This is a genomic window from Microbacterium sp. (assembly GCF_026393345.1).
GTDB lineage: Bacteria > Actinomycetota > Actinomycetes > Actinomycetales > Microbacteriaceae > Microbacterium.
The window spans coordinates 1-42,207 of the sequence record NZ_JAPLAI010000048.1 but is presented as its reverse complement, the minus strand read 5'-3'; the positions used below and the strand labels follow the sequence as shown (position 1 = coordinate 42,207).

Sequence of the window (42,207 nt, the reverse complement as noted above, 5' to 3'; positions counted from 1 at the left end):
GCTGCTGGACAAGAGCAGCCGGATCGCGGGGGGCACTGAGCCCACCGATGAGCAACTCGACGCCGCGGTCGCAAGGGTCGCCGCCGAGGCCACCCCGGCCCCGTCGGCCGAGCCCGCCGCGGCCGAGGACGACGGTGGCATGCTGTCCGGAGCCATCGTCGCGGTGATCGTGGTGATCGTGCTGCTCGTCGCCGCGGCCGTCGTCACGATCGTCATCATCACCAGGAACAACCGGAAGAACCGTCCGAGGAGTCTGCAATGAGCGAATGGGAAGATCGCCTCCGGAAGCTCGCCGAGGGCAAGCCATGGGACCTGCCGCATGTCGAGCAGACCAAGGCCTCGCTGGAACAGCTTCAGACCATCCTGAAGAAGGTCGCGTCCGACACGGGTCTGACCGGCTCGACGGGCATGGAGGCCAGCCTCACGCTGGACGAGGCCCGGGCCCAGACCCAGATCCTCATCGACTACCTCGCCGAAGACCTGCCGCAGGCCATCGAAGAGGCCAACGAGATCCAGGCCTCCGCCCAGACCGAGCTCGCGAATCTCGGCGCCGGGTCGCTCAGCTCGGAGCAGACAGCCCTGATCCGCGGTGCGGAGGCCGGCGCGACCGTGGTCGTCGGTCCGGTCGCGGTCGTCGTGGGCGAGGGAGCCATCGCCGCCGCCAACGCGTTCTTCGGCAACAAGCGCGAAGAGGAGGCCAAAGCCGCCGTCAACGTCGTGGCAACGAAGCTCAACAGCGCACGCATGAACATCCCGATGGCCCCGTCCGGCACCTACTTCGATGCGCCCGAGGGCGACCCGGGACCCGCCGGCGAGACCCCGGACGTCCCCGGGGGCAGCACGCCGACCGCCCCGGGAGGCGGCTCGCCGCAGGGCCCCGGCGGCAGCGGCTCTTCCGGGCAGGGTCTGGTCGGGTACGCCATCATCGACGAGAGCGGATACCTGATCGACAACGGGGAGCCCACGGACATCCACATCCCGCGGGATCCCGGCAGTCCGCCCCTCATCATCCCCACCCCCGACGGGCCGATCACCGGGACGGGCACCTACCCGGGCGGGAGCACGGGCGGAGGGCTGCTCGGCGGCGGTTCGGGCGGCGGTGTCGGCAGCGGCCTCATGGCAGGTGCCGGCGGCGCGGCGGCGCTCGGCGGTCTGAGCCGGCTCTCCGGCGCGGGTGCGGCGACGTTGGCGAAGCTCGCCGGGCTCGGCGGAGCGGGCGGCATCGGCGGAGCAGGTGGCATCGGCGGCGTCCGTGGCGCCGCAGGCGGCCTCGGCGCCGACGCCGGCCGGACGGGCGGCCTCCTCGGCAGCCGCGGCGGGGCCGGTGCGGCCGCCGGCGCGGCGGAGGGTGCCGCGGGTCGCGGCGCGACCGGGATGGCCGGAGGCGGCGCGGGCGGCGCCGGCGGCCAGGGCGCAGGGCGCGGTGGCAAGCAGCGCGGCCGCGGCCTCGGCGGACCGATTGCTCCCCGCCTGGAAGACGACGAAGAGTTCGGTCCGCTGTCGGAGAACGCCGGCGCCGGCGGACGCGAGTAACGCGGCCATGAGGATCGAGGAGATGCGATGAGCGACAAGATCTCAGCCACCGAAGGAGCCCTGCTCCGCGGTGCCGAGGCGGTGTCCGGCGCCCACGCGGACGTCACCGACAGCACGCGGCGGGTGACCGACGAGCTCGACGAGCTGCAGTCCCTGTGGTCCGGCGAGGCGGCGAAGGCGTACACGGAGATGATGACCACGTGGACGACCGGCGCGGCGCGGATCAACCAGACGCTGATCCGCCTGGAGGAGGCGTTGCGTGCCACGCACAACGACCAGGTGACGCTCGAAACCGAGCACCAGCAGACCATCAGCGGTCTCGGCGCGATCATGGGAGGCGAGTGACCATGGCTGACCTGAAGGTGTCCCCGGAGGGACTGAGCGCCGCCGCCGCCGCGCTGAAGCAGGAGAGCGCACGGATCGAAGCCGTGCTCGCGGGACTCGAGCAGGAGGCCAACCGGCTGCGCGGTAACTGGGACGGCGCGGCACGCGTCGCCTACGACCTCGCCCAGCGGGAGTGGTCGACGACGTTCGCCCACATGAAGAGCGTGCTGGCGAGCATCGCCGAGGCCACGCAGCAGATCGGGGAGAACTACGTCGAGGCCGACAAGCGGTCTGCCAAGCTCTTCCGGCGGTGACCCGGCTCGCGGTTACGCTGAGCCGAGCACAGCAGCGACGTCGCAGCATCCGACTGCGACGTCGTCGAATCACGTCGGGGGGATGCTGAGGTCATGGGGACGGTCACAGAGCGACGTCGGGTGGCGATCGTCGATGGTGCGACGCGCCACGACCTGAGCCTGCCCTTCGACGTGACGCTCACGGACGCCCTGACCAGCATCGGCATCCGCCCGCACGTGGGGCGCGAAGTGCTCGTGGAACCCGATGGGCGGGAAGTCAGCACCCTGATGCGGGCCGAGGATCTCGAAGACGGTGCGGTTCTCGCGTTCGTCGACCTGACCCCCGGTCCCCCGCGCCGTCGCGGCGGCCTCCGAGGACGCGCGGACCGGTCGGATGCGGCTGCCGCCTGGTGGACGGTACTCGCCGTCGCGGCACTGCTCGCCGGGGTCTCCCTGCTCGCCCCCGAGGTTCTCCCACCCGTCGCGCACACCTGGCTCGCCGTCATCGCCGCCGTCGGATCGCTGGCGGCCGGGCTGCAGTACGTCCTGCGCGCGAGCGCCGATCGCTCCGGCGCGACGCCGACGCTCGTCGCCCTCCTCGCCCTGGCGTTCGCCGCCGGCGCCACCGCCGTGCCCGCTCTGCCCGCCGCGGCCGATGTGCTCGGCGTGTTCGCGGGCCTGCTCACCGCCGCCGTGATCGCCGGAGTCCTCGGGCTGATCGCGCGCCCCGCCGGGCTGCACGCCGCCCTCACCGCGTCCACCACGCTCCTCCTCGTCCTTGCGGGGGTGTGGGGACTCACCCTGCTGCTGGGACTCCCTGCCGCCTCGGCGGCCGCCGTCACGGTCGGCCTCACCCCGGTCGCGCTCCGCGCCCTGCTGTCGACGCTGATGGAGGTACCGCCGGGGTTGTTCATCGACTACGCCCGGTACCAGTCCACGCGATGGAGCGTCCGTCAGCAGCTCCCCGCCGAGGTGCACGGGATCGGCGCCGCAGACGCGCGCCGGCTCGTCGCCCGATCGACCGGACGACTCGTCGCCGGCACCGTCGTGCTGTGCGTCGCCACCGCCCTCAGCATCCCGGCCGCCCTCCCGGGTCTCGACGGTTCGGATCCGCTGGTGCTGGCGGGCCGCATCGCCCTCGTGATCACCACGGTGCTCGCCCTCCTGCTCGGCGCCCGCCGCTTCTCCACGCCGCTGCTGCGGTGGCTGCCGCGGAGCACGGCCGCCGTCATCCTGCTCGTCGTCGCGTTCGCCGCGGTGCGGGTCGGCGACGCCGGGGGCCTCACCCTCGCGGCCGGCGTGTGCCTCGTGGCGGGCGCTGCCGTCGCGTTCGCGGTGGTGCCCGCCGGGCGCGGTGCACGATCGCTGTTCTGGTCGCGGCTCGGCGACGCGTTCGAATGGATCGCGATCGCCTTGTCCCTGCCGGCGGCCCTGCTGGCCGCGGATGCCGTCGACGTGCTCCGTGGAATGATGGCCGCATGACCCTGCCGCCGCAGTTCACCGGGGAACCGGCGCGCACCGGAACCCGCCTCGCCGCGTTCAGCATCGACGCGGCGATCGTTCTCGTCGTCGCCGTCGTCACCGCGCTCCTGACCGGCTCACCGGCGTTCGGGATGCTGCTGGCGGGCGAGGCCGTGCTCGCCCTGTGGATCCTGCAGTCCCGCGCCGGGGTCAGCCCCGGCAAGGCCCTGCTGCGTCTGCGGGTCAGCCGGATCGACGCGCCCTTCTCCCCCGGCGCCGGTCGCTCGTTCGTGCGCGGCTCGCTCGTCGCGATCGGCGGTCTCGTCTTCGCCGCCGGCGCCTGGGTCGTCGAGGCATCCGGCGCCTGGGACCGTTCCGGCGCCCGTCGCTCGTGGGCGGACCGCGCCGCGCAGACCGTCGTCGTCGCCGCCCCCGCCCGGCCGTCCGCGCGTGAACGTGCCGGCGGCCCCGGCCCCGGCCCGGCCCGGCTCGCCGTTCCCGAACCCACGGTGGTCGCTCGACCCTGGACCCCCGCCGCCGTCGCCTCGACCGGCAGCCGCGGTCCGGTCGCGCCGCGCGGCGCCGCCCGCATCCACGAACCCCTGGCGCCGCCCGCACCCCCGGCACCGCCCGCCGCCCCGGTGTGGGGCGCGCAGCAGCCGGCACCCGAGACCACGGATGCGGCATCCGCCCCGGTTCCCGACGACGCCACCGGTGCGCTGCTGCTCATCTTCGACACCGGCCAGCGGGAGCATCTGAGCCTTCGCCATGCGGCGGTGCTCGGTCGCAATCCCGCCCCGGTCGAGGACACCGACGTCCTCATCGGGGTCGAGGACCCCGATGCGAGCGTCTCCAAGGACCACCTGCGCGTGGAGTACGACCGCGGCGGCCTGTGGGTCACCGACCTCGGCTCCACGAACGGCACCGAGCTCGTCGACGACGACGGCTCGACCCGGGCGGTCGAGCCCGGCCGTCGCACCGGGGTCGACGACGATGTGCGGGTCCGCATCGGGAATCGGACGTTCACCGTGAGCCGGCTGATGGGAGCGACGTCGTGAGCAAGGGACCCCGTCTGGCCCCACCCACCGTGCCGAGCGGCCGCATCGTCGTGCAGGCGCCGCCGGAGCTGGTGCCGAGCGAAGGCGGCAGCAGCCTGCTGACATCGTTGCTGCCGATGCTCGGCAGCGTCGGCGCCATCGTCATGGTGACGATCTCAAACGCCGGCCCCACCGGGTTCATCACGGGCGGCATGTTCCTGCTCTCCTCCCTCGGCTTCGTGGCCGTCAACGGGTGGCGGCAGCGCTCCCAGCGCACCGCCCAGGTGCTCGGCAACCGCCGCGAGTACCTCGCGTACCTGGCGGAGCTGCGGGACACCGTCCGCACCGCCGCGAAGAAGCAACGGCGCTATGGCGCCTGGGTCACCCCCGCACCCGCCGCGCTGCCGTTCATCGCGGAGGAGCGCACCCGCGTGTGGGAGCGACAGCCGGGCGACGAGAACTTCCTCCTCACCCGCATCGGCACCTCCGACCAGCCGTTGTGCGTCACTCTGGAGGCCCCCGAGCTGCCGCCGCTCGCGCAGCTCGACCCGGTCGCCGCCTCCGCCGCGCACCGCTTCATGCTCACGCACGAGACGCAGCCCGATCTGCCGCTGGGGGTGCGTCTCACCGACCACGCCAAGATCGAGATCGTCGGCCCCGATGAAGAGGCGGTGCGCTCGCTCGCCCGCTCCATGATCGCCAGCGTCACGACCCTGCAGGACCCCGAGGACGTCGTGGTCGCGGTGCTCGCGGGTGCCGCGCAGCAGCCCGCCTGGGACTGGGTGAAGTGGCTGCCGCACGCCATGTCCGCCCGCGGCGAAGATCGTCTCGGCCCCGCCCGCATGATCGCATCCTCCCTCGACGACCTCGAGGACCTGCTGCCGGCAGGGCTTCGGGAACGTCCCCGCTTCGGCCGCGGCGGCGGGGTCACCCCGCACGTGCTGCTCGTCGTCGACGGCGTGCGGCTGCCGATCGGCGACCCGGTCGTCGGTGGCGACGGGATGCTGGGCGTCACCGTGCTGGAACTTCCCACCCGCTGGGCGGAGCTGGAGAACCCGGACGTGCTGCGCATCGCCCTGCCTGCGGCAGAAGCGACCGACCGTCGTGCGGAACTCATCGACCTCGCCAGCGGCTCGACCCCGTTCACCGCAGATGCCGCATCCGTCGCCGAGGTGGAGGCGACCGCCCGACGGCTCATGCCGCTGTACTCGAGCCCCACCGCGCTGGCCGAGACTTCGGGCGCGCAGCAGGGACAGCGAGAGCTCGTGGAGCTCCTCGGTCTACCGGACGTGCGCGAGATCGACTTCGACCGGGCCTGGGCCAGCCGCCTGGAGCGGGACCGGCTGCGGGTGCCGATCGGTCAGGACACAGACGGTTTCCCTCTCGTGCTCGACCTCAAGGAATCCGCCCAGCAGGGCATGGGCCCGCACGGCGTGATGATCGGCGCCACCGGCTCCGGCAAGTCCGAGGTGCTGCGCACCCTGGTGCTGGCGCTCGCGCTGACCCACTCGCCCGAGCAGCTGAACTTCGTCCTCGTCGACTTCAAGGGTGGGGCGACCTTCGCCGGGATGGCCGGGATGCCGCACGTTTCGGCGATCATCACGAACCTCGGCAGTGAGCTCGCGCTCGTCGACCGGTTCCAGGACGCCCTGCAGGGCGAGGTGGTGCGGCGGCAGGAGCTGCTGCGCGCGGCCGGCAACTTCTCCAACGTGCTGGACTACGAGAAGGCGCGGCGCGGCGGACGCACCGACCTCGAACCGCTCCCGGCCCTCCTCATCGTGGCGGACGAGTTCTCCGAGCTGCTCGCGGCCAAGCCCGAGTTCGTGGAGAGCTTCATCAACATCGGCCGCGTCGGCCGATCGCTCCAGGTGCATCTGCTGCTGGCGTCGCAGCGGCTGGAGGAGGGCAAGCTCCGCGGCCTCGACACCCATCTCTCGTACCGGATCGGCCTGCGCACGTTCTCGGCGGCCGAGTCGCGCACCATCATCGGCACACCGGACGCCTACACGCTGCCACAGGAACCAGGTGTCGGCTTCCTCAAGGCGGACACCGAGAACCTGACCCAGTTCAAGGCCGCGTACGTCTCCGGTCCGCCGAAGACCACCATGCGCCGCGGTCCGGCACACGCCGGGGCAGATGTCGACACCTCCGCCAGCATCGAGCTCTTCACCGCCGCCGCGCAGCCCCTGGAGGTCGTGGAGGAGACGTCCGCCCCGGTCGCCCCGGAGCGGGCGGCGCCGGTCGAGGAACGGTCCACGTTCCAGATCGCGGTGGAGCGGATGGCCGGCCGGGGACCCGCCGCCCATCAGGTGTGGCTGCCGCCGCTGTCCGACCCCGCATCCCTCGACGAACTCATGCCCGACCTCACCGCCGACCCGCAGCTGGGCCTGGTGTCGCCGACGTGGCGTGCCGCCGGCGCCCTCACCGTGCCGCTCGGGATCGTCGACGTGCCGCTCGAGCAGCGCCGCGAGCAGCTCGTGGTGTCGCTCGGCGGCGCGGCGGGACACGTGGCGATCGTCGGCAGCCCGCTCAGCGGCAAGTCGACCCTCGCGCGCACCCTCGTCTCCGCACTGGCGCTGACGACCACGCCGCTGGAAGCGCAGTTCTACGTGCTCGACTTCGGCGGCGGCAGCTTCACCGGCATGCAGCGGCACCCGCACGTCGCGGGCGTCGCGACGCGCACCGAGGCCGAGGCGGTGCGCCGCACGGTGGCCGAGGTGGAGTCGATCATCGACGCGCGCGAGCAGTACTTCCGCGCCAACGGGGTGGACTCGATCGACACCTACCGTCAGCGGCGTGCCCGCGGGCTCGTCGACGACGGCTACGGCGACGTGTTCCTTGTCGTGGACGGCTGGGCGACGCTCCGCAGCGACTACGAGGCCCTCGAGACCCGGGTGCAGACGATCGCTGCGCGGGGTCTCAGCTTCGGCATCCACGTCGTCGTCACCGCCAACCGGTGGCTGGAGATCCGGGCGAGCCTGAAGGACCTCATCCAGACCCGGCTGGAGCTGCGACTGGGCGATCCGTCCGACTCCGAGATCGACCGCAAGCAGGCGGCGAACGTCCCGACCGGTCAGCCCGGTCGCGGCCTCAGCCCGGCGAAGCTGCAGATGCTCTCCGCGCTGCCGCGGATCGACGGCGACAGCAGCCCGTCGAGCCTGGTGGACGGGGTCGACGCCATGATCGCGCGCATCGCAGAGGCGTGGCAGGGCCCCGCGGGGCCGAAGCTGCGACTGCTGCCGGAGCACCTCACGCTCGCCGAGCTGCGCGAGCAAGCGGGTCCGGAGGACCGGCGGATGCTGCTGGGCGTCGACGAGGCGCAGCTCGCCCCGTTCGGCATCGATGTGCGCACCGAGTCGCACCTCTACCTCTACGGCGACGCCGGGATGGGGAAGTCCTCGTTCCTGCGTGGTGTCGCGCACGAGATCACCCGCCTGTACGGTCCGACCGAGGCGAAAATCTTCGTCGTCGACTACCGTCGTGCGCTGCTGGGCGAGATCCCGCAGGAGTATCTCGGCGCGTACCTGACGTCCCACGACATGGCGGCGAGCGGCATGGCGGAGCTCGCGGCGTTCTTCTCCGGCCGCATCCCGGGCCCGGACATCACGCCGGAGCAGCTGCGGGAGCGCAGCTGGTGGAAGGGCGCGGAGGGGTTCATCCTCATCGACGACTACGACCTCGTCGCCACCAGCCAGGGCAACCCGATCGCGGTGCTGCAGCCGCTCCTCGCACAGGCGACGGATCTCGGCCTGCACGTCATCCTCACCCGTCGCACCGGCGGCGCGAGCCGCGCGGCGTACGACCCGATCATCCAGCGGTTCACCGACCTCGGCGCGACCGGCATCCTGCTCGGTGGCAACCCCGAAGAGGGTGCGCTGATCGGCCGGGTGAAGCCGGTGCCCTCGGTGCCGGGTCGCGCGCAGATCGTGAGCCGCGACAGGGGCCTCGTCGCCGCGCAGCTGGCGCTGCCGCCCGCCGTGCACTGACCGCCGTGCATCGACCGCCGCTCATCGAGACTCGCGGTCAGGGACGCTAGCGGGGCGCGCGTGACAGCGCGGTGACAGCGGGACGGATGCGGTGACAGCGGCGTGACGGTGGTCGCGGCGCAGAGTGGGATCAGCCAACAGAAAGGCCCCCACCATGACCTCCTCCACCCCTCCCGCGGTGCTCGCCGAAGGGCTCGTGAAGACGTTCGGCGCGAACCGCGCCGTGGACGGCGTCGACCTGCGCGTCGCCACCGGCACCGTCTACGGCGTGCTCGGACCCAACGGCGCCGGCAAGACCACCACGATCTCCATGCTCGCCACGCTCCTGCGCCCGGACGGCGGCCGCGCAGAGATCTTCGGCCACGACGTGGTCCGCTCCCCGCAGATCGTGCGGCAGCTGATCGGCGTCACCGGCCAGTACGCCTCCGTCGACGAGTCCCTCTCCGCAACCGAGAACCTCATCATCTTCGCGCGCCTGCTCGGCCTGTCGCGCACCGACGCCCGCCTCCGCGCGACCGACCTGCTCGACCGGTTCGGACTCACCGAAGCCGCCCGCCGCCCGCTGAAGCACTTCTCCGGAGGGATGCGGCGGCGCCTCGACCTCGCCGCATCCCTCATCGCGCAGCCGCCCCTGCTCTTCCTCGACGAGCCGACCACGGGCCTGGATCCGCGCACGCGCGGTCAGATGTGGGACACCATCCGCGAGCTCGTCGCAACCGGCTCCACGGTCCTCCTGACCACCCAGTACCTCGACGAAGCCGACCAGCTCGCCGACCGCATCGCCGTCATCGACCACGGCACCGTCGTTGCCGAGGGCACCGGCGACGAGCTCAAGGCCTCGGTCGGCACCGCGAGCCTCCAGCTCCGGCTCGCTGACCCCGCCGACACCACGGACGCCCTCCGTGCGATCGAGCGGGTGCTCGGGGTGCAGGCCACGGTGTCGCCCGAGGCCGCCCGGCTCACTGCACCGATGTCCGACGCCGACCGGGTCGCTGAACTCCTCATCACCCTGCGCGAAGCCGGCATCCACCTGACCGAGATGAGCGTGCAAAAGCCCACCCTCGACGAGGTCTTCCTCACCCTCACCGGTCATACCGCGACCGACGACACCACGCCCTCCGGGCCCGACGAGAAAGAGACGGTGTCCGCATGAGCACCCTCGCCCCCACCGCCGGTCGCATCGTCCCCGCGACCGACCGCACGCTCCACAACCACACCAGCGTGTCCCAGACGCTGCAGAACACTTTCACCATGGCCTACCGGGGCCTGGTGAAGATCCGGCGCACCCCGGAGCAGTTGCTCGACGTCACCCTGCAGCCGATCATCTTCACGCTCATGTTCGCGTACATCTTCGGCGGCGCGATCGCCGGGGACGTACAGAACTACCTGCCGCAGCTGATCCCCGGCATCCTGGTGCAGACCGTGATCACGACCTCCGTCGTCACCGGCACCCAACTGCGCGAGGACATGGACAAGGGGGTGTTCGACCGGTTCCGTTCGCTCCCGATCGCCCGCATCGCCCCGCTGTCGGGGGCACTGCTCGCCGACACCCTGCGGTACGCCATCGCGACCACGCTGACCTTCGTCATGGGGTTCATCATGGGATACCGCCCGGCGGGCGGGCTGCTCGCCGTCATCGGCGCCGCCCTGCTCGTGATCGTCTGCTCCTGGGCGGTGAGCTGGATCTTCGCGTTCCTCGGGGTGATGGCGCGCACCGCGTCCAGCGTCCAGGGCATCTCGATGCTCGTCCTGTTCCCGCTGACGTTCCTCTCGAACGCCTACGTGCCGGTGGACACGTTGCCCAGCTGGCTGGGCTGGTTCGCGAACATCAACCCGGTCTCGCACCTTGTGACCGCGGTCCGCGAGCTCGCGAACAACGGTGCGATCGGCGGTGACCTGTGGGCGTCGCTCCTCGGCGCCGCGGTCATCGTCGCCGTGTTCGCCCCGCTCACGGTGCGGGCGTACATGCGCAAGGCCTGAGTCAGATCCGCGCGACCAGCGCGGTGAGATCCACGGGGTCGGATGCTGCCGCATCCGGCCCCGCTGCCTCGATCCGGGCGCGCACCGCGACGATCACCGGGTCGGTGAGGTCGGGGCGACCGCGCAGCCGGTCCGCCTCGGCGAGCGCCCGCCGCGCATCGGGCAGGCGGTCGGCGGCCGCGAACCAGGCGGCGACCGCCACCGCGACCTCCGACATGATGGGAAAGTCGCCGGTCTGCACCGCGATGGGGGCGGCGCGGCGCAGACTCTCGGCGGCCGCATCGAGATCGCCCACCAGAACGAGGGCCTCGGCCCGCTTGCCCTCCCGCCAGGCGAGGATCTGCCGCGGGAAGCCGCTGCCGTCACGCTCCTCGGCCTCGTCGAGTCGCGCGAGTGCGCGGAGCGCGGCAGCGCCGTCGCCGACGGCGACATCGATGGTCGCCGCCGTCGTCACCGCCTGCCCCACCACGCGGTCCGACCCGTCGGCGAGCGCCGCCGTCATCATCGTCGCGACGCGCCGGCGGGCCTCGTCGATCCGGCCGAGACGGATGAGCAGCGAGACTCCGAGGCTCCGCTGCTGCAGCAGGTCAGACAGCGACGTGAGCCCCTCGAGTCCTTCGGTAGACGCATCGGCGACCTGCAGCGCCTCCTCGAGCCGTCCGTCGAGCAGGAGCCACTCCGACCGCATCTGGCTGGCCAGGGCGATCCCCCACACGTCTCCGACCCGGCGGAACATCTCCAGCGCGCGACCACTGCACTCACCCAGGGGCTCGATGTCGCCGTTGTTCTGGGCGACGGCGGCGCGCATGACGGCGACGAACGCCCGGCTCCACTCGGGAGCGTCCGCGACGTCGGCCTCGTCGAGCTCGATCCGGGCGGACCACGATTCCTCGGCCGCCCGTTTCTCGAGCAGCCGGACCGCGGCGGGAAGGACCGCCGGCAGGACCGCGGTCAGCTCGGACGGATGCTGGACGGCGGCCTCCGCCACCGTTCGCGCGCGCTCGTCGATGGCCGCGATGTCGTCGTCACCGGTCAAGACGCGCAGCAGCAACGCGGTACCGGCCACCAGCACGGCGGGCTCGGAGTCGAGCGCGGGCGGCGAGAACCGCTGCAGCGCCTCGGTCAGCAGGTCGCCGCGTTCGCGCATGAGCCACACCCAGAACTGCGCCCGGACGAGCAGGACCGCGGTGTCGAGGTGATCGTCGTGGGTGTCGCACCACCGCAGCGCCGACGAGAGGTTCTCGTCGTTCGCGTCGTACCAGGCCACGCCTTCCCGGACGCGGCTGGTGCGCAACAGCGCGTCCCGCGACAGGGCGAGCCGGGCGATGACGTCGGCCTGCCGTCCGCGGAACTCCGCCAGCCGGCCGCTCCGGGTCACCCGGTCGACGCTGCACCAGGGACCGGTCGACGAGATCGTCGACGGTCGCCGCGCGCCGGCCGAACGCCGTGGCGACCTCGTCGAGATCCGCGACCCCGACGCCGTCCGGGAACACCGCGAGCACGAGCAGGGTGTCCCGCTCGTCGGGAGTGAGCAGGTCCCAGCTCCAGTCGATGACGGCGCGGAGGGTCTGATGCCGCGGTGCGGCGGTGCGGGGGCCGCGGTCGAGCAGCGCGAACCGGTCGGTGAGTCCCGTCTCGATCTCGGCCGCGGTGAGCACCCGCGCCTTCGCCCCCGCCAATTCCAGGGCGAGCGGGAGGCCGTCCAGCCGTCGGGCGATGCGGGCGACGGCATCCGTCTCGGTCGGCTCGACGGCACGCCCGCGGGCGGCGCGGATGCGGCGGGCGAGCAGATCGACGGCATCCTGGTCGGCGAGCGCGCCGACCTCGACGAACGCCTCGCCAGCGACGCCCAGCGGTTCGCGGCTGGTGACGAGCAGGCGGGTGGTCGGCGCTGCCTGCAGCAACGCGGCCGCCACCGCCGCGGTCTCCGCCGCGACGTGCTCCGCGTTGTCCAGCACGAGCAGCAGCGTGCGGCCGGCCACCGCCTCGAGCACCCGCTCCCGGGTGGAGGTGCGTGCCGCGGCGGAGTCAGGAAGACGGATGCTGCGCCCGAGCGCCGTCGCCACCGCATCCCACACCTCCCCGGGCGCTGCGGGCGCGAGCTCGACGAACACCGCCGCCGGAGCGCGGCGGGCGGCCTCGAGCGCGAGGGTGGTCTTCCCGGCCCCGCCCGGGCCGAGCAGGGTGACGAGGCGTTCGTCGGCGAGCTGCGCGTCGATGAGCGCGAGTTCGGCGGTCCGGCCGATGAGCGCGGTCACGGCGGCGGGAACAGCCGGGTGAGGATCCGCCTCGACGGGTGCCGCGGCGGGAATGTCCGAGGGCGCCGCCGCGGCGAGCCGTTCGGCGTGCGCGCGGTCCTCGAGCAAGTCCCGCACCACCCAGTCGAACCCGTCCGGCGTCCACGGGTCGCCGCGCCACAGCGCCAGCGCGGCACGGGCCTCCCCTGGCGCGTGGTCCTCCCGCGCCCGGGCCACCCGATCGGCGAACGCGACGATGTCGACGTCGCTCCGCGCGACGGCCAGCCGGTAGCCGCCCGGCACGGCCTGCAGCACGCCGGCGGGCAGCACCCGGCGGAGGCGCGAGACGAGCGACTGCAACGCCGCTCGCGGGTCCACCGGCGGATCGGACGGCCAGACGTCCTCGGCGAGTGCGCGGTAGCCGGCGCGAGCCGGAACAGCAGCGCCTGCTGGCCGCGTCCGCGCACGTCGCGCAGCGCGCCGTCGGCGTCGTCGACGGCGAACCCGCCGAAGAAGCGCAGCCGCACCGTCTCACTGTAGGACGGGCCGCGGCCCCACGCGGGTCGCGACGCCCTGCCCCTGACGCCGAGATGGGTTCTGCGCCCCGAGACCCGGGGGAAACCCCACGGTTTCGGGGCCCAGAACCCATCCCGCGGTCAAGGGCCACGGTCAGGGCCGCGGTCCGCCGGCGGTCGGGAGCGGCGTCAGCGAGCGTCGAGCAGCTCGCGGAGGGCGCGGATGGCGGGGGCTTCGGTCATCGTCGCGCGCCACACCAGCGTGACCGGACGGGTGGGCACCGGATCGTGCACCGGCACCGCGACGACGCCGTCGGGCAGCCGCCCCCGGCCGAGGCGGGGGACGAGCGCCACCGCGACGCCGGCGGCCACGAGCTCGCCCTGCGAGGCGAACTCCAGGCACCAGTAGTCGATCCGCGGCGGCGACGGCTCACCACGGAACATGTGGCAGAACCACTCGTAACAGATGGTGCCGTCGGGGGTGGAGGCCCATGTGCGGTCCCGGATGTCGGCGGGGGTGACGGCGGTGGCTCCGGCGAGCGGATCGTCCGCGGGCAACAGCACGTCGGCAACGTCGCGGAAGAGTTCTTCGCTGCGCAGGCTCGGCGGCAGCGCGAGCCCGACCCCCTCCCAGTGGTGCACGATCGCGACGTCCAGGGTCCCCGCGGCGACCGCATCCACCGCGTTCCACGGGTCGAGCTCCTGCACCGTGACCCGGAGGTCCGGATGCTGATCCCGCACCCGCAGGACGAGGCCGGGGACGATGCCGCGGACCGCCGTGGCGAACGCACCGAGCCGGATCGTTCCGGTCGGCCGGGCCTGTGCGTCGTGCAGCCGGGAACGCAGCGACTCGACCTGCTCCCGCAGCAGCGCACCCTCGTCGACGACCCGTCGGCCCGCGGCGGTCAGCACGACACCGCGACCGGCACGGTCGAGCAGGCGCGCGCCCAGATCCCGCTCCAGGCGCTTGATCTGCTGCGACACGGCGGACGGCGTGAATCCCAGTTCGGCGGAGGCGGCGTGAACCGTTCCGGTGCGGGCGATCGCGAGGAGCGCGTCGACGGCGAAGAGGTCGATCATGGCGACAGTCTGCACCCTCCGTCCAGTTAGCGCAGCTACCGGATGGTGTGAAGAATCGTTCGCTGGTGCTGCACGATCCCTCGGGTCATGCTGGACCCGTGCCCCTTCGTTCCGCGCTTGCCGCCGTCCTCGTCGCCCTCATCTGGGGCGTGAACTTCGTCGCGATCGATCTCGGCCTCGACGGGATGCCGCCGACGCTGTTCGTGGCCCTCCGCTTCACCGCGGTCATCCTGCCGGCGATCTTCTTCGTCCCGCGCCCGGCGGCCCGGATGCGGGACGTGCTCCTCGTGGGGCTGTTCATGAGCCTCGGCCAGTTCGGCCTGCTCTACACCGCCCTCGCCCTCGGGATGCCCGCGGGGCTCGCCTCGCTCGTGTTGCAGGCGCAGGTGGTGTTCACCGTCCTGCTCGCGGCGCTCGCCCTCCGCGAGGTCCCCACCCGCTGGCAGGTCGCGGGCGTCGCCGTGGGCTTCGGCGGGCTGATCGTCGTCGGCAGCGGCAGCGCGGCGCATGTCCCGGCGCTCGCGTTCCTCCTCTCGCTCGCCGCCGCCGCGTCATGGGCGACCGGCAACGTCATCGCCCGCCGGGCGGGCGGCGGAGGGGGAGGCCGCTCCGCATCCGGGCCCGGTTCCGGATTGTCGATGACGGTGTGGTCGGCGCTCGTCGTGCCGATCCCCATGCTGGGGCTGTCCCTGCTCGTCGACGGACCGGATGCGGTCGGCTTCGCCCTCACGCACCTCACCGCGGCGCAGTTGCTGTCGACGGCGTACACGGCGTGGCTTGCGAGCCTCGTGGGCTACGGCATCTGGAACACCCTGCTCGCCCGCCACCCGGCATCCGCCGTGGTGCCGTTCACCATGCTCGTGCCGCCGGTCGGGATCGCCGCGGCGTGGCTGGTGCTGGGTGAGACGCCGACCCTCACGGAAGGGATCGGCGGCGTCGTCCTGCTCCTGGGCGTGGCCGTCACCACCGGTCTCTTCCGCCGTCGCCGGGCGACGCCGCCCCCGGTCTCACCCGCACCGCCCGCGCCCCCGGCATCGCTCATGCCCCCGGCATCGCCGCTCGACGCGGAACCCGCCCCGCCGCGACGCTAGGCCGCGGAGCTCAGTCGACCAGCGTCAGGGTCGCGTACTCGCTCGTGCCGCCGTCGAGGATCCGGCGGTAGGAGTCGACGAGGATCGTCCGCAGCAGGTCGAGGTCGACCCCGGCGAGATCCGGGAAGTACAGGCATCCCACCCCGGTGCGATGCGGACCGAGGTCGGCGAGCGCGGCGGCATGGGTCGAGACGCCGTCCAGCAGGTACACCGTGAGGGCAGCCTTCCGGGGGGCGAAGCCGATGATCGGCGAGTGCCCCTGCGTGCCGGTGGGGTACCGGTAGTGGCAGGCGCCGTAGCCGATGATGCCCCCAGCCCACATCTCGGGCTCTCGGCCGGTGACCTCGGCCATCAGCGCGTGCATCGTCTCCGCGTCCCGACGGCGGGCGGCGGGCGTGGTCTTCGCGATCGCCGTCCCGACGTCCGCCCCAGTGCGTTCCATGGCCTCAGTGTGGCACGCCTGTCACGGCTCGATGAGCAGGTAGCCACCGCGGGCCGCGTCGAAACCCCCGATCGCACGGCCTGCGGCGAGGTGCCCGGTGAGCTCCTGCCGCACGCGCCGGCGCCAGTGGGCCGCCTCGGCGGGTGACGCGAGGCGCAGCGCCTCGATATCGGGCGGAGCCTCGACGGTCGCCACCACCCGCTCGGATGCGGGGACGGATGCGGGCGAGGTGGTGAGGTCCCAGTCGACGAGGATGCGGTCGGTCTCATCCCCGCGGTTGACGCCGTCGTCCATCGGGCCGTAGTGGTCGATGAGGTATTCGACGGCTCTCGCGCCGAGCACGGCGAGGTTCAGATGCGCGTTCCGGGCGACGAGCGGATCGAACGTCCAGGTGATGTGCTCGACGCCCCGCGCGAGCGCCCACTCGCGCTGGTGCTGCTTCAGCATCCGCCCGAGCCCGCCGCCACGGTGGGAGGGGAGGATGCCGGTGATGTGGGAGTGCATCGAGCGCGCGGCGGGCGCGGCGAAGAAGGCGACCGAGGCGCCGACCATCGTGTCGCCGTCGTAGAGGCCCGCGGCGTAGTTGCCGGCGTGGGTGAGCGCGCGCAGCAGATTCGCGGGCATCCCGGTGCGGTCGCCGCCCCACACCTCGCTCAGCACGGCGGATGCGGCGAACACCTCGTCGACATCGTCGATCAGGTGGATCCGGACGGATGCGGGCACCCCACTCATCGCCCCAGTCTGGCACCGTCGATCACCCCGCCGTCCGGCGCCCCGACGCTACCCTGAGCGCATGAGCACGCACACCGGGGACGGCACCGCGGCCGCATCCTCGACTTCGGACACCCGCTTCTTCGGCCAGCCGTGGGCGCTCGCCCACATCTTCGGCGTGGAGATGTGGGAGCGGTTCAGCTTCTACGGCATGCAGGGCATCCTGCTCATCTACCTGTACTACACGGCGAGCGAGGGCGGACTCGGCATCGACAAGGCCGTGGCGACCGGCATCGTCGGCGCCTACGGCGGTGCGGTGTACCTGTCCACGATCCTCGGGGCGTGGATCGCGGACCGGCTGTTGGGTGCGGAACGGGTGCTGTTCTTCAGCGCGATCGTCATCATGATGGGGCACATCGCCCTCGCCCTGCTGCCGGGCATTGCGGGCGTCACGGTCGGGCTCATCCTGGTCGCGGTCGGTTCGGGCGGCCTCAAGGCCAACGCCACCTCCGTGGTCGGCTCGCTGTACGCCGAGGACGACCCGCGCCGCGACGGCGGATTCTCGCTGTTCTACCTCGGCATCAACCTGGGCGCGCTGGTCGGTCCGCTGCTGACCGGTCTGCTGCAGCAGACTTGGGGTTTCCACTTCGGGTTCGGTCTCGCCGCGGTCGGCATGGCGTTCGGCCTCATCCAGTACTCGATCGGGCGACGCGGGCTACCGGCCGTCGCCCGCACCGTGCCGAACCCGCTGCCCCGCACCGCGTACGCACGGTGGATCGCCATCGGCGCCGGAGGCCTCGTGGTCATCGTGGCGCTGGTGCTGCTCGGCGTGATCCGCGCCGACACCCTCGCCCCGGTCGTCATCCTCGTCACGATCGGCGCGACGATCGCGTACTACGCCGTGATCCTGTCGTCGAAGCGGCTGGATCCGGTCGAGCGCTCCCGGGTGTTCGGGTTCATCCCGCTGTGGATCGTCAGCGTCGGGTTCTGGTCGCTGTACCAGCAGCAGTTCACCGTGCTGACGATCTACTCCGACGAGCGACTCAACCGCGACCTGTTCGGCTGGGAGATGCCGGTGTCGTGGGTGCAGTCGATCAACCCGGTGTTCATCATCCTGCTCTCCGGGGTGTTCGCCGCGCTCTGGACGAAGCTCGGCCGCAGGCAGCCGTCGACGCCGGTGAAGTTCGCCCTGGCCGCCATCATCATGGGGGCGGCGTTCCTGCTGTTCCTGCCGTGGGCGAACGGAGGGGCGAACACCACGCCGCTGCTCGGCATCATCGGCATCCTCTTCGTGTTCACGGTGGCGGAACTCCTTCTCTCCCCCATCGGACTGTCGGTATCGACCAAGCTCGCCCCGCGCGTGTTCCACACTCAGATGGTCGCGCTGTTCTTCCTGTCGGTGGCGCTCGGCACCGCGATCGCCGGATGGCTCGGCCAGTACTACGACCCGAGCAACGAGGTGCCGTACTTCACGATCCTCGCGCTCATTGCCGTGGCACTCGGCATCGCACTGCTGCTGTGCGTGAAGCCCGTGCTCGCGCTGATGCGCGGGGTGCGCTGAGAACCCCGGCGCGGGCGGTCGAAACGACGCCGAAACGCGCGTAGGCCAGCATGAGCGGATGCCGGAGAAACAGCTCGTCCTCGCCGCGTACGAGGAGTTCACCCCCAACTTCGTGAACCACACGTGGCACCTGCCGCGCAGTATCTCCCACCGCTACAGCGAGCTGGGCTTCTGGCAGGAGTACGTACGGGAGCTGGATGCGGCGGGCTTCGACTTCCTGTTCCTCGCCGAGGCGCTCGGCTACCCGATGACGGACGACGGCGCGGTGCCGGATGCCGTCATCCGCGAGGCGGTGCAGATGCCGGTGCTCGACCCGGTGGCCCTCATCAGCGCCCTCGCGGCGACCGTGGACCGGCTCGGCTTCGTGGTCACTGCATCCACCACCTCGCAGGTGCCGTACCTGCACGCCCGCACCTTCACGACGCTCGACCACATCACTGCCGGCCGGATCGGCTGGAACATCGTCACCACGGACCAGCAGAACGCGCTCACGCGCCTTCTCGGCATGGACGCCGTCGTCCCGCATGGCGAGCGCTACGACCGGGCGACCGAGTTCGTCGAGCTCGTGCTGCAGCTGTGGGAAGGCGCCTGGGAGGACGATGCCGTCGTCGCCGACAAGGCCGCGCGGGTGTACGCGGATCCGGCGAAGGTGCACCGCATCCGGCACGACGGCCGCTACTTCTCGCTCGACGGATACTTCCCTGCCACGCCGTCGCCGCAGCGGACGCCCACGCTGTTCCAGGCGGGCACCTCCGACCGGGGCAAGGAGTTCGCCGCCGCCTACGCGGAATGCATCTTCACGTCGTACCGCGACACCGCCTCGGCGGCCGCGCACATCGGCGACCTGCGCGCTCGCGCCCGCACCGACGGCCGGGAGCTCGTCGTGCTCAACGGGGTGTCGGTCGTGGTCGGCGACACGACGGCGGAGGCGGAGGCGGAGCGGGCGGACCTGGATGCGGCGCCCTCACGGGATGCGGCGGCGGCGCTGTTCCTCGGCTGGACCGGCGTCGACCTCTCCGCGCTCGGCCACGACACCCTGCTCGCCGACCTCGACCCGCAGGGCAGCAAGACGACGTTCGCGCTCTGGGGCGACAACCCGGCGACCCCGACGGTCGGCGCCCTGCTCGACCAGATCACCTCGGAGTCCGGCGGATTCAAGGCCACCGGGACGGCACTCGAGGTGGCCGACCAGCTCGAAGCGATCGCGCGCGACGGCGACATCGACGGATTCCTGATGGAATGCACCTACGGCGGGATCGAGAGCCACCGCCGGTTCATCGCCGAGGTCATGCCGATCCTCCGCGAGCGGGGGCTCCTGCCGGCGGAGCCGCGCGGCGGGAGCCTCCGGGAGCGGCTCACCGCCTCCGCGACGCCGCGCCTCGCCGCGCCGCATCCGGCCGTGAAGTACCGCCACTGACGCCCACCTTTCCCCGACCCGCTCAGACACAACGGCGGAGATCGTGATCCGGTGACGCTGCGCAACCGGTTGCAGTGACCGTCGCGGCCATGATCTCCGCCGTTGTGCACGGGTGTGACGGATGCGGAGCCGCCGAAGCGGACGCAAACCCTGCAGCGGGGCGCGGGCGCGCTCAGCGGGTGAGGATGAGGGCGTCGCCCTGCCCGCCGCCGCCGCAGAGAGCGACCGCAGCGGTGCCGGAACCACGACGGACCAGCTCGTGCACGGCGTGCACGACGAGCCGGTTGCCGGAGGCGCCGACCGGGTGCCCGATGGCGATGCCGCCACCGTGCGGGTTGACGACGTCGTCGCTGATGCCGAGCTCGCGCTGCGACCGGGCGACCACCGCACCGAACGCCTCGTTGATCTCGACGAGGTCGAGGTCCGCCGGCGTGATGCCCTGCTTCTCGCAGGCCTGCGCGATGGCGTGGGCGGGCTGCGCGTGCAGCGAGTTGTCGGGGCCGGCGACCTGACCTGCGGCACCGATCGCCACGAGGACCGGCCAGCCCACCGCATCCGCGTGGGCACGGGTGGTGAGGACGACCGCCGAGGCGCCGTCGGAGATCTGCGAGGAGTTGCCGGCCGTGATCGACCCGCCCTGCGCGAACGCGGGGCGCAGACCCGCGAGGGTCTCCACCGTGGTGTCCGGGCGGATGCCCTCGTCACGCGTCACCCGGATCGGATCGCCCTTCCGCTGCGGCACCTCGACGGGAACGAGCTCGGCGTCGAAGACCCCGGCGTCGTACGCTGCGGCGGCGCGCTGATGCGAACGCGCGGCGACCGCATCCTGCTCCGCGCGCGTGATCTCGTACCGTTCGTTGTGCCGCTCGGTCGAGGCGCCCATGCTCTCGTGGTCGAAGGCGTCGGTCAGGGCGTCGTAGGCCATGTGGTCGAGCACCTCGACGGTGCCGTAGGACCAGCCCTCCCGCGAGCCCATGAGCAGGTGCGGCGCCCGGGTCATCGACTCCATTCCGGCGGCGACGACGACAGTGGCATCCCCCGAGCGGATCATGCGTGCGGCGTCGATCACCGCGGTGAGGCCGGACAGGCACACCTTGTTGACGGATGCGGCGTGCACATCCCAGCCGAGGCCCGCGCCGATCGCGGCCTGCCGGGCGGGGTGCTGACCGTTCCGCATCCGCGGGGATCGAGCCCTGCTCGAGCGCGCCGCGGATCGCGAACGCACCCAGCTGCGGGGCGGTGAAAGCGGACAGCTGACCCTTGAGGCGCCCCTGCGGGGTGCGGGCCGCGGCCACGATGACGACGTCGTCGGTGTTCATGCCTCCACCTTAGATTCGATGCGAACGAGAAGATCCGGCTCGGTCGCGGCGCGCACCTCGTCGACGCTCACGCCCGGTGCCACCTCGACGAGCACGAGCCCGTCGGGGGTCACGTCGATGACGGCGAGGTCGGTGATGATGCGGTCGACGACCCCGCGCCCGGTGAGCGGCAGCGAGCAGTCGTTGACGATCTTCGGCGAGCCGTCGCGGGCGGTGTGCTCCATCAGCACGATGACCCGCCCGGCGCCGTGCACGAGGTCCATGGCGCCGCCCGGGCCCTTGACCATCTTTCCCGGGATCATCCAGTTGGCGAGATCCCCGGTCGCCGACACCTGCATGGCGCCGAGGATGGCGGCATCGATCTTGCCGGCCCGGATCATGCCGAAGCTCGTCGCGGAGTCGAAGATCGACGCGCCCGGGAGCACCGTCACGGTCTCCTTGCCGGCGTTGATGAGTTCGGGGTCGACCGCGTCGTCAGTCGGATACGGCCCGACCCCGAGGATGCCGTTCTCGGACTGGAGTACGACGGTGACGCCCGCCGGCACGTGGTTCGGCACGAGTGTCGGCAGTCCGATCCCGAGGTTCACGTAGGCGCCGTCGCGGAGCTCCTGCGCGGCACGGGCGGCCATCTGTTCGCGGGTGAGTCCCATGGTCACTCCCCTCCTTCGGTGCGGACGGTGCGCTTCTCGATGCGCTTCTCGATGTCGGGACCGACCTCCACGACGCGGTGGACGAAGACGCCGGGCAGGTGCACCGCATCGGGGTCGATCTCCCCCGGCTCCACCAGGCGCTCGACCTGGGCGATGCACACGCGCCCGGCCATCGCGGCGAGCGGGTTGAAGTTGCGGGCGGCCTTGTGGAAGACGAGGTTGCCGTGCCGGTCGCCGACGGCGGCGTGCACGAGCGCGAAGTCGGTGACGATCGCCTCCTCGAGCACGTAGTCGCGTGCGGTGCCGTCGACGTCGAAGGCGCGGACGTCCTTCACCGGGGAGGCGACCGCGACCGAGCCGTCGGAGGCGTAGCGGCGGGGCAGCCCGCCCTCGGCGACCTGGGTGCCGACACCGGTCTGCGTGAAGAACGCGGCGATGCCCGATCCGCCGGCGCGGAGCTTCTCGGCGAGCGTGCCCTGCGGGGTGAGTTCGAGCTCCAGCTCGCCGGTGAGGAACTGCCGCTCGAACTCTTTGTTCTCACCGACGTACGACGAGGTCATCTTGCGGATGCGGTGGGCGTTCAGGAGCACGCCGAGCCCCCAGTCGTCGACGCCGCAGTTGTTGGAGACCACGCTGAGGTCGGTCGCACCCAGCGCGAGCAGTGCCTCGATGAGGATCATCGGGTTGCCGGAGAGCCCGAACCCGCCGACCGCGATGCTCGCCCCGTCGGGGATGTCGGCCACGGCCGCCGCGGCGGTGGACACCTGCTTGTCGATCACGCGGACTCCTTCGTGCCGGGTCGAGCCGGATGGCTCCGCTCCAGCCTGCGCGCACACGATGCCGCGCGCACAGCACACGCTTGCCATGTGGAACCCTCGCCGCGTAGCGTCCATATCGTGGACACACACGGGCAGGTGGCGGGCGCGCAGGCGGTCGGGCGCGCGGCACGGCTGCTGCGGCTGGTCACCGGTGGCGGGACCGGGGGCGCGGCGACCGGCGAGCTGGCGTCGGCCGCGGGGCTGTCGCGACCGACGACGCACCGCATCCTCAGCGCGCTGCGACAGGAGGGCCTCGTCGACCAGGACGACGCGACAGGGCACTGGGTCGTCGGCCCCGAGCTGTATCTCATGGGCACTGTCGCCGCCGCGCGGTACGACGTCACCGCGACCGCCCGCGACATCGTGCGCTCGCTTGCGGTGCGTACCGAGGAGAGCGCGTTCCTGTCGGTGCGCCGCGGGGACGAGACGGTGTGCCTGCTGCGCGAGGAGGGGAGCTTCCCGATCCGCTCCTTCGTCCTGTCCGAGGGGGTGCGCTTTCCGCTGGGCGTCGCCTCGGCCGGTCTCGCGATCCTCGCCTTCCTGCCGCCCCACGATGTGGACGCGTATTTCGATCGGCATCCGGAGCTGCCCGACAAATGGGGCGCCGCTCACGGCGAGGCGCGGCTCCGGGCGCGGCTGGCGGAGACCGCCGCCCGCGGGTTCGCGGTGAACCCCGGGCTCATCGTCGAGGGCAGCTATGGGCTGGGTGCCGCGGTCTTCACCCGTGAGGGCGACCCGCAGTGGGCGCTGAGCCTGACCGGGGTGCAGTTCCGGTACACCCCGGAGCGGATCGCCGAGCTCGGCCGCATCCTGCTCGCGCACGCGCACCAGCTCTCCACGCGCATCGCCGCCTCGCGCTGACCGTCAGCCGCTCGGGCGCGCCGCGACACGCACGCTCAGGTGGCAGCAACGGCGGAACCAGCATCCGCGACCCCGCCCGGGCTGCCACCCGAGGTGCGGTCAGCTGCCGGTGCGGCGGCGGCGGCCCAGGTACGTGGAGAGGCCGACGGCGGCGAGCAGCGCGACGCCATTGAACACGTTCGACGCCCAGCCGCTCGCGCCCGACAGCGCCAGGCCGCTGACCGACACCGATACGAAGATGGCGCCGACGATTGTGCCGATCACGTTGAAGAAGCCGGGACGGATGGCGGTCGCACCCAGGAACACCGCAGCCAGGGCGGGGAACAGGAGGGTGCCCCCGTCGGATGCGGTCGCGCTGCCCACCCGAGCGAGCTGAAGGACACCGGCAAGACCGGAGATGAAGCCGGCGATGATGAAGCTCCACCACACGTTCTTGTTCACCGGCAGGCCGACGAGCTTCGCGGCGGTCGCGTTCGACCCGATCGCGTACAGCGACCGCCCGTACGGGGTGTGGGTGAAGAAGTACCACGCGATCGCCGCGACGATCAGGGTGATGAAGAAGGCCACCGGGATGCCGGCGAGGCGGGTGGAACCGAACTTGATCAGCGCCGGGTCGATCCCGCTGACGAAGGTCTGACCGCCGGTGAACCAGCTCATGAGACCCGCCAGCAGCATGGACATACCGAGGGTCGTCACGAACGGGCTCATGTGGAGCCGGGTCACGAAGAAGCCGTTCACCACGCCGACGAGGGTGCCGAGGACCAGGGCGATGAGGATCGACAGCCACAGCGGCAGGCCGAACACCGACATCAGGCCGGCGGTCATGACCTGCGCCATGACGGCGGTGGCCCCCAGCGAGAAGTCGAAGTACCCGCAGATCAGCGGGAACAGCGCGGCGATCGCGATGAGGGCGACCACGGCCTGACTGCCCAGGATGACGTTCAGGTTGTTCATGGTCGGGAACGAGGTGGACGACAGCGGGAAGAAGGAGAAGAACGCGTAGACGACCACCGCGAGCAGCGGCAGCGCGAAGTTCTCCAGCAGCCGCACCGGGGCCGGGGTGCGCTTCACCGGGATGGAGACGGTCGCCGTCGAGGGCGGAGTGCTCGTCTGGGTCATGGCTGTGCCTCCGTGGGGGCGTCGGTGACGGATTTCTCGCGCAGCACGAGGCTGGTCAGCCCGTCCACGTCGAGAGTGCCGGCGGCGACCTCGTCGGAGATCTTGCCGCGGCTGAGGATGAGAGTGCGATCGCACAGGGCGTGGATTTCGCCCAGGTCGCTGGAGGCGACGATGACCGCGCAGCCTTCCGCCGCCGCACGGCGGATGATGGCGTAGATGTCGGCGCGGCTCATGACGTCCACGCCCTGCGTGGGTTCGTCGAGCAGTAGGAGCTTCGGATGCCGCTGCATCCATCGCGCGAGGACGACCTTCTGCTGGTTGCCGCCGGACATGGACGAGAACAGCGCGTCCGGACCGGCGACCTTCACCCCGAAGTCGGCGATGAGGGTCTGCGCGGCGCTGCGTTCGCGACCGCGCGGCATGACGCCCGCCGTCCAGTTCTCGGAGAGGGTCGCCAGTGCCAGGTTCTCGGTGACGGACTGGTCGGGGAAGGCGGCCTCCCCGGCTCGGTCCTCCGGGACGAGCGCGACGCCGGCGCGCATGGCGTCGCCGATCGCGGCGGGAGCGTAGGGCGCCCCCTCCAGGGTCATGGTGCCCTGGTCGGGCGCGTGCTCGCCGAAGATCATCTTCAGCACGCTGGACCGCCCCGAGCCGACCAGGCCCGCGAGTCCGAGAATCTCGCCGGTGTGCACGGTGAGGTCGATGCCGCGCACCGGTCCGCCGCGCAGCCCGGCGACGCTCAGCACGGGCGTCCGGTCGGCGTGCTCGGCCTCGCCGGTCGGACGCAGCGCCCGCACCGAACGGCCGGCCATGATCTCGATGAGCTCGTCCTCGGTGGGGGTGGTGGCGACCAGTTCGCCCGCCACACGGCCGTCGCGGTAGATCGTGAAGTCGTCGCAGACCGCGAGGACCTCGCGCAACCGGTGGCTAACGATGACCACCGTCTGACCGAGCTCGGCCCGTCGGCGCACGCGCTCGAGGAGCAGCTCGGACTCCTGCGCCGCGAGCCGCGCGGTGGGCTCGTCGAGGACGAGCAGCAGCTCCTGCGCCGAATCCTGGTCCTGCAGTGCCCGCGCGATCGCGACCATCGTCTGGTCGGACGGGCGGAGCTTGCGCACCGGCGTGCGCGGGTCGATGTCGAGTTCGTACTCGGCGAGCAGGCGCGACACGTGCGCGCGCAGGCTCTTCCAGTCGATCCCGGGGCCGCGGCGCGGATACCCGTTGTCGAGGGCGAAGTTCTCCTCGATCGACAGGTCGTCGAACAGTCCCAGGTCCTGGTGCACGAAGCGCAGGCCCGAGCTCTGGGCGGTCGCGGGGGTGTAGCCGTGCAGATCGATCGGTCGCCCGAAGATCTCAAGCTCACCCGCATCCGCGGTGTAGACGCCGGCGAGGATTTTGATCGTGGTCGATTTGCCCGACCCGTTGCCGCCGAGGAGGGCGTGCACGGTGCCGCGGCGGACGGCCAGGGACACGTCGTTGAGCGCACGGGTCCCGCTGAAGTTCTTGTCGAGGTGACGGATCTGCAGCGCCAGACCCCCGCGGTCCGGCGCGCCGGGAGCGGCAGGGGTTACCCCTGCCGCTCCCGGGTTCGCCAGGGCGTCGGTCACTTGCCCCACGCCGCGAGGAACTTGGACTTCCAGTCGATGCTGCCGTCGTACGGGCCGGAGTCCGGCAGGTTGTGGTCCTTGTCGACCACCTGCACCGACTGCCCGATGAAGGCGACGTCCTCACCGGCACGCGCGCGGATGGCGGTGTCGATGGAACCCCACGACTCCCAGATCTGCGCCTGGCCGACGGTGGCGGTGATGCCGGGCTGGCCGTTGCGGATCATGTCGAGCGCACCCTCGGATCCGAACCCGCCCACGACCGTGAGCTTGTCCGCGAGACCGGCCTGGTCGATGGCGGCGGCGAGGCCGTTGACGAGGTAACCGTCGGTCGGCATGACCAGCGAGTTCGCGTCGGGGTTGGCCAGCAGCACGCTGACGATCTTCTGGTTCATGGAACCGTCGGCGCTCTCGACGTCGGAGACGTCGACAACCTCGACGACCTCACCCGAACCGAGGGCGGTGATCTCGTCCTCGAAGGCGGTGGTCACCAGGCCACCCCACGGGTTGCTGGTCATGTTCACGACGACGGTCTTCGGGTCGCCGTCGGTCTTGCCGAACACGTAGTCGGCCTGCAGCTTGCCGATCGCCATGAAGGGGCTGGGCACGGGCGCGTCCTCGAGCCAGAGACGCTCGGCGTCCCACAGCTTCGGGTCGCAGTCGTCCACGCCACCCCCGCCGACGATGGTGACGCCGGCGTCGTGGGCTTCCTGGAAGGCGGCCTGCGCCGCGCTGCAGCTGATGCCGACTGGGACGAGCACGTCCGCGCCGCCGGCGACGGCCTGGCGGATCGCGGTCGCGAAGCCCTCGGGGCTCAGCTTGCCGTCGACGATCGTGGCGTTCCAGCCGGCCGTCTCGGCGGCCTCGGCCATGGCGGCGGCCGGCGCGGAGCAGGTCGGGTTCGACTCGCCGCACGACATGACGTAGAAGTTGAGGCCCGCCTCGGGCGTTACGGGGGTCAGGTCGGCGAGGTCGGAGCCGATGCCCTCGTACGCGGTGTCCAGCGCGGTCTGAGCCTCGGCGCTGAGCTCCGTGGTGTCGCCGCTGGCGGCGGGGTCCGTGGTGTCACCGGTGGTACAACCGGCGAGGGCGACGGCGACGGCGACGACTGCTGTCGCGATCGCGAACTTCTTCTGTGATCTCACGAGACACTCCTGCTGTGTCAGGAGGCGAGTGCCGAGGTGCCGGCGCCTTCGCCTCGTTCGGGTACTGGCGTCCATGCCAGCGCTTCATCACACCAGCCCGCCGCGGGTTCGGGAACGCGGGGGCTGCGATGGGTGGCATCGCCCAGTTCGATGAGCGTATCGCTTCGGCCGCTCAGATCCTGCCCTCACCTCCGTCGACGAGGAGGGTCTGACCGGTGATGAAAGCCGCATCCGGTGAGGCGAGGAACGCGACGGCCGCGGCGATGTCGTCCGGTTCCCCCGATCTCGGCACCGCCTGCCGGCTGCGCACCAGCGCGAAGTGCGCGTCGGGGATGTCGTGGACGGCGTGCTCGGTGCGAGTGAGACCCGGAGCCACCGCGTTCACGGTGATCCCGTCGGGTCCGAGCTCGGTCGCGAGGCCCCGGACGAGGCCGGTCAGCGCGCCCTTGCTGGCGATGTAGTGGCTCATCGCTGCGGGCGGGGTGACGTAGCTGGAGGAGGTGATGACGACGATGCGCCCGTCGCCCGCAGCGCGGAGCCCAGGAAGCGCCGCGCGGATGAGATGGAACGCGCCGTCCACGTTGACGCGGAAGGTGCGCTGCCAGTCGGCCGCGCTGAGCTCGTCGAACGGCACGGCCTTCTGGAAGGCGGCGCAGTGCACCACGACGGCCGGCGGCGCGGACTCCCGCCCGACCCGCTCGATCGCCGAGGCGACCGCATCCGGGTCGGAGATGTCGGCGTGCACGTCGATCACGCCGTCGCGGGGCGCCGCCGGGTCGATGACGTCGAGGCTCGCGACGACAAGGCCTGCGGTGCGAAGGCGCGCGACGATGGCGGCGCCGATCCCCCGCGCTCCTCCGGTCACGACGGCGGTGCGTTCGGTCATCTCGGACCCCTTTCGGCGGCGGCGGCGATGCCACCACGCCCACGCTAGGGCCGGGATGCGGGCCGGGTGCAGACCGCGACCGGCATACCAGGCATCCGGACGCTGCCCGGAGGGACTCAGGCGGGCTGGACGTCCGTGTCGAACTCGACGAGCTCCGCGACGGTGCGGAGGATGCCGAGGAGCCACCGCAGGGCCGGGTCGCTGTTGCGCGAGGGATGCCAGAACGCGGATTCCACGAGGGTCGCCAGCGGCAGCGGGATGCGGGCGACGGTCAGATCCAGCTGCGCGCCGTAGAGCTCCGCGACGCGCGTCGGAACGAAGCCGAACATGTCGGTGCCGGAGACGAGGAAGGGAACCGGGAGGAAGCCCGGGACGCTGCGTGCCACATGCGGGCGGACGGAGGCGGCCTCGAGCGCGTCGTCGGCGAACATCACCACGTGCTCCGCGAACGCGACCTGGACGTAGGGCAGCTCGGCGAGGTCGACGAGGTCGAGGGCCCCGTCCTTCAGCCGCGGGTGCCCGCGGCGCACGATGCACGCCATGCTGTCCGAGAACAGCGACTGGCGCTTTCCGGGCACGCCGTGCGCGGCGGAGGCGATGGCCACATCCTCGCGGAGCAGATCGACGGGGCCGATGTTGTTGAGCGACCCGAACTCGACCGAGACATTCGGCGCCGCCTCCTCGAGCACCCGCAACAGCGGTGCCGTCATCACGGACAGGGCGTAGTCGGATGCGGTCAGCCGGAACTGCCGGTCGCTGGTGCGCGGATCGAACATCGGCCGCAGGTTGAAGGTGCGGCCGACCTCGATGATGGCCTCACTCACCACCGGTTGCAGCGCCAGGGCACGCGGGGTGAGGTCGAAGGTGCGGCCGTTGCGGACCAGCAGCGGATCGTCGAGGAGCTTGCGCAGCTTGGCCACCGCGCCGCTCACCGCAGGCTGGGTGAGACCGATGGACTCCCCGGCACGGGTGAGGCTGCGTTCGGTGAGGATGGCATCGAGCACGACGATGAGGTTGATGTCGATGCCGCGCAGATCATCCATGCTCTCGTAAACGCCCCTTCACGCCCGCCCCAGCATATCGACCGACCCGCATCCGCATCCCTCCACGCCGAGCCACCCCATTACACGCGAGCCACCCCTGTACGTGTCGCACGCACAGGGGTGGCTCGGCGACGGGTCAGAGGCGGTCGGGACCGTAGGTGCGCCGGGCCGGCGGGACCCGGTAGCCCGGGCTCGTCGTCTCGACGATGCGGTTCGAGATGGAGCCGAGGCCTTCGACGGTCATCGTGACAACGTCGCCGACCTGCAGCGGCGGGATGATGAGCTCCCCGCCCGCTCGCGCCCAGCGCTCCGACAGCGCACCCTGCGATGCGGTGCCCGTCGCGAGCACGTCACCCGCGCCAACCCAGGCGTCGCGGGAGGCGTGCACGAGCATCTCCTCGAACGACCACGACATGTTGCGGAGGTTGTCCGTGCCGACGACCTCGCCGTTGATGGCGACCGACATCTCCAGCGCGTAGCGGTCGCCCTCGCGGAACTGCTCGAGCTCCTCGGGCGTCGTGATCCACGGGCCGAGGGTGTTGGCGAAGTCCTTGCCCTTGTTGGGCCCGAGACCCACCCGCATCTCGTTGCCCTGGATGTCGCGTGCACTCCAGTCATTGAAAAGGCAGAACCCGGCGATGTGCTGCGATGCCTCCTCCAGCGGAACGTCGCGGACGGTGTCCTTGACGATCATGGCGACCTCGAGTTCGAAGTCGAGCTTCTGGGTGAACGGCGGCATCGGGATGTCGGCACCCGCGGGGACCACCGACCAGGGGTTCATGAACAGGAACGCCGGCGCCTCGTACCACTGCGGCGGCACCGTGCCGTCACCGGGCTCGTTCTTCTTCATCCCGGCGATGTGCGCCTCGAACACGAGGAAGTCGCGCATGGCGCGCGGCTGCACCGGCACCGCGAACGTCGCGTCCGCGATCGGCCGGCGCTGCTGCTTGCCGGCACGCACCAGGACGTCGCGGCGGACATCCTCGGGACCCTGCAGCAGTGCGAGGATGTCGGGGTCACCCGGCAGGTCCTGGACGCTGCCGTGCTGGATGATGCCGGTGTGGGTGAGGCCGTTGTCCCCGATGTAGCGGGCGTAGCGGGGCATCAGAAGTCCAGCGTGTGGGAGAAGTCCCGCTGCCGCGTCTCGAGGGCGGGGATCGCCTGTCCGAGCGCCCACTGTTCGAAGTGCGGGTAGGTGGCGTGCTTCTTGAACGCCTCCTCATCGTCGTAGACCTCGAAGATGCGGAAGATGTTCGGCTCGTCCGGGTTCTGGTGCGCCTGGTAGTAGATGTTGCCAGGCTCCTCGCGGGAGGCGGGGGAGAGCTTTTCGAGCGCGGAGCGCACGGTCTCCTCCTCGCCGGGCTTGGCGATCCAGGTTGCGGTGCAGACAAAGGCCATGAGTGGTCCTTTCAGGGTGGGTTGACGGTCAGCGGATGCTGCCCGGAGTCATTCGTCGAAGAGGGCGACCGCGCGGGTCCAGCCGGCGGAGGCGCCGCGCACCTTGGCCGGGAAGCAGGCGACGGTGAAGCCGAAGGCGGGGAGGTCTTCGAGGTGCTGGAGCTTCTCGATCTGGCAGTAGCCGACCTCGGCTCCCGCCTTATGACCCTCCCAGACGACCGAGGGATCCCCGGTCTCTTCGAAGAGCCGGCGGTTCGCGGCGATCGGGAGGTCCCAGCCCCAGGCATCGGTGCCGACGACGCGGATGCCCTGGCCGGTGAGGTGCAGAGTCGCGTCGCGGCCGAACCCGATGCCGGTGTCGATGTAGTCGTCCCGGCCGTATGCGGCGGCTGCCACGGTGTTGGCGAGCACGATGTCGAACGGCTGCAGCGTGTAGCCGATGCGGTCGAGTTCGGCATCGATGTCGTCCGGGGTGACGAGGTGGCCGCTGGGCAGGTGGCGCAGGTCGAGCTTCACGCCCGGGCGGAAGAACCAGTCGATCGGCACCTCGTCGATCGTCCAGGCCCGCTCTCCGTTGTTCATCGTCGGGTGGTAGTGCCAGGGGGCGTCGACGTGCGTGCCGGCGTGGGTCGTGATGGTCACGGTCTCCGCCGCGAGGCCCTGCTCGTCGAGCAGCTGATCGGGCCGGATGCCGTACATCGCGTACATGTCCTTCAGGCCACCGATGTGGTCCTTGTACTCGATCTTCGGCCGCAGGAACGGCGGATCGACGGGGATGACGTCGTCCAGGGGCATCGACAGGTCGACGAAACGCATGGGAACTCCTTTGTCAGCGCCTCCATCCTGTGGGCGCGACCGTGTCCGCGACACCTGCCCCCGCCCATAGCTGGCATCGGCGGGAGAGGGTGTCGCGGAGACGGATGCGGTTCAGACGGGGTTGCGCAGGCCAGCAGGCCAGATTCCGTGGCGGCCGGGGTTGAGGATGCCCTGGGGGTCCACCGCATCCTTGATGCGTTCCACGAAGCGCCGATAGGCGTGGTCGTTGAAGGCGTACTGCTCCTGCGCCAGGTCCATAAACTGCAGGTGCGCGCGATACTCGCCGTAGCCGATCTGCCCCGCCTCGGCGACCAGGTCCTGCATCGTGCGGTATGCGTGCGCGGTGGCCGCCTCGTCGTCGTAGTCGAAGGTGATGCCCGCCACACTGACAAGGGATCGCGCACCAACAACGATGAGGTCGGCGGTGTGGTCGATGCCGCGCGCCTCGAATCGTCCGCGCAACCAGCGCTGGAGCTCAAACACCTTCTGCCCGGTGAGGGGGGCCACCGGCGCGAAGCTCATGTGACCGCCGTGCGAGCCGCCATACCATCCACCCATATCCTTCCAGTCAAGGTTAGGGACACCCGCGTACACCCGGTCGGAGGGGTCGGGGAGGGTCGGCCATTCCTCCGGCGTGGTCGTGGTGGAGCGGATGGAGACGTCGGGGATCGTCCCGAACGCCAGCTCGATCTTTTCGAGCTGGTGGGTGTTGACGGGGCGATCCCCGTAGAGGGCCAGCCGGAGATGCCACCGCCCGATGCCGATCCGCGCGGCGATCGAGTCGATCGCTGCGTCCGTCAGGGGAACCGAGGGGTCGGAATCGTCCCAGTGCGAGCGTGGTGCGATCGTCGAGGCGATCAACAGCGTGTTGAGGATGCAGGGGACGCCGTCGACGGTGCCGTCCAGTCGGAGCCGGCGCAGCGTGTCCACGAGCGGGATGAGGTCTTCGTCCCGCCGGACGTCGATGTGCACGTGCGTGATGACCTCGGGTTTGGGCTGCAGCCAGATGCCGAGTTTCGTGACGACGCCGAAGTTCGACTGCATGAACAGCTGGTCGAGCGAGGGACCGAGACTGCGCTTGTAGAGGTTCCAGGACTCGTTGCCGTCCATGGCGCCCATTCCGGTGCGCAGCAGTTCGCCATCGGCGGTGACGACCTCCATTCCGCAGACGGCCGCGAAGTCTTTGCCGTTGGGCAGGTAGGTCAGTCCGTTGTCGAGCGAGTTCCCCCCGAGGCTCCCCCATCCGAGGTCGGGGACGGACACCATCAGCCCGGACCCGGCCGTCTCCAGCGCGTCGTACATGTCCTGGAAGCTGACGCCCGGTTCGACGAGCGCGTAGCCGAGGTCCTCATCGATCGTGAGAACCCGGTTCATCCGCCGATAGTTCAGCGTGATCCCCCCGGACACGCGGGGTGCAGCGCCGCCGTAGCCGTTGTTCCGCCCCTGCCCCTGCGCCCAGATGGGCACGCCATGCGCGGCCGCGATGCGGACGATGGCCTGCACCTCGCCGACGCTCTCCGGCTGGACGACGCCCGCGGTGGCGAACGCATCCCACCCTGCCGGCTGGAACGGGTCGCGGAACTCTGCCGCCGCCGGCGCGTCCAGGACGCGGTCGGCGCCGATGGTGTCGGCGATCTCGGCCAGCGCCTGGCGGACGGTGTCGGCCGGGATGAGGCTGCGGACGGCGGGCAGGAAGTCGGGTGTGGTCATGGGTTCTCTCCGTTGAGACGAGGGATGGAGGTGTGCGCTATTTGCGGATGGTGAGGATGCCCGAGGGCAGCGGGATGCCGCGGCCGTCGGCGCGCGCCCGCTCATAGATCAGCGACGCCAGGACGATGTCCTGGAAGCCGCTCCCGGTGGACTTGTAGATCGCGATGCCGCGCTCGGGCCGGATGGCGCGCCCACCGAGCAGGTCGTGCAGCGACACAGTGACGGCATCCGGGTCGATGCCCGCTGCACGCGCGGCGATCATGTCGCCACTGTCATGCAGGACCTCGGCGAGGGCGTCGGCGACGATGAACGACGCGCGACCGATGAGTGCCGGGTCGAGCTCGCGCTGAGCGGGGGTCGTCGATCCCACTGACACGATGGTCGCATCGGGGTCGACCCAATCGGCCAGCACGGTCGGCGTCTCGTCCCGGGACCGCGCCGCACACAGCACGAGACCCGCACCCGCCACGGCCTCCGCGGCCGCACCGACCGGGTCGACGGGGATCCCGAGTTCGGCGGAGAGCTCCTCGGCGAAACGCTCACGATTGGCCGGTGTGGGGCTCGTCACGCACACCCGCTCGATCGTGGCCACACGGGCGGCGGCGCGCAGCTGGGCTCCGGCTTCGAATCCGGATCCCACGACGGCAACGCTGACGGGACGATCGGGCAGAAGTGAGGTGAGCGCTGCCGCCGCGGTCGCCGCGGTGCGCAGCCCCGTGATGCGGTTGCCGTCGATGAGGGCGGCCAACCGGGAGTCCCGCTGATCGAACAGCGTGATGAGATAGCTGACGAGCCCGTTCTGCAGGGATGCGGAGATGGTCTTCGACCCGGCGTATGCGCCCCCCGGAGGGGCGGCGGTCATCACCCGCTGCCATCCCGTTGCCGTCGTCGCCACCGCACGTTCCGGAGTGGAGGAGGCGACCTCGGGCCGGCTGTAGGCGTCTCGCAGCGCGGCGACAGCCGCATCGACGTCGGCGAGGGCGGCGACGTCCGCATCGGTGAGCAGCAGTGTGGGAGGGTCGGCGACGAAGCCGTCGTCGCTCATCGCCCGGCCTCCGAGTCCGCCGACGGGGCCGGATGGAGCGTGGAACGGATCATGGTCTCTCCTCGGAGGTGACGGGCGATGGCGATGAACGGGTCAGGCGGGGTTGCGTCCGACGAAGAAGTCGCGGAAGGGGTCCATGCTCGGTTCGAAGCCGGAGTCGATGAGGCCCTTCCGGAGCTGATTCATCTGCGGGTCGTGGATCTTCTGCGTGGGAAGACGCAGCGGACCGCCGTTGTACCCGCGCAGCCACCCCTGGAACTTCCACAGCTGTCGGTCGATGAAATGACCGCCGTTGAGCTGCTGAGACACGGCCGACTTCGCCTTCCGCGCGGGATGCATCTTCCAGTACAGATCGGTGACGTCGTCGAACCGCCCCTCCGCGAGGAGCCTCATCGCCGCCGGGATCGTAGGCCCCCAGAACTCGTGGTCGCTGGTAGCCGACAGCTGCAGCGGGATGAGCTGGCCCAGCGGCAGCAGTTCACCCTCGATCGGGCACGAGATGACGACCTCTTCACCGAACAGGCGGTGGCATTCGACGATCCCCATGATGCTCGGAAAGCCGCCCTCCGCCTTGATCACCGCGATGTTCGGCACGTCGTCCAGCAGGCGACGGATGAGACGGGCCGGGATGTCGGAGGGGTGGATGCGGGTGCTGAAGCCCCACAGGAACATGGGGAAGAGGATCACTGCGAGGTTGGTGGCGTCGCAGACCGCCTTCGTGTAGTCGTAGATCTCCTGCTCTGATTCGGGGTAGAAGTTCGGCGGGTACGCCAGGAGGACGAGTTCGGCTCCGGCGGCCTCGGCGCCCTTCACGGCGGCGATGTTCTGTTCCAGCGTGCTCCAGGAGGCGTGGTGCACGATCACCATGTCGGACTTCGCCTCGTCCGCGGCGATCTCCAGGAACTGCAGGTATTCGGGGAGGGTGATGTTGACCTCGGATACGGCGAGCGAGCCCAGGAACCCGTGTTCCTTCGCCAGGCTGATGTCGTGCCGGATGCCCTTCTCATTGAGACGGGTCAGGTCGTTCGTGAAGGACGGGATGGTGCAGTTGACGGCGCCGACGAGCCGCTCGCGCGCCCACTCCCGGGCCTCGGACTTGGTGTAGCTGGCCATGTGCGTTCTCTTCTCTGTGAGGGTCAGGCGCGAGCGCCCGCAGCCGCGGGCGCCTGCGGGCGCATGATGAGGTCGTGGATCTCCGCTCGAAGCCGGAGGAATTCGGGCGTGGCTTTGGTGGCGATCTGATCCCGATCCGTGCCGAAGGGCACCCGGACGGTCGCGGCCACGGATGCCGGGCGGCCGGAGATCACGATCACCGTGTCGGCGAGGTACACGGCCTCGTCGATGTCGTGGGTCACGAGGACGATGGTGACCCCCAGGCGATTGCGTAGGTCCAGCATCAGGTCTTCCAGGTCTGCGCGGGTCTGCGCGTCCACCGAGGCGAAGGGCTCGTCCATGATGAGCACTTCCGGCTGATACGCCAGGGCCCGCGCGATGGCGACGCGCTGCTGCATCCCCCCGGACATCTGCCACGGGTACAGCCCGGCGGCGTCCGGGAGCCCGACGTCCGCCAGCGCCCGGTGGACGCGTACCCGCCGCTCCGCCCTCGACAGGCGGGAGCGCAGCAGCGGCAGCGCGACGTTGGCCTCGACACGCATCCACGGCATCAGGGAACGGCTGTAGTCCTGGAAGACGACCGCCATCTTCTCCGGCGGCTCGTTCACCTCGCGGCCGTCCAGCACGACGCGCCCGCTGTCGGGGGTGGCGAGCTGCGCGAGAGCGCGCAGCAGGGTCGTCTTGCCGACACCGGAGGGTCCGACGATGCAGACGAACTCACCGGACTGCGCCGTGAACGTCACATCCTCGAGGACGAGACGGTCACCGAAACCCTTCTTGAGATGTTCCACTGAGAGGATCGTTCGGGGAGCGGAGTCGCTCATGTCACAACCTTTCAACCACGCGACAGTCGGTGCCAGGCGAGCACGTAGTGCTCGACGACGCCGTAGAAGACATTGAGGATGTAGCCGATCAGGCCCAGCAGGATCATCCCGGACCACATTTCGGGAATGGAGAACTGCCGCTGAGCCTCGAGGATGAAGTAGCCGATTCCCCGGCTGGACCCCAGCAGCTCGCTCGCGACCATGAGGACGACGGAGACGGCGAGGCTCGCGCGGATGCCCGCGAAAATCTGCGGGCTGGCGGCGGGCAGCACGATGCGGAAGATCCAGTCGACCCGGCGCAGGCGCACCGATCGGGCGACATCGCGCAGGGCGGGGCTGACGCCGCGCACTCCGTCCATGGTGTTCAGCAGGATGGGCCAGACCGCGCCCAGCACGATGATGGTCACTCGCATCTCCAGCCCGATCCCGATCAGCTGGATCGCGAGCGGCAGCAACGCGACCGCGGGGAGGTACCGCAGGAACTGCAGCACCGGGCTGGTCGCCTCGGCGGCCACACGGAACAGCCCCAGCGCCACCCCCAGTGCGACGCCGACGACGATCGAGACCAGCAGCCCCAGACCGATCGCGATGAGGCTGGGGACGACGTGCACCGGGAACAGGTCGAAGACCCACAGATCCACGAAGGTCTCGAGGATCCGGGTGAGCGGCGGGAAGTAGAACGACGTCGAGTTCTCACTTCCGAACCACCACACCACGACCAGCACGATGGGCAGGATGAGGCCCAGACCGACGTTGCGCAGGACAGCGCTCATTGCTCGACCCGCCGAAACGAGACGTGCCATCTCAGTGCCGAGCGCTCCGCCGCCACGAACAGTGCATTGATACCGATCCCGAGCAATCCGCTGAGGACGATGTAGGCGTACATCTGCGGGATCGCCCCGCCCAGCTGCGTCACCACGATCTGCTGACCGATGCCCGGTGCGGCGATGACGATCTGGACGCTCAACGTCAGCAGCAGGCAGATGGCAGCCGCCAGGCGGAGTCCGGTGGCGATGTACGGCGCCGCCGTGGGCAGCGTCAGCCGCGCCAGCGAGTCGATCCGCTGGACCCGGAAGGAGCGGAACGTGTCGCGCGCGACCGGGTCGATGTCGCGGACGCCGTAGATGGTCTGCAGCATCACCGCCCACACCGCGGCGAACGTGGCGAGCCAGACCGTGCTCTCCATCCCCGTGCCGAACATCAGAACGATCAGCGGCACGAGAGCGAGAGCGGGAATGGTCCGCAGGAAGTCCAGCAGGGGAGCGGACATGCGGTACGCGAGCCGGCTCATCCCCAAGGCGAAGCCCACCAGCACGCCGATGACGGTCGCGAGCATGAAACTGACGGCCCACGACCCCAGCGTGATCGCGAGCGGCGACCACACCGTTCCGTCGGCGAAGATCTGCACCAGCGAGACGGACACCGCGACGGGTGTGGGAACCGCACCGAGCCGACCGCCTGCGGCGGCCAGCTGCCACGCCGCGAGGAGGACGAGGACGAACCCCGCCTTCCAAGCGACGGCGCTGTGCCGCCGACCGGCCGCGGTCATCGCTGCCACAGGACACCTGTCGCGTCGAACTCCTCGGCGATGAAGCCCTGCGCGTGCATCGCGTCGGCGATCCACTGCAAATCGTCCTCGCGTCCTCGATCAGCGAGGACGAGTATTTCGGCAGCAGGCTCTGAGCGCGAGCCTCGTCGGAGAGCTGAGTGAACTCGCCCATGATGTCGCGGACGGCGTCGGGGTTCGCGAGGGCGTAGTCCACCGCCCTCGCGATGGCCGCGGTGAACCCGTCGACCTCATCCGGATGCGCCTGCGCGAAGCCGGCACTGGTCACCCACGTCGTGCCCACCTGATCCGGCATGCCCTCGACGAACGGCTGCGACAGCACGGTGAGCCCCGCGGCCTTGGCCTGGGACAGGAAGGGGTCCGTGATGAGCGCTGCGTCGACGCGATCCGACTGCAGCGCGGACAGCATGTCCGGAATGGCGATCTCGACGAACTCGACACCGGAGGGGTCGACGCCTGCTTCATCTAGCGCGAGGCGGGTCGCAAGCTCGGGCGCCGACTTCAGTCCGACGACCGCGATGGTCTTGCCCGCCAGGTCGCTCACGTTCGTGAGTCCGCTGCCGCTCGCCGCGACGATCGCCGCGGCGTCCAGGTAGTCGGGTCCGGATCCGTACCGGTCGTTGGCAGCCACGATGGCGACCCCCAGGCCCTTCGACGCGGCGGTGAGCGTGGGCACCGGGGAGATGAGCGCGAACTGCAACTCGTCGTTCAGGAGCGACGGGATGGCGGCCGCGGCGGCCTGGACGAGCGTCGGGGTGACGTCGAGGCCTTCGTCCTCGAAATAGCCCAGTTCATCTGCGAGATACAACGTCGCGGCGTTCGCGATGGGGGTGACGCCGACGGCCAGCTCGACGAGCTCCGCGGGTCCGGAGCCCGTCGAAGCCGCGCCGGTGGACGCGCTGCATCCCGTGGCGACGATGGCGGCGGCAACCGTTACGCCCAGCCAGACGACGCGCCGTGTCGTGGTGCGAGTCATGTGTGAGTCTCCTTGCTCCGTTGGAAGGTTTCCTCGAAGAATATCCAATATCAATTATCCGCACAGCGCTCAGCGTGATGGCTACCATCACCCGCTGGCGAGCTACTCGGGAACGACGATGCCCTGCTCGTGGAGGACGTCCGCGAGGATGCCTGGCGTGACGTCACGCCCTTGGTTCCGCATGCCGAAATAGGACTCCAACAGGTGCAGGCGTGTGGCGCGGGCCGCCGCATCCGCATCCCGGTCCCGGCACGCCGCAAGGATCTGGCGGTGGAAGACTTCCGCCAGCGGTGAGCGGAGGTCGAAATGCAGGCGAATCCGGTCCGCCTCCGCCCCCAGCGTCTCGATGAGACGGGTCAGGACCGGTGCGCCGGCCGCGCGGTAGAGCACGTCATGGAAGGCGCGGTTGAGCTCGTTGAAGACCGTCGCCAAGTCCTCGTCGTCATGACGCGCTTCGAGCTCATCGAGGATGGCGGTCATCCGCGCGACGTCGTCGTCGGTCAGGCGCGGCACGCCCAGGAGAGCCGCCCGTCCTTCGAGGTCGATTCGCAGGGCGGTGACTTCCTCCAGACGCAGCGGGTCGACCCCCGCGACCACGGTTCCGCGATAGGGCTGTCGCTGGACCAGTCCGGCGGTCTCCAGCTGCAAGATTGCCTCGCGGATGGGAGTTCGGCTCACGCCCAGTTCGATCGCGAGCGTCGCAAGTTCTAGTCGACTTCCAGCGGGCAGTTCGCCGCGCACGATCCGATCGCGCAGGATGCGCGCGACTTCGTCCGTCATGCGCCGGGGCGTCAGAGGGGTCATCTGCCATGAATATCCAATATCCGGGCGTACGTCCAGTTGCCCGCACCATGGGAGCCATCGTTGTCGAGAGGTGGACGCCGCTTCGGATACCGTCGTACGCTCGCCACGTCCCGCCCGCTCGATGAGGAGGCCTCACCATGCCCATCGCCACCGTCAACCCGTTCACCGGACAGACCGAGCAGGAGTTCGAGGCGCACGACGACGCCGAGGTGGAACGCCGTATCGCCGCCACCCACGCCGCGTACACGGAACTGCGCGCCACGACCTTCGCGCAGCGCGCGGAATGGATGCGCGCGGCGGCACAGCTGCTCGAGGACGACGTCGAGATGCTCGGCCGCATGATCACGATCGAGATGGGCCGGCCCATCGCCGGCGCCCGCGCCGAGATTTTGAAGTGCGCGAAGGGTCTGCGGTTCTACGCCGACCACGCGGAGGAGTTCCTCGCGCCCGAGCAGCTGGCCGACCCGTCTTCGGTCGGCGCCTCCGCCGCCGGCACCCGCTACTCGCCCATCGGCGTGGTGCTCGCGGTCATGCCGTGGAACTACCCGTTCTGGCAGGTGCTGCGCTTCGCCGGCCCGGCACTCATGGCCGGCAACACCGGCCTGCTCAAGCACGCATCGAACGTGCCGCAGGCGGCCCTCTATCTCGACACCCTGTTCGAGCGGGCCGGCTTCCCGGTGGGGGCGTTCCATTCCCTCCTGATTCCCGCGTCCCGGGTGGAGAAGGTGCTGCGGGACCCGCGGGTGAAGGCCACGACTCTCACCGGCTCCGAGCCCGCCGGGCGGTCGCTCGCCGCGATCGCCGGATCCGAGGTCAAGCACGTGGTGCTGGAGCTCGGTGGCTCCGACCCGTTCGTGGTGATGCCCTCCGCCGACATCGAGCGCGCCGCATCCGTCGCCGTCACCGCCCGCAACCAGAACAACGGCCAGTCGTGCATCGCCGCCAAGCGCTTCATCGTGCACACCGACGTGTACGACGAGTTCCTCCGCCTGTTCGCCGAGAAGGTCACGGCGCTCACCGTGGGCGACCCGCTCGATGAGGGCACCGACGTGGGTCCGGTCGCGACCGAGTCGGGTCGCGACGAGCTGGAGGGCCAGGTCGCGGATGCGGTCGCCAAGGGTGCGACCGCGGTCGTCGGCGGGTATGTGCCGGACCGTGACGGCTGGTTCTACCAGCCCACCGTCCTCACCGGCGTGACCCCCGAGATGCGGCTCCACCTGGAGGAGGCCTTCGGCCCCGTCGCCACGGTGTACCGGGTCGCCGACCGCGAGGAGGCGCTGCGGATCGCGAACGGCACGACCTTCGGCCTCAGCTCCTCGGTGTGGACCCAGGATGCGGACGAGGAAGACTGGTTCATCCGGAACATGGATGCGGGTGCCGTCTTCATCAACGGGATGACCGCGTCGTACCCCGAGCTGCCGTTCGGCGGCGTGAAGGACTCCGGCGTCGGCCGCGAGCTCGCAGCGGCCGGCATCCGCGAGTTCTGCAATCTGCAGACGGTGTGGAAGGCCTGAGCTCGATCACCCGGGGTCGCTGAGCATCTCCGTCCTTGTTCGGGCGCCGAGGCGCGCGGCCGGACGCCGATGCGCGGCACAACGGCGGAGATCGTGCGGGATAGGTCGTGTTTCGGGCCCCCCGGGCCCGTTCCGGGCATGATCTCCGCCGTTGTGTCCGGTGGGTGACTCTCGCGTCCTTGCGAACATTTCTTCGATTCAATGTCGGAGGTCGTTCGTACACTTGTTCCCATGGAGGATCTGTTCACCACCGCACACCGGGCCCTGGACCGGGCCCGGGAGTTGTGCCCGACCGGGCGGCCGGAGGGCCTCGGTGCGGGTGAGCTGGTGGCGTTGAGCGAGGCGCTCGGCACGCTTCGGCGGGCAGCGGATGCGGCGCTCGCGCCGGTGGCGGCGGAGATCGGCCGGCAGTCGCGTACGGAGTTGGGTGCGGATTCCCTGGCCCGGAAGAACGGGTTCCGGTCGGCGGCGGTGATGATCTCCACCGTGGTGGGCACCACGACCGGGGAAGCTGCCCGGGCGATGCGGATCGGTGAGTCCACCACACCGCGGGTGACGCTCACCGGGCATCAGGCCCCGCCGAAGTACCCGCACGTCGCCGCCGCGTTGAACGCGACCACGATCGGGGCGCTCGCGGCCGGGGTGATCGTCGCCGCGTGCGAAAGGCTCGCGCTACGCGCCGACCCGGCAGCCCTCGACCGGTTGGAGCGGATGCTGGTGAACCGCGCCCCGGGGCTCACGCTGGATCAGTTGCAGAAGCTGATCCTTCGCGCCGAAGCGCACCTCGACCCCGACGGTGTCGAACCCCGCGACACCGAACGACGCAGCAACCGTGCCCTGTCCATCCATGAAGACCGCGACGGGATGCTCGTCCTCTCCGGCCGACTCGACCCCGAAACCGCCGCACCCGTCAAAGCCGCCGTCGAAGGACTCGTCACCGGGATGCTCCGCCGCCGGCGGGATGCGGCACGGGATGGTGACGCTGACGCCGGCCCGGTCATCGAGGACACCCGCACGGTGGCGCAGATGCGGGCGGATGCGCTCGCGGACCTGTGCCGGCATGCCCTCGGGTGCGACAGCATCCCGCAACACCCCGCCACCACCGTCGTGGTGCGGATGACCCTGGAAGACCTGCAGGCCGGGACCGGGTCGGCGACCATCGACGGGATCCCCGCCCCGGTCAGCATCCCCACCGCCCGGCGCCTCGCCGCCGACGCGCAGATCATCCCCTGCGTCCTCGGCGGGAACAGCGACATCCTCGACTGGGGCAGAGCGAAACGCCTCTTCACCCCCGCCCAGAAACTCGCCCTCGTCGAACGCGACGGCG

General features: G+C 70.8%; 36 protein-coding genes and 2 pseudogenes. 15 read left to right on the top strand and 23 right to left on the bottom strand.

Going from position 1 to position 42,207, the window contains the following annotated elements; all coding sequences use genetic code 11:
* From NT132_RS09010 to NT132_RS08970, 9 genes are all read left to right on the top strand, one after another.
* Positions 1-262 (top strand): hypothetical protein (locus tag NT132_RS09010; RefSeq protein ID WP_297787597.1); only part of this gene is annotated, 262 nt, incomplete at its 5' end.
* Positions 259-1,533, top strand: a complete 1,275-nt coding sequence (locus tag NT132_RS09005; RefSeq protein WP_297787595.1) for a hypothetical protein — start codon at positions 259-261, stop codon at positions 1,531-1,533. The genes NT132_RS09010 and NT132_RS09005, both read left to right, overlap by 4 nt.
* 27 nt (positions 1,534-1,560) lie before the next feature.
* Positions 1,561-1,878: a WXG100 family type VII secretion target gene (locus NT132_RS09000; protein ID WP_297787592.1), complete on the top strand. Its 318-nt coding sequence runs from the start codon at positions 1,561-1,563 to the stop codon at positions 1,876-1,878.
* A gap of 2 nt (positions 1,879-1,880) precedes the next feature.
* Entirely contained in the window at positions 1,881-2,171 is a 291-nt protein-coding gene (locus tag NT132_RS08995; protein WP_297787590.1) for a WXG100 family type VII secretion target, read from the top strand.
* A gap of 93 nt (positions 2,172-2,264) precedes the next feature.
* Positions 2,265-3,632, top strand: a complete 1,368-nt coding sequence (locus tag NT132_RS08990; RefSeq protein ID WP_297787588.1) for a hypothetical protein — start codon at positions 2,265-2,267, stop codon at positions 3,630-3,632.
* Positions 3,629-4,669 carry an RDD family protein gene (locus NT132_RS08985; protein ID WP_297787585.1) on the top strand — a complete coding sequence of 347 codons (1,041 nt, stop codon included), beginning with the start codon at positions 3,629-3,631 and terminating at the stop codon, positions 4,667-4,669. The genes NT132_RS08990 and NT132_RS08985 overlap by 4 nt, the downstream gene beginning before the upstream one ends.
* Positions 4,666-8,634 carry a type VII secretion protein EccCa gene (gene eccCa / locus NT132_RS08980; RefSeq protein WP_297787583.1) on the top strand — a complete coding sequence of 1,323 codons (3,969 nt, stop codon included), beginning with the start codon at positions 4,666-4,668 and terminating at the stop codon, positions 8,632-8,634. The genes NT132_RS08985 and eccCa overlap by 4 nt, the downstream gene beginning before the upstream one ends.
* Before the next feature lie 154 nt (positions 8,635-8,788).
* Positions 8,789-9,787: an ATP-binding cassette domain-containing protein gene (locus NT132_RS08975; RefSeq protein WP_297787581.1), complete on the top strand. Its 999-nt coding sequence runs from the start codon at positions 8,789-8,791 to the stop codon at positions 9,785-9,787.
* Positions 9,784-10,614: an ABC transporter permease gene (locus NT132_RS08970; RefSeq protein WP_297787579.1), complete on the top strand. Its 831-nt coding sequence runs from the start codon at positions 9,784-9,786 to the stop codon at positions 10,612-10,614. The genes NT132_RS08975 and NT132_RS08970 overlap by 4 nt, the downstream gene beginning before the upstream one ends.
* A 1,025-nt stretch (positions 10,615-11,639) precedes the next feature.
* Here the strand turns inward: NT132_RS08970 and NT132_RS08965 are convergent.
* Together NT132_RS08965 and NT132_RS08960 are read right to left on the bottom strand one after the other, a co-directional pair.
* The gene (locus tag NT132_RS08965) at positions 11,640-13,229 is read right to left on the bottom strand and encodes an AAA family ATPase (RefSeq protein WP_297787577.1); all 1,590 of its coding nucleotides are present in this window, start codon (positions 13,227-13,229) and stop codon (positions 11,640-11,642) included.
* A gap of 326 nt (positions 13,230-13,555) precedes the next feature.
* A complete protein-coding gene (locus tag NT132_RS08960) occupies positions 13,556-14,446 on the bottom strand; it encodes a LysR family transcriptional regulator (RefSeq protein WP_297787576.1) in 891 nt (296 codons plus the stop codon).
* A gap of 98 nt (positions 14,447-14,544) precedes the next feature.
* Between NT132_RS08960 and NT132_RS08955 the strand changes: the two genes are divergently transcribed.
* A complete protein-coding gene (locus NT132_RS08955) occupies positions 14,545-15,537 on the top strand; it encodes an EamA family transporter (protein WP_297787575.1) in 993 nt (330 codons plus the stop codon).
* Positions 15,538-15,547: 10 nt separating this feature from the next.
* Here the strand turns inward: NT132_RS08955 and NT132_RS08950 are convergent, their stop codons facing one another.
* Together NT132_RS08950 and NT132_RS08945 are read right to left on the bottom strand one after the other, a co-directional pair.
* Positions 15,548-15,979, bottom strand: coding sequence for a DUF1801 domain-containing protein (locus NT132_RS08950; protein WP_297787573.1), 432 nt, complete (start codon positions 15,977-15,979; stop codon positions 15,548-15,550).
* 21 nt (positions 15,980-16,000) lie between these two features.
* Positions 16,001-16,711, bottom strand: a complete 711-nt coding sequence (locus NT132_RS08945; RefSeq protein ID WP_297787571.1) for a GNAT family N-acetyltransferase — start codon at positions 16,709-16,711, stop codon at positions 16,001-16,003.
* Positions 16,712-16,772: 61 nt separating this feature from the next.
* Here NT132_RS08945 and NT132_RS08940 point away from each other — a divergent pair, with 61 nt between their 5' ends.
* Positions 16,773-18,251 (top strand): peptide MFS transporter, encoded by a 1,479-nt coding sequence (locus NT132_RS08940; RefSeq protein WP_297787569.1) that lies wholly within the window; start codon positions 16,773-16,775, stop codon positions 18,249-18,251.
* Positions 18,252-18,309: 58 nt separating this feature from the next.
* Positions 18,310-19,668, top strand: a complete 1,359-nt coding sequence (locus NT132_RS08935) for an NtaA/DmoA family FMN-dependent monooxygenase (protein WP_297787566.1) — start codon at positions 18,310-18,312, stop codon at positions 19,666-19,668.
* 172 nt (positions 19,669-19,840) lie between these two features.
* Here NT132_RS08935 and NT132_RS08930 read toward each other — a convergent pair.
* The 3 genes and pseudogenes from NT132_RS08930 to NT132_RS08920 form a co-directional block, all read right to left on the bottom strand.
* Positions 19,841-20,987 (bottom strand): annotated as a pseudogene (locus NT132_RS08930) (acetyl-CoA C-acetyltransferase).
* On the bottom strand, positions 20,984-21,637 hold the full coding sequence (locus NT132_RS08925; protein WP_297787563.1) for a CoA transferase subunit B: 654 nt from the start codon (positions 21,635-21,637) through the stop codon (positions 20,984-20,986). The pseudogene NT132_RS08930 and the gene NT132_RS08925 overlap by 4 nt, the downstream one beginning before the upstream one ends.
* A 2-nt stretch (positions 21,638-21,639) precedes the next feature.
* Positions 21,640-22,416 (bottom strand): CoA transferase subunit A, encoded by a 777-nt coding sequence (locus NT132_RS08920; RefSeq protein ID WP_297787561.1) that lies wholly within the window; start codon positions 22,414-22,416, stop codon positions 21,640-21,642.
* A 117-nt stretch (positions 22,417-22,533) separates the two neighbouring features.
* On the opposite strand from NT132_RS08920, the gene NT132_RS08915 reads away from it, so the two are divergent.
* On the top strand, positions 22,534-23,316 hold the full coding sequence (locus NT132_RS08915; RefSeq protein ID WP_297787559.1) for an IclR family transcriptional regulator: 783 nt from the start codon (positions 22,534-22,536) through the stop codon (positions 23,314-23,316).
* Positions 23,317-23,415: 99 nt separating this feature from the next.
* Here the strand turns inward: NT132_RS08915 and NT132_RS08910 are convergent, their stop codons facing one another.
* From NT132_RS08910 to NT132_RS08840, 16 genes and pseudogenes are all read right to left on the bottom strand, one after another.
* A complete protein-coding gene (locus tag NT132_RS08910; protein ID WP_297787557.1) occupies positions 23,416-24,435 on the bottom strand; it encodes an ABC transporter permease in 1,020 nt (339 codons plus the stop codon).
* Entirely contained in the window at positions 24,432-26,042 is a 1,611-nt protein-coding gene (locus NT132_RS08905) for a sugar ABC transporter ATP-binding protein (protein WP_297787555.1), read from the bottom strand. Before NT132_RS08905 ends, NT132_RS08910 begins: the two co-directional genes overlap by 4 nt.
* On the bottom strand, positions 26,039-27,184 hold the full coding sequence (locus tag NT132_RS08900; RefSeq protein ID WP_297787553.1) for a substrate-binding domain-containing protein: 1,146 nt from the start codon (positions 27,182-27,184) through the stop codon (positions 26,039-26,041). Before NT132_RS08900 ends, NT132_RS08905 begins: the two co-directional genes overlap by 4 nt.
* 172 nt (positions 27,185-27,356) lie before the next feature.
* On the bottom strand, positions 27,357-28,070 hold the full coding sequence (locus NT132_RS08895) for an SDR family NAD(P)-dependent oxidoreductase (protein ID WP_297787551.1): 714 nt from the start codon (positions 28,068-28,070) through the stop codon (positions 27,357-27,359).
* A gap of 116 nt (positions 28,071-28,186) precedes the next feature.
* The gene (locus NT132_RS08890) at positions 28,187-29,113 is read right to left on the bottom strand and encodes a LysR family transcriptional regulator (protein WP_297787549.1); all 927 of its coding nucleotides are present in this window, start codon (positions 29,111-29,113) and stop codon (positions 28,187-28,189) included.
* Between the two features lie 136 nt (positions 29,114-29,249).
* A complete protein-coding gene (locus NT132_RS08885) occupies positions 29,250-30,218 on the bottom strand; it encodes a fumarylacetoacetate hydrolase family protein (protein WP_297787547.1) in 969 nt (322 codons plus the stop codon).
* Positions 30,218-30,511, bottom strand: a complete 294-nt coding sequence (locus tag NT132_RS08880) for a putative quinol monooxygenase (RefSeq protein ID WP_297787545.1) — start codon at positions 30,509-30,511, stop codon at positions 30,218-30,220. The genes NT132_RS08885 and NT132_RS08880 overlap by 1 nt, the downstream gene beginning before the upstream one ends.
* A gap of 48 nt (positions 30,512-30,559) precedes the next feature.
* Positions 30,560-31,327 carry a cyclase family protein gene (locus tag NT132_RS08875; protein ID WP_297787543.1) on the bottom strand — a complete coding sequence of 256 codons (768 nt, stop codon included), beginning with the start codon at positions 31,325-31,327 and terminating at the stop codon, positions 30,560-30,562.
* Between the two features lie 111 nt (positions 31,328-31,438).
* Entirely contained in the window at positions 31,439-33,037 is a 1,599-nt protein-coding gene (locus tag NT132_RS08870; protein WP_297787541.1) for an FAD-binding oxidoreductase, read from the bottom strand.
* A gap of 37 nt (positions 33,038-33,074) precedes the next feature.
* A complete protein-coding gene (locus tag NT132_RS08865) occupies positions 33,075-34,082 on the bottom strand; it encodes a hypothetical protein (RefSeq protein WP_297787539.1) in 1,008 nt (335 codons plus the stop codon).
* 93 nt (positions 34,083-34,175) lie between these two features.
* A complete protein-coding gene (locus NT132_RS08860) occupies positions 34,176-35,195 on the bottom strand; it encodes a dihydrodipicolinate synthase family protein (protein ID WP_297787537.1) in 1,020 nt (339 codons plus the stop codon).
* Between the two features lie 23 nt (positions 35,196-35,218).
* Positions 35,219-36,019, bottom strand: coding sequence for an ABC transporter ATP-binding protein (locus tag NT132_RS08855; RefSeq protein ID WP_297787535.1), 801 nt, complete (start codon positions 36,017-36,019; stop codon positions 35,219-35,221).
* 11 nt (positions 36,020-36,030) lie between these two features.
* Positions 36,031-36,792 (bottom strand): ABC transporter permease, encoded by a 762-nt coding sequence (locus NT132_RS08850; RefSeq protein WP_297787533.1) that lies wholly within the window; start codon positions 36,790-36,792, stop codon positions 36,031-36,033.
* A complete protein-coding gene (locus tag NT132_RS08845; RefSeq protein ID WP_297787742.1) occupies positions 36,789-37,568 on the bottom strand; it encodes an ABC transporter permease in 780 nt (259 codons plus the stop codon). Before NT132_RS08845 ends, NT132_RS08850 begins: the two co-directional genes overlap by 4 nt.
* A 187-nt stretch (positions 37,569-37,755) precedes the next feature.
* A pseudogene (locus tag NT132_RS14365) lies at positions 37,756-38,562 on the bottom strand (ABC transporter substrate-binding protein); the annotation flags it as partial.
* Positions 38,563-38,664: 102 nt separating this feature from the next.
* Positions 38,665-39,342, bottom strand: coding sequence for a GntR family transcriptional regulator (locus NT132_RS08840; RefSeq protein ID WP_297787531.1), 678 nt, complete (start codon positions 39,340-39,342; stop codon positions 38,665-38,667).
* A 161-nt stretch (positions 39,343-39,503) separates the two neighbouring features.
* Between NT132_RS08840 and NT132_RS08835 the strand changes: the two genes are divergently transcribed.
* Together NT132_RS08835 and NT132_RS08830 are read left to right on the top strand one after the other, a co-directional pair.
* A complete protein-coding gene (locus NT132_RS08835; protein WP_297787529.1) occupies positions 39,504-40,880 on the top strand; it encodes an NADP-dependent succinic semialdehyde dehydrogenase in 1,377 nt (458 codons plus the stop codon).
* A gap of 231 nt (positions 40,881-41,111) precedes the next feature.
* Positions 41,112-42,207: DUF222 domain-containing protein (locus NT132_RS08830; RefSeq protein ID WP_297787527.1), on the top strand; the 1,096-nt coding region annotated here is incomplete at its 3' end.

Bases quoted from the DNA above. Each gene is read 5' to 3' on its own strand.
- NT132_RS08850 (WP_297787533.1), bottom strand. From the start codon at position 36,792: ATGAGCGCTGTCCTGCGCAACGTCGGTCTGGGCCTCATCCTGCCCATC.
- NT132_RS08870 (WP_297787541.1), bottom strand. From the start codon at position 33,037: ATGACCACACCCGACTTCCTGCCCGCCGTCCGCAGCCTCATCCCGGCC.
- NT132_RS08975 (WP_297787581.1), top strand. From the start codon at position 8,789: ATGACCTCCTCCACCCCTCCCGCGGTGCTCGCCGAAGGGCTCGTGAAG.
- NT132_RS08925 (WP_297787563.1), bottom strand. From the start codon at position 21,637: ATGGGACTCACCCGCGAACAGATGGCCGCCCGTGCCGCGCAGGAGCTC.
- NT132_RS08895 (WP_297787551.1), bottom strand. From the start codon at position 28,070: ATGACCGAACGCACCGCCGTCGTGACCGGAGGAGCGCGGGGGATCGGC.
- NT132_RS08940 (WP_297787569.1), top strand. From the start codon at position 16,773: ATGAGCACGCACACCGGGGACGGCACCGCGGCCGCATCCTCGACTTCG.
- NT132_RS08985 (WP_297787585.1), top strand. From the start codon at position 3,629: ATGACCCTGCCGCCGCAGTTCACCGGGGAACCGGCGCGCACCGGAACC.
- NT132_RS08840 (WP_297787531.1), bottom strand. From the start codon at position 39,342: ATGACGGACGAAGTCGCGCGCATCCTGCGCGATCGGATCGTGCGCGGC.
- NT132_RS09000 (WP_297787592.1), top strand. From the start codon at position 1,561: ATGAGCGACAAGATCTCAGCCACCGAAGGAGCCCTGCTCCGCGGTGCC.
- NT132_RS08960 (WP_297787576.1), bottom strand. From the start codon at position 14,446: ATGATCGACCTCTTCGCCGTCGACGCGCTCCTCGCGATCGCCCGCACC.
- NT132_RS08890 (WP_297787549.1), bottom strand. From the start codon at position 29,113: ATGGATGATCTGCGCGGCATCGACATCAACCTCATCGTCGTGCTCGAT.
- NT132_RS08865 (WP_297787539.1), bottom strand. From the start codon at position 34,082: ATGAGCGACGACGGCTTCGTCGCCGACCCTCCCACACTGCTGCTCACC.
- NT132_RS08875 (WP_297787543.1), bottom strand. From the start codon at position 31,327: ATGCGTTTCGTCGACCTGTCGATGCCCCTGGACGACGTCATCCCCGTC.
- NT132_RS08835 (WP_297787529.1), top strand. From the start codon at position 39,504: ATGCCCATCGCCACCGTCAACCCGTTCACCGGACAGACCGAGCAGGAG.
- NT132_RS08910 (WP_297787557.1), bottom strand. From the start codon at position 24,435: ATGACCCAGACGAGCACTCCGCCCTCGACGGCGACCGTCTCCATCCCG.
- NT132_RS08880 (WP_297787545.1), bottom strand. From the start codon at position 30,511: ATGGCCTTTGTCTGCACCGCAACCTGGATCGCCAAGCCCGGCGAGGAG.
- NT132_RS08950 (WP_297787573.1), bottom strand. From the start codon at position 15,979: ATGGAACGCACTGGGGCGGACGTCGGGACGGCGATCGCGAAGACCACG.
- NT132_RS08970 (WP_297787579.1), top strand. From the start codon at position 9,784: ATGAGCACCCTCGCCCCCACCGCCGGTCGCATCGTCCCCGCGACCGAC.
- NT132_RS08855 (WP_297787535.1), bottom strand. From the start codon at position 36,019: ATGAGCGACTCCGCTCCCCGAACGATCCTCTCAGTGGAACATCTCAAG.
- NT132_RS08845 (WP_297787742.1), bottom strand. From the start codon at position 37,568: ATGACCGCGGCCGGTCGGCGGCACAGCGCCGTCGCTTGGAAGGCGGGG.
- NT132_RS08995 (WP_297787590.1), top strand. From the start codon at position 1,881: ATGGCTGACCTGAAGGTGTCCCCGGAGGGACTGAGCGCCGCCGCCGCC.
- NT132_RS09005 (WP_297787595.1), top strand. From the start codon at position 259: ATGAGCGAATGGGAAGATCGCCTCCGGAAGCTCGCCGAGGGCAAGCCA.
- NT132_RS08860 (WP_297787537.1), bottom strand. From the start codon at position 35,195: ATGGCCAGCTACACCAAGTCCGAGGCCCGGGAGTGGGCGCGCGAGCGG.
- NT132_RS08945 (WP_297787571.1), bottom strand. From the start codon at position 16,711: ATGAGTGGGGTGCCCGCATCCGTCCGGATCCACCTGATCGACGATGTC.
- NT132_RS08935 (WP_297787566.1), top strand. From the start codon at position 18,310: ATGCCGGAGAAACAGCTCGTCCTCGCCGCGTACGAGGAGTTCACCCCC.
- NT132_RS08885 (WP_297787547.1), bottom strand. From the start codon at position 30,218: ATGCCCCGCTACGCCCGCTACATCGGGGACAACGGCCTCACCCACACC.
- NT132_RS08990 (WP_297787588.1), top strand. From the start codon at position 2,265: ATGGGGACGGTCACAGAGCGACGTCGGGTGGCGATCGTCGATGGTGCG.